The following is a 55,169-nucleotide window of genomic DNA, read 5'->3' as shown; positions in this document are numbered from 1 at the left end:
TCGCGGCGGCGGCCGAGGCGATGGCGCTCGGCTTGCGCGAAGGCGTCGACCCCGGCGCGCTCTACGACGTCATCACGCACAGCGCGGGCAATTCGTGGATGTACGAGAACCGCGTGCCGCACATTCTCGCGGGCGACTACACGCCGCTTTCCGCGGTCGATATTTTCGTCAAGGATCTCGGGCTCGTGCTCGACACCGCGCGCCGCACGAAATTTCCGCTGCCGCTTTCGGCGGCCGCGCATCAGATGTTCATGATGGCGTCGACGGCGGGCCATGGCGGCGAAGACGACTCGGCCGTGGTGAAGATATTTCCGGGCATCGATCTGCCGGCGGCGAAATGAGCGGGGGCACTCGTCATGACGGTTAGCACGCAATGGGTTAGCACGACAGCGGGTGGTGCGACGGCGGCCGGCAAAAAACCGCCTCGCGAGCGCGGCGCGCTGCTCGGTTGTATCGCCGACGATTTCACCGGCGCGACCGATCTCGCCAACATGCTCGTGCGCGGCGGCATGCGCACGGTGCAGACGATCGGCGTACCCACGGTAAACGATTCGAACGATTCGAGCGACGCGCTCGAGGCCGACGCGCTCGTCGTTGCGTTGAAGTCGCGCACGATCGCTGCCGCCGATGCAGTCGCGCAATCGCTCGCCGCGCTCGACTGGCTGCGCGCGCAAGGCTGCCGCCAGTTCTTCTTCAAGTACTGCTCGACGTTCGATTCGACCGACGCGGGCAACATCGGTCCCGTGACCGATGCGTTGCTGAACGCGCTATCCGCCGAATTTGCCGGGCGTGCGTCGTTCACGATTGCGTGTCCGGCGTTTCCCGAGAACGGCCGCACGATCTTTCGCGGTCATCTGTTCGTCGGTGACGTGCTGCTCGATGAATCGGGCATGGAACACCATCCGCTCACGCCGATGCGCGACGCGAACCTCGTACGCGTGCTGCAGCGGCAGACTCGATCGAAGGTCGGTCTCGTGCGCTACGACGCGGTTGCGCAAGGCGCGCAGTCCGTGCGCGCCGCGTTCGACGCATTGCGTGCGGACGGCGTACGCATGGCGATTGCCGATGCGATATCCGACGCCGATCTGCACGTGCTCGGGCAGGCCTGCGCGGACCTCGCGCTGGTGACGGGCGGCTCGGGTATCGCGCTCGGCTTGCCGGCCAACTTTCGCCGCGCGGGTCTGCTCGACGAGCGCGGCGACGCCGCGCAACTGCCGCGCGTCGCAGGTTTGTCGGCGGTGCTCGCGGGCAGCGCATCGAAGGCGACCAACGCGCAGGTCGCCGCATGGCGCGCGACGCGGCCGGCGTTTCGCATCGATCCGCTCGCGGCGGCGCGCGGCGAGCCCGTCGTCGAACAGGCGCTCGCGTTCGCGCAGGCCAGTCTCGAGCGCGCCGAACCGGTGCTGATCTACGCGACTGCCTCGCCCGACGAAGTGAAGGCGGTGCAGCGCGAACTCGGCGTCAACGAAGCCGGGCATCTGGTCGAAGCGACGCTGGCGTCGATCGCGCGCGGTTTGCGCGAGCGCGGTGTGCGCAAGTTCGTCGTCGCGGGCGGCGAGACCTCGGGCGCGGTCGTGCAGGCGCTCGACGTGCACACGCTGCGCATCGGCGCGCAGATCGATCCCGGCGTGCCCGCCACTGTGACGACCGGCGCCGAGCCGCTTGCGCTCGCGTTGAAGTCCGGCAACTTCGGCACGACCGACTTCTTCGAAAAAGCGCTGCGCCATCTCGACGGAGCCGCGCCATGACCGGCGCACCCGCACTCCACACAACGGACGAAGCGCGCGTGCGCGAGGAAATCTGCGTATGCGGCGCGAGCCTCTACCAGCGCGGCTATACGGTCGGGACGGCCGGCAACATTAGCGCGCGGCTCGACGACGGCTGGCTCATCACGCCGACCGACGCGTGCCTCGGCCGCCTCGATCCCGCCGATATCGCGAAGGTCGATGTCGACGGGCGCGCGGTATCGGGCGGCAAGCCCTCGAAAACGCTCTCACTGCATCAAGGCATCTATGCACGCAATCGCGAGGCGCGCGGCGTCGTCCATACGCATTCGACACATCTGGTCGCGCTGACGCTCGCGGGCGTCTGGAGCGAGACCGACGTGCTGCCGCCGATCACGCCGTACTACGTGATGAAAGTGGGACATGTCCCGCTGATTCGTTACCGCCGCCCCGGCGATCCGCAAGTGGCCGCGCAGATCGCCGCGCTCGCCAGCAGCGTGCGCGCGGTGCTGCTCGAACGGCTGGGGCCGGTGGTGTGGGAGCGTTCGGTCGCGCATGCGTCGTATGCGCTCGAAGAACTCGAGGAGACTGCACGTTTGTGGCTGATGATGAATCCGCGCCCCATGCCGCTCGACGAAGCCGCGCTCGAAGAACTGCGCGCCGTGTTCGGCGCGCGCTGGTAGAGGGGCGCGCATCGGGGGACCACACAGGCGTGTGTGCTGCGCCGGTCCCTGGAGTCAATCGCTTCATTGCCGCTCATGCGTGACGCGCGTAAGCCCTGAGCCGGGCGGCGCGCAGCGCGCCGCATCAGACCGTTTTCAAGGAGCCGCGCCATGCCTCGCTTCGCTGCCAATCTCACGATGATGTACAACGAGCACACTTTCCTCGAGCGTTTCGCCGCCGCCGCGCGCGACGGTTTCAAAGCGGTCGAGTTTCTGTTTCCATACGACTTTCGCGCCGGCGAACTGAAATCCCGGCTCGATGCAAGCGGTCTCACGCAGGCGCTTTTCAATGCGCCGCCCGGCGACTGGGCCGGCGGCGAGCGCGGCCTCGCCGCATTGCCGGGCCGCGAGGACGAATTCCGGCGCAGCATCGACACCGCGCTCGGCTACGCGCGCGAACTCGGCAACCGCAAACTGCATGTGATGGCCGGCATCGCTCCGAAGGGTCAGCCGCGCGAAAAACTTCGCGACATCTATCTGAAGAATCTCGCGTATGCCGCGCAGACCGCGCAAGCCGGGCAGATCACGATCGTCATCGAGCCGATCAATACGCGCGACATGCCGGGCTATTTCCTCAATCGCCAGGACGATGCGCAGGCGATCTGCGCGGAAGTCGGCGCGCCGAATCTCAAGGTGCAGTTCGACTGCTACCACTGCCAGATCGTCGAGGGCGATCTGGCGACGAAACTCAAACGCGATATGGCGGGCATCGGCCATATCCAGATCGCGGGCGTGCCGGAACGTCACGAGCCCGATATCGGCGAGCTGAACTACCCGTATCTGTTCGATCTCATCGATTCGCTCGGCTACGACGGCTACATCGGCTGCGAATACCGGCCGCGCGCGGCGACGTCGGCGGGGCTCGGCTGGCTGCGGCCTTATCTGGACGCCGCGCGCTGAGCGCCGCGCTCTATCGTTCCTTATCACTTTTGTCGCTCTCGTCGCTTATCGTCGAACACCATCACCATCAGGACACGCAACCATGAAAGTACTGATTACCGGCGGCGCCGGCTTTCTCGGCCAGCGTCTCGCGAGCGAACTGCTCGCGCGCGGTTCGCTCAAAGATGCGCACGGCGTGCCGCAAGCGATCGGCGAACTGGTGCTGCTCGACGTCGCGCGCGCCAATGATTTCGGCGACAAACGCGTGCGCACGGAAGTGGGCGATATTGCGGAGCGCAGCGTGCTCGAACGCGCGATCGACGACAGGACCACGGCGATCTTTCATCTGGCCGCGATCGTGAGCGGCCAGGCCGAAGCGGATTTCGACCTCGGCATGCGCATCAATCTCGATGCGTCGCGTTTGCTGCTCGAAGTCTGCCGGCAGCGCGAGCATCGGCCGCGCGTCGTGTTCACGAGTTCGGTCGCGGTCTATGGCGGCGATCTTCCCGAGGTCGTGCAGGACGATAGCGCGCTCAATCCGCAATCGTCGTATGGCGCGCAGAAGGCGATCGCCGAGTTGCTGCTCAACGATTATTCGCGGCGCGGCTTCGTCGATGGCCGCGTGTTGCGGCTGCCGACCATCAGCGTGCGGCCGGGGCGGCCGAATGCGGCGGCGTCGTCGTTTGCGAGCGGCATCATCCGCGAGCCGCTGAACGGCGAGGAGGCCGTGTGCCCGGTCGCGGGTTCGACGCGGCTCTGGCTGCTGTCGCCGCGCAAGGCAATCGAAAGCCTGATCGCCGGACTCGAACTCGACGCCGCCGTGCTCGGCAAACAGCGCGTGCTGAATCTGCCGGGGATATCGGTGAGCGTCGACGAGATGATCGCGGCGCTGCGCGAGGTCGCGGGCGAGGCGGTGGCAAGCCGTATCGTGCGGCAGCCCGATGAGCGCATCGGCAAGATCGTCGGTAGCTGGCCGGGCGCGTGGGATACGTCGCGCGCCGAACGGCTCGGTCTTGCCGGCGAGCGCAGTTTCGCGGACGTGATCCGCAGCTATATCGCCGATGAGGGGATCGCGATTCGCTGACAGGCGCCGCCGGCCATCCGCCATGCCTGCGCGTATTCCCTGGTATTTCGCTGGTATTCGCTGGCACGGACTCGGCCGCGCTTGACATGGTTTTACGCACGCGCCTATTATCGTGTCTGTTTGTTCGATATATGACCTTGTGTTCGTATATAGAACATGAGGCCGGGCAAGGAAGAACGCAACCGTTGTCGATCCCAAGCCCATCGTTCACGATCCTGCGCTAAGCTGCTTCGATGTGACGGCCGCCGCGCCGCCGCTTTCCGAAGCTTTTTGCCACTTGCCGTGATGGCCGCCGGGCCGATGCGTGAGCGCATCGAACCTGTGTCATCCGCGCAAGGCCGGCGCGCGGCGCAGCGCACGCAGCATTTCAACTGGAGACATCACATGACCGAAGCATTCCTGTGCGACGCGATTCGCACCCCCATTGGCCGCTATGCGGGTTCGCTGTCGTCGGTGCGCGCCGACGACCTGGGCGCGGTGCCGCTCAAGGCGCTGATGGAGCGCAACAAGAACGTCGACTGGACCGCGATCGACGACGTGATCTACGGCTGCGCGAACCAGGCCGGTGACGACAACCGCAACGTCGCGCGCATGTCGCTGCTGCTCGCGGGTCTGCCGAAGGACGTGCCGGGCTCGACGGTCAACCGTCTGTGCGGCTCGGGCATGGACGCAGTCGGCATCGCCGCGCGCGCGATCAAGTCGGGCGAGGCCGCGCTGATGCTGGCGGGCGGCGTCGAAAGCATGAGCCGCGCGCCGTTCGTGATGCCCAAGGCGACCAGCGCGTTCTCGCGTCAGAACGAGGTCTACGACACGACGATCGGCTGGCGCTTCGTCAACCCGCTGATGAAGAAGCTGTACGGCGTCGACTCGATGCCGGAAACCGGCGAAAACGTCGCGACCGACTACAACATCAGCCGCGCCGACCAGGACGCGTTCGCGCTGCGCAGCCAGCAGAAGGCGGCTCGCGCGCAACGCGACGGCACGCTCGCGCAGGAAATCGTCGGCGTGACGATCGCGCAGAAGAAGGGCGACCCGATCACGGTCACGCAGGACGAGCATCCGCGCGAAACGAGCCTCGAAACGCTCGCGAAGCTGAAGGGCGTCGTGCGCCCGGACGGCACGGTCACGGCCGGTAACGCCTCGGGCGTGAACGACGGCGCGGCCGCGCTGCTGCTCGCCAACGAAGAAACCGCGAAGCGCTTCGGCCTCACGCCGCGTGCCCGCGTGCTCGGCATGGCCACCGCCGGCGTCGAGCCGCGCGTGATGGGCATTGGTCCGGCACCCGCCACGCAGAAGCTGCTCGCCCGTCTGGGTATGACGATCGATCAGTTCGACGTGATCGAACTGAACGAGGCGTTCGCGTCGCAAGGCATCGCGGTGCTGCGCGCACTCGGCGTCGCCGAGGACGATCCTCGCGTGAACCCGAACGGCGGCGCGATTGCGCTCGGCCACCCGCTCGGCATGAGCGGCGCGCGTCTGGTCACGACCGCGATGTATCAACTGCAACGCACGCAAGGCCGCTTCGCGCTGTGCACGATGTGTATCGGCGTCGGCCAGGGCATCGCCATCGCTATCGAGCGCGTGTAACGAGCTAATGCGGGCAGCGGGGCGCGCGGTGTTCGTGTCGGCCGCTGCCCCGCAAGCACCCCAAGGCTAGGCCGATTGCTCGCGCTGCCGCGTCAGATCGCATTCGAGAAAGATCGCGCCGGGAACCGGATTGAACACGTAAGCCTCGATCGGTTCGAAACCGAGCGATGCATAGAGTCCCAGCGCCGCCTGCATGGTCGGCAGCGTGTCGAGGCGCATGCGCCGATAGCCTGCCTCTCTCGCGAACTCGCAAATGCACGCGGCCAGTTGCCTGCCCGCGTGCAGGCCACGTCCCGCTGGCCGCACATAGAGGCGTTTCATTTCGCAGGTCGTTTCGTCGAGCGGACGCATCGCGACGCAGCCGACAATTTCACCGGCGTCGTTGCTCGCGAGCAGCACGCGGCCCTGCGGCGCCGCGAATTTGCCAGGCAAGCCGGCGAGTTCGGAGTCGAATTGCTGGAAGCCGAGGTCGATGCCGAGACTCCCGGCATATTCGCGGAAGATGGTCCGCACGGTTTCGAGCTGTTCTGGAAAGCGGGCGGCCTGGATATGGATCATGCGCGGTTCGCGGTCAATGCGCGGTCAATGCGCGGTCAATGTTGCGATCCGGGCAGTTTAGCGGAACGTACGCGTTTCACCGCAACCGCGGATATCACTCGGGCCGCACGGGAAAGCGAATCTCAAACGTCGTTCCCACTCCCTCGCGCGACGTAAATCCGATGTGACCGTCCAGCGCGCGACAGAGCTCGCTGACGATAGCGAGCCCGAGCCCCGTACCCGGAATGTCGTCGCCGGCCGCGCGCTCGAATTCGTCGAACACGCGCTCCGCGTCCGCGGGCGCGATGCCCACGCCGGTATCGGACACACGAATCGTCCAGTGCTCGGTGCCTTGAGCCGAGAACTGCAATTCGACTTGCCCCGATTTCGTGTACTTGATCGCATTGGACAGCAGATTGACCGCGATCTGCTTGAGCTTCAGACGATTGGACGTGACGACCGGCAGCGCCGGATCGATCGAGGTGAGCAGCGTGAGACCCTTGGCCTCGATCAGCGGCCGCGACGACACCACGAGTTCATCGTGGAGCTCGCGCAGATCGACTTCTTCGAGCGCAAGCGGCGCAGCGTCGCCGAGCACGACCGAGTACTCGACCATCTGCTCGACCAGTTGCTTCATGTCGGCGGCCTGACGGTTCGCGAGCGCCAATGCGGTGTCGGCCTTCGACGGTGCCTGCGCGATGAGTTGCAGTGCAATCGAAAATGCGTTGAGGAAATTGCGCAGATCATGCACGACGCCGCGCGTGATCTGCATGCGCGATTCGTGGAGATCGCCGACCAGCCGCTGCTTGAGCATTAACTCACGATTCGCGTGCTCGAGCTGCCCCGTGTACTCGTCGATTCTGCGGTCGCGCTCGTTGACCACTTCCTTGATCGATGTGTACGCGACCATGCTGAACGCTTCGGCGATGAGCCGCCGCGCGCGGCTTTCGTGACGCCGCGTGAACGTGCTCTCGCGCGTGGCGAATTCCTCGAGCGCATCGGCGAGCACCTGCCGGAAAAGGTCGAGTTCGCGCACGAGTTCTTCGATGCGGTAACCCTGGCGCCAGCGAATCTTGCCGTGCTTCCTCGCATGGCGCTCGATCGACGTTTCGACCTGCTCGAGGTCTTCCACGTCGAGCGCCGCGCACAGCCCGTCGAGAATTTCCGGCAGATGATCGGCGAGTTGCTGGTAAGTGAGCTTGTCGGCTTCGACGAGATCGGCGTCGGTGGACACAGCCTGCATCCATTGCTTCGTGAGACGGCCCTGTTCCGCTCTGACGAAGTCGGCAAAATCGCGTAGCGGGCTTATACGTGTGTCGGTCATGATGAATACGGCAATGAAGTTTCTACAACGTACGAACGCACGAATCCGCCCGATCGCATTGGTTTCCCCGGCTCCGCGGGCTTTTTTCACGTTGCGCGCGAGCAAGCGCGCGGCCGTAGCCGGGAGGTAGCCGAAGATGCGGCCCATTATCGCCGCAATTGCCGTCCGTGGAATAGCTCTTGCGTAGTGCCGTCGGACTATCGACGCATTGAGTCCACAACGATGATGCGCTCAATCCTGCTGGTGGACGACGAGCCGGAAATTCTGGCCGCGTGGTGCCTGATTCTTGAATGCGAAGGCTACGAGGTGAGTTGCGCGAGCAACGGCGCCGAGGCGCTCGCGTGCGTGAGCGCTCATGTTCCCGACCTGATTGTCACGGACTGGATGATGCCGGTCATGGATGGCGCCGAGTTGTGCCATCGCCTCAAGACAATGCCCCAGTTCGTCAATGTGCCGATTCTGGTTCACACGGCGGTGCCGCCGCCCGACAGCGATGATGCGAAGAACTGGAGTCTGTGCCTGCGCAAGCCGAGCGGCGCGGAGCTTTTTCTGACAACGGTCGCTCAGTTGTGCGAACCCGATCGTTGAGGCGTTAGCCATGCGCGGCATCAGTAGTGGCACCATTATTCAGGATGCCTTCGGAATCGGCCTTCAGAAAATCGACGAACGCGCGCAACGGCGCGGGCACATGACGATGCCCCGGGTAGTAGAGAAACGGCCCCGAAAAGCGCTGCCACCACGGCTCGAGAATCGGTTCGAGTGCGCCGCTGTCGAGATGCGCGCGCAGCATGTCTTCGAACAGATGAATGATGCCGACGCCCGCGACGGCGCAGCTGACCGCGAGGTCGATCGCAGCGCCCGGCCGCACGAGCAGCGGCCCGGTCGGGTGCAGTTGCAGCAGTTCGCCGTCGCGTTCGAAGTACCAGGTCGGCGTGGCGCCGCTTGCGAACTGCCCGCGCAGGCAGGCGTGGGAAAGCAGCTCACGCGGATGCACGGGGCGCCCGTGCGCGTCGAGATACGCGGGCGATGCGGCTGTCGCGAAGCGCTGCACGCGCGCGCCGATCGGCACCGCGATCATGTCCTGCTCGAGGCGCTCGTCGTAGCGGATGCCCGCATCGCAACCGACCGATAGCACGTCGACGAAGCCATCTTCCACCACCACTTCGACGCGGATGTCCGGATACGTCTTCAGGAAGCGCGCGAGCACGTCGGGCAGCACGATGCGCGCGGCGCTCGACGGCACGTTGAGTTTGAGTGTGCCGGTCGGCTTGTCCCTGAAGCCGTTGAGCACGTCGAGCGCCGCTTCCATTTCGCCGAACAGAGGCGTGAGCGTTTCGATAAGGCGCCGTCCCGCCTCGGTCGGCGCCACGCTGCGCGTGGTGCGGTTGAGCAGCCGCAGGCCGAGTTTCGTTTCGAGCCGGCGCACCGCGACGCTCAGGCTCGACGCGGACACGCCGCTCACGCGTGCCGCGTCGCGAAAGCCGCCCGCGCGGGCGACCGAAACGAAGGCGGCGAGATCGTTCAGTTCCATGGCGATTGTTCATATTCTTAAACAACCCGTACACGTTAGACCGGTTTATTCAACAACGCAATCCGGCGATACTGCCGCTCAATACTTCCTGGTTTTCAATCTTGCTTCTCAATTCTGCTTCTCAAGGAGATCGTCATGCCGAGCTTCAACTCCAACCCGACTTTCGAATTTGCGGGCCGCACGGTGCGGCGCATGGGTTACGGCGCGATGCAGCTTGCCGGTCCCGGCGTCTTCGGGCCGCCGAAAGATCACACCGCGGCGCTCGCGGTGCTGCGCGAGGCGGTGGCCTCGGGCGTCAATCACATCGATACGAGCGATTTCTACGGGCCGCACGTGACCAACCAGTTGATCCGCGAGGCGCTTCATCCGTACCCGGACGATCTCGTGATCGTCACGAAGGTGGGGGCGGTTCGCGGCAGCGACGCCTCGTGGCTGCCGGCGCAGGAGCCGGCCGAGATCGAGCGCGCGGTGCACGACAATCTGCGCAATCTCGGCATCGATGCGCTCGAGGTGGTCAACATGCGCATCATGGGCGACGTGCATGCGCCGAGCGAAGGCTCGATCGAAAAGCAGGTCACGGCGCTTGCCGAGTTGCAGCAGCGCGGGCTCGTGCGTCATGTCGGTTTGAGCAACGTGACCGCGACGCAGATCGCCGAGGCGCAACGCATCACGAAGGTGGTCTGCATACAGAATCACTACAACCTCGTGCACCGCAGCGACGATGCGTTGATCGGCAATCTCGCGGCTCAAGGCATTGCGTACGTGCCGTTCTTTCCGCTGGGGGGCTTCACGCCGATTCAATCGTCGGCGCTGTCGGACCTGGCGCAAACGCTCGGTGCAACGCCGCTGCAACTCGCGCTTGCGTGGCTATTGCATCGGGCGCCTAACATTCTGCTGATTCCGGGTACGTCGTCGGTCGGGCATCTGCGCGAAAACCTGCAGGCGGCGCAATTGAATCTGAGCAGTGAGGTGCTCGATCAACTGGATGCGATCGGCGGCGCGAGTTGATCGCATGACGCGAGGCGCGAGTGGTATCGCTAGTTCGCGCCAATTGTCTGAGTATTCCCGCCATTGCGGTACAAATGACCTGGCCGCATATTGCCGCGCCCATTGCGAATGGTAAATTGGTCGCTCAATCAGGAGGCGGCGTCGATGGCGGCGGATCCGAACGAATCGGGTGGTGCGTTTCCTGCGTTGACCAGCATCCGGTTCATTGCTGCTTTTGCGGTCGTCATTTCGCACTATGCGGAAAACGGCCTGCTGCCGTTGCCCTCGGCGATCTTCGATTTCGTCGATGGCGGCCGCTCGGCGGTGTCGCTGTTCTTCGTGCTGTCCGGCTTCATTCTCACGTTCACGTATCGCGACAAGCTGATTCACGGCGGGGCACGTTCGTTTTACGAGGCACGTGTCGCGCGGATCTATCCGATGATCCTGCTCGGTCTGCTGCTGTGCGTTCCCGTGGTCGGCTATCTTCTGTACACCGGCGACGCGGCGTTGATGCTGAAGTGGTACGCGTTGAAAGAGCCGGTGTACCTCGCGTTGGCCGTTAGCCTCTTTTGCCAGTTGTTGCTGCTCAACGGCTGGGTGCCGTTTTCGTCGCTCAATCAGCCGTGGAACGGCCCGTCGGATAGCGTCTCCTGCGAAGCGTTCTTCTACACGCTGTTTCCGTTTCTGCTGCGCCGTCTCGTTGCGCTGAAGACCTGGCGGCTCCTGCTGGCGTGCGCGGCAACGTGGCTTGTCACCGGTGTATGGATCGCGTTCCTGCACCGGTATGTGCCGGTTTCGCGCAGCGGCGCGATGACTTATTCGATGCCGATCACGCGGCTTGCCGAGTTCGTGATGGGTATCGCGGCGGGCGTCGGCTATCTGCGCTTGAGAGCGAACGGCCGGTCATGGCATGCCGCCGGCACGGTGCTGGCCGGCGTCGCCTCGATCGCGCTCGTGACGCTCAGCGTGTGGCGGCCGCTCGCGCCATCGTTCTTTCTCGACGCACCCTGGTTCGCCGCGCTGATACTCGGCCTTGCGCTGATGGAGCGCCCCGTGCTCGGCATTCTGAGCTGGCGGCCGCTCGTGCGTCTCGGTCACGCGAGCTATTCGCTGTACCTCACGCATCTGCCGATCGCGTTGCTCGCGCTGACGCTCGGCTTCGGACAGTCGAACGGCTGGATCGTGATCGTGTTCTGTGTGGTCGTGAGTCTCGTGTGCTTCAAGCTTTATGAGGAGCCGATGCGCAGACGCGTGAGGACGCACTTCGTGAAGCAAAGCGCGCGGCGTGCGGCGAGCCGGAGCGGGATTGGAAGTGGAGGCGGAAGCGGCCCGAATCTGCCGTTGCCTGAAAGCCATGTGTTGAGCGATGGCGCGTCTCTGGCGGGGCCCGATTGATTCGATTGGTTCGATAGATTCGTTGTGCGATGGTTTGGCGAGGCAGCGTCGGCGCAAAATCGACAAAACCTCGGGCCGACGCTTTAGCCGATACCTACACCGACGCCGCAACGAACTCCCGCAACCATCGATGCGCGGGATCGCGATGCAAGCGCTCATGCCACAGCATCGCCATTTCGTAGCCCGGCACTTCGACGGGCGGCTCGACCATGCGCAGCGCGTCCGAGCCGCGCGCGAGGCGCGCGGGCAGCATACCGACGAGATCACTGTTCGCGAGCACCGACTGCATGAACAGAAAATGCGGCACGGAAAGCACGACCTTGCGCGTGAGTCCCACTTTCGCGAGTGCTTCGTCGGTCACGCCGAAAAAGCCGCCGCCGTCCGGCGACACGATCACGTGTTCGAGCTTGCAGAACTGCGCGGGCGTGGGCCGGCGTTTGAGCTTCGGATGACCGGCGCGGCCCACGAGCACATAGCGCTCGGCGAACAGCACGCGGTGGCGCAAACCCTCGGGTGCGCCTTCACTCGTATGAAAGCCTAGGTCGATCTCGCCCTGTTCGGCCTGCCGCGCAAGACGCGGCGGCACCGCTTCGACGACCGCGAGGCGCGTGCCCGGCGCCGCCGCGCGCAGGCGAGCCAACATCGGCAGGATGATCGTGGACTCCGCGTAGTCGGTCGCGGCGAGGCGCCACGTTTGGGTTGCCGCGGCCGGATCGAACGGGCTCGCGGGCGCCACTGCGCGCTCCAGCGCTTCGAGCGCGTCGCGCAACGGCTCGCGCAGCGCCTCGGCCTTCGCGGTGGGCCGCATGCCGCGCGGCCCGGGCAGCAGCAGCGGATCGCCGAACACGTCGCGCAGTTTCGCCAGATGCACGCTGACCGACGGCTGCGAGAAGTTCAGCCGCTCGGCGGCGCGGGTCACGTTGTGCTCGGAGAGCAGCACGTCGAGCGTGACGAGCAGGTTGAGGTCGAGCCTTCTGAGATTAACCACGGCAATACCTGACATATTGGGAATTCATTTCCAATATACCTTGGCGATATCTATCGTGGTGACTTTCAGCCACGCAGGTATCGTCATGAACATTCTTGTCGTCTATGCGCACCCCGAACCCCGGTCGTTGAACGGATCGCTCAAGGACTTCATGGTCCGGCATCTCGAACGCGCCGGACATCGCGTGCAGGTGTCCGATCTCTACGCGATGAACTGGAAAGCCTCGCTCGATGCGAACGACAGCCTCGAGCGGCACGGCGGCGAGCGTTTCTATCCGTCGCTCGAATCGAAGCACGCGTTCGAGAACGACCTGCAAAGCGACGACATCGTCCGTGAGCAGGAGAAGCTGAGGTGGGCGGACGCGGTGATCCTGCAGTTTCCGCTGTGGTGGTTCTCGATGCCGGCCATCCTGAAGGGCTGGGTGGAGCGCGTGTATGCGTACGGGCTCGCATACGGCGTCGGCGAGCATTCCGATGCGCGCTGGGGCGAGCGTTACGGCGAGGGCAGGTTCGCGGGCAAACGCGCGATGCTCGTGGTGACGACGGGCGGGTGGGAGTCGCATTACAGCGCACGCGGCATCAACGGTCCGATCGATGACCTGCTGTTCCCGATCCAGCACGGCATTCTGTATTACCCGGGCTTCGACGTGCTGCCGCCGTTCGTCGTCTATCGCACGAGCCGGGTCGACGAGGCAAAGTACGCCGAGCTGAGCGCGACGCTGGGGCGGCGGCTCGACGATCTGTGGAACACGGCGCCGATTGCGTTCCGGCCGCAGAACAGCGGCGCCTACGCGATTCCCGCGCTCACATTGCGGGACGATCTCGCGCCGGACCAGACCGGCTTCGCGGCGCATCTCGAAGAGGCCGCCGAACTGGCGACTCGACCCTGACGGGATCGTATGTTTCGCTGAAATATGGTTGTAAGTCGCTATTGCTAGAGTCGTCTGCGGACATTTGCCGATGCATGTGCAAGCGTTTTATTCGCATGCCTGACGAATGAAAGCGAAGCGGGAGAGCGACCCACCATGAATCCAGCCCGTGTGTTCTGGCTCATTCTGATGCTCATCGCGTCTCCGGCGTGGGCGTTTCAGACGCGCGTCGTCACGATTCCGAGCGCGGCGATGCACCGCTCGTTCGATGCCACAGTCGTGCTGCCCGATCAGTACGGGCAGGGCGATTCGGGCGCGCGCTTCCCGGTCGTCTACGTGTTGCACGGCTCGGGTGGCGACTACACCGACTGGACCGCGAATTCACATATCGGCAAGCTCGCCGACCGCTATCACATGATCCTCGTGATGCCCGACGGCGGCCACGAAAGCTGGTATATCGACAGTCCCGTCGATCCGCGCAGCCGTTACGAGACCTATGTCGGCACCGAAGTGGTGGCCTATATCGACAAACATTTCCGCACGATCGCGACGAAGCGGGCGCGCGCGATCACGGGCCTGAGCATGGGCGGATTCGGCGCGTTGCGTATCGCGCTCGACAGGCCCGATGAATTCGGCGCGGCGGGGAGCATCAGCGGCGCGGTGGATCCGCGCGGCAGCGAGAACGAGCCGGGCATCGAGCAGATCTTCGGCGATCCGTCGCGCGATGCCGACTTCTGGAACAACGAGGCGATCATCGCGAGCGCGCAGGATTTTGGCCGCGAGCATATTGCGCTGACGATCGATTGCGGCGTGAGCGACTCGCTGGTTCAATCGAACCGGCTGCTGCACGAGCGGCTCGTCGAACTCGGCGTGCCGCACGACTACGCTGAGCGGCCCGGCGGTCACACGTGGCAATACTGGTCGAACGCGGTGAAGTATCAGGTGCTGTTCTTTGCCGGCACGTTCAGGCATGCGGCGCGCGAGATGCGCGCCGAGGCCGCCGCCGCGGGCTGATCCGCTGTCCCGTGGTTCCGTGGTTCCGCGCGTCGCTCGAAAAAAAAGCCCGAAAGAAGCGCGAAAGAAGCGCGAAAGAAGCCCGAAAAAAGATCGCATCAGTCGATGCCGTGAAACACCGCGTCGTCCGGGCCGAGATATGCGGGCGGGCGCCACGCGGCGTCGCGCATCGAATGCTGGACCTGTTTTTCGACGCCGAGCAACACCGCGAAAATCGCCATCCGCACCGGAATGCCGTTATCGGTTTGCCGGAAAATCGCGAGCCGCGAATCGTGATTGAGGTCGACGCTCAGATCGTTCGCGCCGGGCCGGCTGTCGCGCGGCAGCGGGTGCATGATCAGCGTGTCGGCGCCGCACACGCTGTCGACGAGCGCCTGATTGATCTGGAAGTCGGGCGTGTAGCCCTCGAACGATTCGTCGGTGAAGCGCTCCTTCTGGATGCGCGTGGCGTACACGACGTCGGCGCCGGCGAGGCCGGTGCGCAGATCGTGCGTCTGCTCGATCACGTGACCGTTGCGCGAGATCTGCTCGAGGATATAGCCGGGCATTTCGAGCATGGGCGGCGAGATCAGCGTGAACTTGATGCCCCGGTACAGCGCGAGCAGCTTCACGAGCGAGTGCACGGTGCGCCCGTACTTGAGGTCGCCGACGAGCGCGATGTGCGCGCCGTCGACGATCTTGCCCAGCCGCGAGAACTCGCGCTGGATCGTGTAGAGGTCGAGCAGCGCCTGGCTCGGATGTTCGCCGGGGCCGTCGCCGCCGTTGATCACCGGCACATTGGTCGCGCGCGCGAATTCGGCCACCGAGCCTTGCTCCGGGTGGCGGATCACGAGCGCGTCCACGTAGCCGCTCATCACGCGGCTCGTGTCGTAGATCGATTCGCCTTTCGCCATCGACGAAAACGTGAAGCCGGTCGTATCGCACACCGAGCCGCCGAGCCGGCAGAACGCCGCGCCGAAGCTCACGCGCGTGCGCGTGCTCGCTTCGAAGAACAGGTTGCCGAGCACCGCGCCTTCGAGCACGCGCGAGATTTTGCGGCGTCGCGCGATGGGCTGCATGATGTCGGCGACGCGAAAGAGGGCCTCCACCGAGTCGCGCGAGAACTGATCGACCGAGAGCAGCTGCGGCTTGCCCTCGAACAGCATCTGGCTCGCGAGCGATTGTGAATCTACGCTTTGCGTATATTTTTCGCCCGGCTCCGCATTGACAATCTCCGACACGAAGCGCTCGACGATTTCCGGCATGGCCCGCGATTCCTGCGAGTCGTCCGGCAGCAGCCACGTATCGAGCGCCCGGCGCGACACGCCGATGCGGCTCGCGAACGTATCGCGCGTCATGTTCAGGCGACGCATTGCATCGCGTAGGAAGGCTTGTTGCGGAACGCTCATGAGGGCACCTGTTTGAAAAGGAGGTGGAGGACGAAAAATGTACGCGGTGCGTATATTAGTTTCCGCGTGGCAGAAGTCAAGCGATTTTCGCGCGAGCCGCCTGAACGGCGCGCCGAAATTGCGCTCCATTGCCCGCCGCGCGGCTGACGCGGTTACACTGCGGTTCATGCACTCCGGCCCAACGTTCCGGCTCCGTCCGCCGACTTCCGCCCGCGCCGCTTTCCCGAGCGTGGCGTCAGTACGCGTGGACGCTTCGCGTGGCGACAGCATCGCCCGCGCGAACCGCTGCTCGCTCAACGTTGGCGCCAAAGCCAAAAAACAGCCGCTCATCTGACCGGAGCACGCTGTTCCGTCGTCAGATGTGCGACGGAACGGCCGGTCGACCGCCCCCATGCGGCCTTCTGTTTTCTCCCTCGCACCGCTGACCGGATTCGATACGGTCGTCATCGAGGTAGAAAACATGTCTGATTTCTCGGGTATCTGGATTCCGCTGATTACGCCGTTCGCCGACGGCGCGGTCGATCACGCCGCGTTGCGCGCGCTCGTGCGCCGCTATGCCGAGGCGGGCGTGGCCGGTCTCGTCGCGCTCGGCACCACCGGCGAGCCGGCCACGCTCGACGCCGCGGAGCAGGACGCCGTGCTCGCGACGATTCTCGACGCGGCCCACGCCGCTGCAAGCGCAACACCGCAGCGGCGCGCGCTGCCGGTGCTGGCCGGTGTGTCGGGCAATCACACGGCGAGCATGCGGGCGCGGATCGAGCAGCTGAATCCGCTGCCGATCGCCGGTGTGCTGATTGCCGCGCCGTATTACACCCGGCCTGCGCAAACCGGCATCGTCGGTCATTTCGGCGCGCTGGCCGACGCGAGCGCGCATCCCGTCGTGCTGTACGACATTCCGCAGCGCACCGGCGTGCGGCTCGAACTCGACACGCTGCTCACGCTCGCGGCGCATCCGCGGATTCAGGCGATCAAGGATTGCGCGGGCTCGCTCGAGACCACGCTCGCGCTGATTCTCGACGGCCGCCTGCAGGTGCTGGCGGGGGAGGACCTCGCGATTTTCAGCACGCTATGTCTTGGCGGCAGCGGGGCGATCGCGGCGTCCGCGCATTGGCGGCCCGAGCGTTTCGTCGCGCTGCACCGTGCGCTTACCGACGGTCGTCTCGCCGAAGGCCGGCGGATTTTTCAGGCGCTCGTACCGCAGATCCAGCTCGCGTTCGCCGAACCGAACCCCGCTCCGGTAAAAGCCCTGCTCGCGGCAGAGGGTTGGGTCCGCAACGAGCTACGCATGCCGATGACGCGCGCGAGCGACGCGTTGTCGAAGCAGCTCACCGCGTTGGCCGGACTGGATTTTCACGCGTCGCCTGCGTGACGTATCTGATACGGCGGTTCGTCCTTCGGCATTTCCGGCTCATTGCGTTGACGAGTCCGGGGGCGTATCGGCGAAAGTTTGGTACGCGGGAGACCGATTGAGCGCAGGGTGGCGCAGCTGGCGCGATGACAGGTGCGTTGCCCGATCAAGTGGGGGCGCGCATCCGCAACAGATTGCGCCATCCGGATGCCTGGCAAGGTCGCCGTGACGCTGACGCTAATAGCCGACATCGACAGCCCGCGCGATGGCATGATTCACGTGCGGCCGCTCAACCTGCGTGCGCGCGCGGATTCATTGCCCCCGCCACCCCCACCCGCCACTCATTCAACGGAGCCCCTATGTCCGACATCGCGAAGACCATCGCCAGTTTCAACGCCGGCCGCGACCCCGAACGGCTCGCGATGAAATACAAAGCCATGCGCGGCTCGCCGTTCGTGTTTCTACGCGGCACCTGCCATCTGTTCTATGAACGGTTGCCGCGCGCGAAGGTGCTCGACGATGCGCCGACAGTATGGATCTGCGGCGACATGCATCTGGAGAACTTCGGCAGCTACAAGGGCGACAACCGCCTCGTCTATTTCGACAACAACGATTTCGACGAAGCCTGCCTCGCACCGAGCCCCTACGAACTCGTGCGCTTGCTCACGAGCGTGCTGGTCGGCGCGGCCGATCTGAAGCTGAGCCGCGCGCAGGCGCTCGCGCTTTGCCATACCGCGCTCGATGCATACGGCGCGGCGCTCGCCTTCGGCAAGTCGCGCTGGATCGAAGCGGAACTCGCGACCGGCATGGTGCGCGATCTGTTCGATGCGCTGGCGAGCCGCACGCGCGCCGCGCACCTGGACCGGCGCACGGTGCTCAAAGGCAAGACCCGCGTGCTCAAGGTGGACGGCAAGAAAGCGCTGCCGGTAAGCGACGAACAGCGCGAGGCCGTCACGCAGTTCATGCAGAAGCTCGCGGCGAGCGAGCCCAATCCCGAGTTTTATCGCACGCTCGATGTCGCGCGGCGCATCGCCGGCACCGGCAGCCTGGGTGTCGATCGTTACGTGATTCTGGTCGAAGGCAAGGGCTCGCCGGACGGCAACTATCTGATCGATCTGAAAGAGGCGCTGCCGTCGTCGGTCAGCCCGCACGTGAATGTCACGCAGCCGAAGTGGCGCAGCGAGGCGCAACGCGTCGTCGACGTGCAGCAGCGTAATCAGGCGGTGTCGCAGGCTTTTTTGCGCGCGGTCGACTTCAACAAGCGCCCGTATGTGCTGCGCAGTCTGCAGCCGTCGGAAGACCGCGTTGCGCTCGCCGACTGGGACGGCAAGCTGCCGCGACTCGAGGAAGTCATCAATAGCATGGCCCAGTTGAGCGCGTGGGCGCATCTGCGCAGCAGTGGCCGGCAAAAGTCGGCGATCACCGATGACCTGATCGCGTTCGGCAATCGGCGCGACTGGCAGTTGCCGCTGATCGACCTCGCGACGCAGTGCGAGACCCAGGTGGCCGCCGACTGGAAGACGTATTGCGACGCTTATGATCGAGGCGTGTTTAATCCGTCAGGGAAGGGGTGAGCAGCGCGTTGAATGATGAGCCGGACGAAGGGCGGACGTGGACGCGCGCTTCTGGCGGGAAGTTGCGGGACGACCAGGCTCGTTGGCATTCGCATTCGGCTTGAAATTGAGGCTGGACGAAAACGCGCATTGCCACGTTGACGAAGATGCGTAAGATACGGGGGACACTTTGGTGAACCCCTCGGAGGGACACTGCGCGCTTGAGCGACTCGATTTGCCGCGTGGGGCAAGTTCACAAAAGTGCAACAAAATCCGTCGACCGCGTGATGAACGGTGGAGCCACGCCAGGCTCTTCCGTCTTTGCACTGCCAAGCTGAAAAACCAGAGGAGCAGCATGAATACAAACGGTACGAAGAGAATAATCGGCGCGGCATGGGTTGCGCTCATCGCGAGTTGCGCGACCTATGCGAATGCTCAAGCCGTGGTGAGCGCGCCGGCCGGGGCAGCCGCGCACATGGTGGCGGTCTCGACGTCGAGGCCAGGAGCCCGATCGGATGATGCGATTATTCGCGACGTTCGCCGCGCCTTGCGGCGTGTACCGGAGATGGATGATTCGGGAATTCGCATCAGGGCGCACCGCGGCGTCGTTACGCTCACAGGGACGGTGCCGGAGAGCTGGCAAATCTCGCGCGCCGGCAACGCAGCACGCTCGGTGCGCGGAGTCATGGGAGTGTCGAACAGATTGACGGAGCGAAAGAAGGACGAAGCGGCTATTGAGCAACGTCTCGCACCGTTGGCCGGATAGGAGCGATGTTGATTGATGGGCGTCGAGGTAGGCGATGCTCTATTGATACTTGCGCATGTCTGGATTGCGCCCCGCGGTGGACGGTGTTTGCCTGATTCGTCGTGGTCTGAGGGGAAGCGTGGGGCGCAAGCTTTGCGAAGGAGGCTGGACAGAGCAACGACCGCTTCCGAGGTACGCCAGCGCTGCCGCGCTTCTTGGTGGCGAAGTGCCAGAAGCTTATAGACAGGGCGATAGACCGCCGTCGATTCGCAGATTCATGCCGGTTATGTATCCCGCAAGTGGGCTGGCGAGGAAAGCGACGGCATCCGCAATTTCATCCAGCCGACCAACCCGGCCCACGGGAACCTGAGCGAACATCGGCAGGACGGCACGCTCGATAACCTCCCAGGGTGCGTCCTTATCCGCCACGCCGCGTTCCACAGCGACTTCACGGAAACGGCTATCGAGAGCAGAACTGTGTATCGTGCCGGGAGAGACGGCATTGACGGTGACCCCGTCTGTCGCCACTGCCTTCGCCATCGACGCAGTCATGGCGTTTATAGCTGCTTTGCTCGCCGAATAGTCCGGTGCAGTCGGCTGCGCCATCGTCGCGGCGAGGCTCGAAATATTGATTACTCGTCCCCATTTCGCTTGCCGCATGTTAGGCAACAATCGTGTAGTGACGCGAAGCGCAGCCAGGACGTTGCGATCATAGGCGGATGCCCACGAGGCGGCCTGTGTGTTTTCCCAGTTCTCCTTTGAGCCACCCGAACCTCCGGCGTTGTTGACCAGGATATCGATACTGCCTGCGAGCTTTTCCGCATTCTCGATCAATCGATGCACGTCGTCATCGCGTGTCAAATCTCCAACTACGACATAGGCGTGGCCGCCCTGCGCGGTGATGTCATTGGCTACTTTCTCTGCCTGCGCTTTATCGCGACCATGAACGATGACGGTCGCCTTCTCTAGCGCGAGTTTCCTGGCAATGGCTTCGCCAATCCCTTTGCTGCTTCCGGTGACCAGCGCTTTCTTGCCATACAATCGCAAGTCCATTGCATGTGCCTCATTTCAAGTTGCAGGAATTTTCTCAGCGTAGGGGGAGATGATGGATGGAACAAGTACGCACCTTTATGTGCCTACCTCGCAGGAGGAACGGGAGGTCTGTCTAGGGCCCGACGGTTCGGTTGCGCACGTGACCAGAGTGATACGGATGATCCACGGCCGCTGGAAGCTGCCAATCCTCTTCAGGCTTTACGCCGACCCGTCTATGCGCACCTTGCAGTTGAAGCGGGACTTGCCAGGCATTTCGCAAAAAATGCTAACCCAGCATCTCCGCGAACTAGCGGTCGATGGCCTGGTCGAGAGAATCGATTTCCGTGAGAAGCCCCTGCGGGTCGAATATCAATTGTCAGAGATGGGAAGGCAACTGCTGCCCGTCCTGATCGCGGCGCGTAGGTTTTCGACCAGTCACCCAGCTTGACGGCCTGCAGGAAATGGAACGGATGCCATAACGGCGCACGGCGCGGCTTGCCTGCTTTTCGCCGCTTGGCCAGTCTTCGGGGAACTCACTGCCACTGGACGCTTAGGCCGACGAAGTAACGTTTACATCCATCGAGAAATCCAGGCACTAATACCATCCGTTTCGAAATGCTCACTTGATACCGTTCGATCCGGACGGCAACAAAGGAGGCCACCGTGAGATTCATGGCCGTGATCGCCACGCTTTTTTTCCTGGTCATCGCGCGAGCCTTCGCCGCCGATGTCGGTTTCGAGGAGGTCAAGATAGCGAATGGCACGGAGCCACCGCTAACGGCCGGGATCTGGTATCCCACCAACGCGCCGGCGACACCGCATGCCTTGGGCGCGTTCACTCAGACTGTGGCGCCGGGCGCTCCGATCGCTGGCTCTCACCTGCCGCTGGTGGTGATCTCGCATGGCGGCGGAGGAGGGTACGACAGCCACTACGACACGGCTCTCGCTTTGGCTCACGCGGGCTTCGTGGCGGCGGCAGTCAGTCACGCCGGCGACACGTTCGACGACCAGAGCCATGTCTTGCAGCTGTGGCGCCGCCCCGCTCAGCTTCACCGGCTGGTGGACTACATGCTCGACGAGTGGCCCTGGCACGGGCGGCTCGATGCGGCCCGCGTCGGCGCGTTCGGCTTTTCCAACGGTGGCTTCACCGTGCTCGTGGCCGCAGGCGGAATCCCCGACCTTTCGAAGATCGCCCCGTATTGCGCGGCCCATCCGGAGCACGACCTATGCGAGGTCCTGAAGCATGCCGGCGTCGATCCGCATTTCGACGCGGATGTTCCCGCCAGCGTCTGGGTTCACGATCCGCGCATCAAGGCCATAGTCGTCGCCGCGCCCGCGTTCGGCTTCACCTTCGGCCGCGCAGGGCTAAGCAGTGTGCGCGCCCCGATCCAGATCTGGCGAGCAGCCGAGGATCGTCATCAACCACATCCCTACTATGACGAAGCGGTACGTACCGACCTGCCCCGGCCGCCCGAATATCACGTGGTCGCCAACGCAGGCCACTACGACTTCCTGCCACCTTGCGATGCCCGCCTGTCCCGAAAGATGCCGGAAATCTGTACCAGCCTGCCGGGCTTCGACCGCGCAGCGTTCCATGAATATTTCAACGCCGATGTCGTGCGGTTTTTCCAGGCAAGGTTGCGATAGGAGGCGTCTCGTCTTTCGCGCGCTGGCACGGAGAGTCATGAGTTTGCGCAGTGGTCATTCATCCCGTGATCGTCGGCTGGCTTCAAGTGGACCTACGATGTGACCCACACTGATGCGGTAAAACCCCTTCGGATGCGGATGATGCTCGTGTAGTTCGGGAAACGCCGCCATGAATCTCGGGAAGAACTGCTTGTCCTCGGTCGCGCGCTTTGCATCGATCTGGCTGAAGATCGATGGCGTTGCCTTGCAGCCCACGTTCAAGGGAGCCTCATTCCTTACTCGAGTTCATTGAGGCGGTGCCGCCGGCACCAGTCCGTACCTCGACATGACATCCATGAGTCTTGCGCGATCCGGCACATCACCGGTATTGAAAATCGCGGCAACATCGCGAAAATACTGCATCCCGATATCCGGTGTCAGGACGATCAGCGCGAGCGCGGGGACATCGTGCGGGTTGCTGAAATGATGGACGGAGCCACGCGGGGAATGCATCCATTCCCTCGGCGCCAGATCGCGGGCGGTGCCGTCCACGGAGTACCGAAGCACACCTTCCAGCACATAGACATACTCCTCGTTGAGCGTGTGGCTATGGGGTGGTGGCACGTGTGCTCCCGGGAGCACGGTCAATTCGAACACGCCCATGCCGCCAGTCGCAGTCCCGTCAAGCAGATACCGGATGCTTAATTGACCAGTCTGGATCGGCTCGCCTGATTCGGTCTTGTCAATTCCCATGTCAGTCCCCTCCGCATTCGAAATTCTCCTTCCAAACTTGAACAGCGTAGGTCAGTTCCATCGAACGGGCGACAAAATCCGCATGGCTATGTTCGTCAAGACACTTTTCGGCTTCAAACCCTCATTCGATCGTCGATCGTGCAACGTATGCATTGATTACGTCATTCCAGACCTTAGTGAGTCCAGCAGCGAGTTCTTGCGCGTCGCGGAAGGAGGACGTAAGCAACTGATCGTGATGCACATGCCGCTCACGTAGCGCCTCGATGGACATCGCGATGAGCAGCCGCAGTGCCCCGCGAAAATCGCGGCGCAAGGTAGCGTTGAACTTCACGCCGTGATCGCGGCTGACCGCCTCTATCACCCGGTCCACCCACACCGCATTCATTTCTTCCCGCATCCGTACTAATGAAGGTGTGTACGCCGACACATGCGAGAAAGCCGCAAACAGGCCCGCATTGGTTTCATAGGCCTGGCAATACCACAGGTTGGCGGCAAAGACCGCGTCTGTTTCTTTCGTCGGTGATTCCTTGTTGCGGCGAGTTGCGGGAGGCGACCACAAGGCCCTGAAAAACGCGACGAGAACCGCTTCGACGGCAACGTCGATATCGTCGAAATAGTTATAGAAGGTACCGCGGGACAATCCCGTGTCGTTGAGGATCGTCTCGATCAACGGTCGTCTGCCCGGATCGGCCAGCAGTTGCCGCGCAAGGCACGCCATGACCGCGCAGCGCGTGCGCTCGCGTTTGGGCAGCTTGCGATCCCGGCTCTTGAGATCGAGCAACTCGTCGAAGCGCTCGCCTTCCCTGATCACCAGTCCTTCCAGTGGCGATTCGCTCGCCTGCAGCGCAACTTCTTCCGTGGACATTGACCACTCCTTGCAGCGAAGGGAAACCCCCCTTGACGCGGAAATTTTTTATACCTACTGTTCGTAAATGACGAAGTGTTCAAAAATGAACATTCCGTTATTTTACATGACCGCGCATCCGCATGAATCAGAAATGTGTGTCGGGCGGCCTTGCAAACACGATCGAGCCCGGGGGCAGAGGCACATGAAGACCGGATCCACCATTGAGTTCACCCACGTCGTCAAGCGCTATGGTGCGGTGACGGCGCTACACGATTTCTCGCTGTTGGTCGAAGCAGGCGAGTTCATCACGATTCTGGGCAGCAGCGGATCAGGAAAGACGACCGCGCTCAATGCGCTGGCAGGCTTCATGCCGATCACCTCCGGCGACATCCGCATCGGCGGACGCTCGGTGGCGGAACTGCCGCCGGAGCGCCGAAACCTCGGGATGGTGTTTCAAAACTATTCGCTCTTCCCGCACATGAGCGTAGCGGAAAATATCGCGTTTCCGCTACGCATGCGCGGCACGTCCAGAAAGGATATCGGTGGACGCGTCAAACGGGCGCTGCAGGCGGTCCGGCTCGAGGCTTATGCCGGTAGAATGCCGCGCGAGCTCTCGGGCGGACAGCAGCAGCGCGTGGCGATCGCGCGCGCCATTGTTTTCGAACCGCCTGTGCTGCTCATGGACGAGCCGCTCGGCGCGCTGGATCTCAAGCTGCGCGAGGCGCTGCAATTCGAGATCAAATCGATTCAGCATCAGCTCGGCTGCACCGTGGTCTATGTCACGCACGATCAGCGAGAGGCGCTTGCGATGTCCGATCGCATCGTGGTGCTGCGCGACGGACGCATCGCCCAGGTGGGCAGCCCGCTCGATATGTACGACCGCCCGTGCAGCCGTTTTGTCGCGCAATTCATCGGACAGACCAATCTCTTCGCGGCGGACCTCGACTCCCGGGGCCGCATCTCGATTCCAGGTCTCGGCGTGTCGTGGACCGATGCACGCACGCCGGCTTCCGCTGTGCCGCATTTCGTGAGCGTGCGCCCCGAGCATCTTGCGCGCCGCGCCTGCCGTGACGACGACGTGCGCATCGACGTGACGCTCGACGAAGCCATCTTTCTCGGCGATGTCATCGATTTCAGCGCGCGGCACCGTAGCGGCGCGGCCGTGCATTTTCGCGAGCCGCGCGGCACGAGCGCCACGCAGCTGCAGCGCGGCGACACCGTTTCGCTGGCTTTCTCTCCCGGCGATGCCGCTCTCGTCCCGGATCTCTGATTCGTTCTTTCACGCACACATGGAGTTGTCGATGGCCTCACTTCGTTCAAATGCGACGCGCAGCGCACTGGCGGCGCTCGTGCTCATGGCGACGCACGCTCATGCCGATTCGCTCGTTCTGGCCAACTATGGCGGCGCATGGGCGAACCTGCTCAAGACGGTCTGTACCGATCCTTTCTCGAAGGCCACTGGCGTGACCGTCACGCAAGCTTCCACCGGAGATTCGCTGGCACAGATTCGCGTGCAGCAGACGACAGGCAACGTACTGTGGGACATCTCGCCGACCGAGGGCGCCTCGCTTCCGGTCGCGGAACGCAACAAGTGGCTACTGCCGATCGACTGGAAAATCGTCGATCCGGACCACAAGCTGCCGCCGATTGCGCGGCAGCCGTATGCGATCGGCGCGATCGCCTATACGACGGCCATCGGCTATCGGACGGACAAGGTTCCGGCGGGCAAGACGTTCAACGGCTGGAGCGACTTCTGGGACACGAAGAACTTTCCGGGCCCGCGGTCGCTGCGCGACTCGCCGATGGAAAACCTCGAGTTCGCGCTCATCGCCGATGGCGTACCGGTCGACAAGGTCTACGACGTGCTCAAGGCGCCAGGCGGCATCGACCGCGCGTTCCGCAAGCTCGACGCGATCAAGCCGGCCATCACCGTATGGTGGACCACGGGCCAGCAGCCGGTGCAACTGCTCGCGACCGGCGATGCCTATTACGTGACGGCTTTCAACGGCCGCATTGCGCAGTTGCAGAAGGACAAGGTGCCGGTTTCCATCGTCTGGAACGGCGGATCGCAAACGGTCAGCTATTACTCGATTCAGAAGGGCGCGCAGAACCCGAAAGCCGCGATGGAGTTCATGAAGTACTGCTGGAACGATCCGCAGCGGCTCGCGCAGATCGCCCGTGGGTTGCCGTATTCGGGCTACAACCCGGACATGTACAAGATCCTCGGCGCGGACGAGGCGAAGGACTTGCCGACAGCCGCCGCGAACGCACCGCTGCAGTTCACTTTCGACGCGAACTTCTGGGCCGATCACCAGAAGGAACTGTTCGCGCGCTGGCAGGCATGGCGGCTCAAATGAGCGCAAAGGAAGCAAGCATGACGCCGACGCCGGCTTCGCTCGACGAGCCCGCATCACGCGGGTTGAATCTGCGTCGTGCGCTATCCTGGCGATACTGGCCCTTGCTGCCCGCGGCGCTCCTGTTCATCGCCGTCTTTCTCGTGCCGGTCGGCGAAGTCGCGATCTGGAGCGTACGCGGCGACGACGGATGGAGCATCGCGCACTTCGCGCCGGTGCTCGCCGAGGGCCCTTTTCGCACGATTCTGCTGAGCACGCTGCGGCTCTCGCTGGTAGTTGGCTTTGCCTGCGTCATAGCCGGTTATCCGGTTGCGTATTTTCTGGTGATGCGCTCGCCGCGACAGCAGCGCCTGCTGCTGCTGTTCATCACGATTCCCCTGTGGGTTAGCGTGTTGATACGCACCTATAGCTGGATCGTGCTGCTCGGGCGGGAAGGGCTGATCAACAGTGCCGTGGCGGCGCTGGGCCTGTCGGACACGCCGCTTCATCTGCTGTACACACGCGGCGCCGTGTATGCGGCGATGATTCAGGTGCTGCTGCCCATTGCTATTCTGACGATGTTTTCGTCGATGTCCACGATCAACCGCTCGCTTCTCAGCGCCGCGCGCATCCTCGGCGCGACGCCCGCCCGGGCATTCATCAGGGTCTTTCTGCCGTTGAGCGCGAGCGGCGCCGTGTCGGCCGGCGTGCTGACCTTCGTGCTGGCGCTCGGCTTTTTCATCACGCCGGCGCTCGTGGGCGGACCGAAGGACGCGATGATCGCCAACGTGATCGCGCAGCAGATCAGCGAGACGCTCGACTGGGGCCTCGGGTCCGCGCTCGGCATGACCCTGCTCGTCGCGGGACTCGTCGTGGTCGCGCTGTTCAGCATCATGCTGCGACGCTTCACGATGCTCACGAGCGAAGGAGGCACGCGATGACACCGGCGGTTCGACATTCCGGCCGCACATGGCTGCTGCCCGCTTACGTGGCTCTGGTGCTGGTCTTTCTCATACTGCCCGTGTGTCTTGTGATTCCGATGTCGGTCAGCGAGACGAGCTATCTGAAGTTCCCGCCGACGGGCTTCACGCTGAAATGGTTCGCGAGCTTCTTCGCTAGCCCGGCGTGGATCGGCGCGACGCTGCGCAGCGTCGCCATCGGGTTCTGGGCGTCGCTTCTCGCGACCGTGCTGGGCACCATGACGGCTTTCGCGCTGCGCCGCTCCACGCGCTGGGACCGGTTGATCGGCGGTGCTTTCCTCAGTCCGCAGGTGGTGCCGGTCATCATCGTCGCGCTGGGCATCATGCTCATTTTCAACCGGTTCCATCTGTATGGTTCGATGATCGGCATCGTGATGGCGCATGGAATGCTCGCGCTGCCGTTCGTGGTGATCAACGTGGCGACCGGGTTGCGGCAACGCGGCGAGACGCTCGCGCTCGCCGCGCGGGTGATGGGCGCCGGGCCGTTCAAGGCGTTCTGGTACGTCACGCTGCCTTCGCTGCGCGCCTCCATCGTGACTTCGGCCATCTTTGCGTTCTTTGTCTCGTTCGACGAGCTTGTCGTCGCGCTGTTCATCATGGGGCGCAACGAAACACTGCCCATGCGCATCTGGGCCAACGTTCGCGACGACCTGACTCCGGTGGTCGCCGCCGTCGCGACGCTGCTGATATTCGTCACCGTGCTTGCCGTATTCCTGTCCGAGTGGGTGCTTCACAAGCCCGCGCGCGAGAAACAAGCCGGTTAGCACTCCATCACGTACAAGGTTCTCATGTTCTCTCATTTCGATACCGAAGATCCCGCGTCGCTGCGCCGGCGCGTCGAGTCGATGACACTACCCGCATCGATTTACGATCAGCTGCTCGACACCGTGGCCGCGCACGGCGACAATCCGGCATGGCACTTCATCGACAGCGGTCACAGGAAAACCTGGCGCGAGGTGCTCCGCAGCGTCGATCACGTCGCTGCTGCGCTCGAAGAACTCGGCGTGACGCCGGGCGCGCATGTTGCCGTCATGACCTGGAACTGCGAGGAATTCGCGTTGACGTGGCTTGCTCTCGCGCGCCAGCAGGCAGTTATCGTGCCGGTCAATGCGACGTACACGGCGCGCGAGATCGACTACGTGCTCGAGACTTCGGATGCGTCGTTCCTCGTGATCGATGCTGAATTCCTGCCGCGTCTCGAAGAGCTGCCGGCGTTGCGCGTGGACAAAGACCGTGTCGTGGTCGTGAACGGAGCAGCGCCGCAAGGCTCGCGCGCATGGGACGTGCTGCTCGAGGCCGCGAAGGAGCGCCGGGCTTCCGACGTGCCTCGCCATCGCGACAACCTGATCAATCTGCAATACACGTCGGGCACCACCGGCTTCTCCAAGGCGTGCATGCTGACGCACGATTACTGGCTGATTCTCGCCCATACCTCGACGCAGTTTTTCGGCACGCCACTGTCGCGTTTCTATGTCGGGTCGAGCCTGTTCTACATGGTCGGGCAACGCATTCTTCTCAACGCGATGGTGAGCGGCAGTTGCGCATTCCTGCCGCGCAAGTCCGGCGCGAAGCGTTTCATGCGCGACGTGTCCGCGCATGAATGCGACTACTGCGCTCTGTTCGACATGGTCTACAAGCAGCCGCCGTCGCCCGACGATGCGTGCAATGCGCTGAAGATCGCGACGATCTTCGCGTTTTCTCCGGCGCATCATCGCGACTTCGAGCAACGCTTCGACGTGCGCGGGCAGGAGTATTACGGCATGACGGAGATCGGCGGCGCCGCTTACATGCCCGCCGACGCGCTCGAACGGATGAGCGGATCGGGCAGTTGCGGCATCGCGGCGCCGTTTCGCGAACTGAAGGTCGCGGACGAGACCGGACAGGCGGTCGCGCCCGGCATATTCGGCGAACTGATGGTACGCGGCCGGGGCCTGTTCAAAGGCTATTACAAGCGCCCCGACGCGACCGCCGAGTCTTATCTCGACGGGTGGTTCCGCACCGGCGACATCGCGCGGCAGGACGAAAATGGCTATTTCTATATCGTCGGCCGCATGAAGGACATGGTGCGCCGCAATGGCGAGAACATTTCGGCGCGCGAGGTGGAAAGCGTGTTGCGCAGCATGCCGGAGATCCAGGATGCGGCCGTGATCGCGGTTCCCGATCCGTATCACGAAGAAGAGGTGAAGGCCTATATCCAGCTCGCGCCGGACTTCACGGCGGATGCGGTCACGCCGCAGCGCATCGTCGACTATTGCCGGCCGCTGCTCGCGGCGTTCAAGCTGCCGCGCTACGTCGAATACCGCGATTCGCTGCCGCTGACCGATTCACAACGCGTGCAGAAAAAGGTGCTGCGCACTGAAAAGCCCGACTTGCGTGTAGGCGCCTACGACCTGAAAGAGCACTGCTGGCGCTGACTGCCTTCAGCCATTTCATTGAACACTACGAACGAAGCAGCGGCCCCACGCCGCATCAACGATCACGGAGCATCCATGGCCGAAATTCGCACAACGACACTTGATGCTATCCGCATCCTCACCATCAGCAATGAGCGCAAGCGCAATGCATTCGAAGGCCCGATGTCGGGCGATCTGCTGGCGCAGTTCGAGATTGCCGACGCGGATCCGGCAATCCGCGTGGTCGTCGTGACCGGCGCGGGAGACGTCGCGTTTTCGAGCGGTCACGACCTCAACGATCTGCCGACCGGCTTCGAGGCGGGCGCCGGCACGGACGAAGGTCCCGTGCTCAAGCCGATGAACATGAAGAAACCGGTCATCGCGGCGATCAATGGGCACTGCTATGCAGCCGCCCTCATGCTTGCCATGTCCTGCGATTTGCGCGTGGCGAGCGAAAACGCCACGTTCGGCTCGCCCGGCGCACGGCTCGGCATGCTGCCCGAAGGCGGGCAGCTCGGCCGGTTGCCGCTGCTGATGGGCCGCTCTGCCGCGCTCGAACTCATGCTGACGGGCGCACCGCTGTCCGCGGCCGAGGCGTTCCGGTGCGGCTTCGTCAGCCGTCTCGTTGCGCAGGGACAGGTGCTCGATGCGGCGCTCTCGCTCGCCCGGCTCATCGCCGCCAATGCGCCCGCGGTGGTGAGCGCGATCAAGCATGGCGTACTGCTCGCGGAGGCATCGGGCGTTTCGGGCGCGGAAGAGTTCGAACAGCGGACTGCGCGCGCGCTGGAAAAGGAGGCGGATGCGGTGGAAGGCGTCAAGGCGTTTCTGGAAAAGCGCAAACCGGTTTTCACCAACGTGGCCTGACAGGGTCGATCTGATTTCGAGAGATATTCGATGACATTCAAAGCCGTTTATTTGCAGAAAGGTGAGAGCGCGGCCTCTACCGCGACGCTCGACACGCTCGACGACAGCGTGCTCGACGACAACCCGCTTGCCGAGGGCGACGTGCTGCTGCGCATCCGGCACTCGACGCTCAACTACAAGGATGGTCTCGCGATCACCGGCCGCGCGCCGGTCGTGCGCAAATGGCCAATGGTCGCCGGTATCGACGGCGCGGGAGAAGTGATCGAGTCGGCCGATTCGCGCTGGAAGCCGGGCGAGCTGGTTTTCATCAACGGCTGGGGGCTCGGTGAGACGCATTGGGGCTGCCTCGCCGAGAAGGCGCGTTTGCCCGGCAGATGGTTGCAGCGAGTTCCGCCGACGTTTTCCACCGCCGACTGCATGTCGATCGGCACCGCGGGTTATACAGCCATGCTGTGTTGCATGGCGCTCCAGCGGCAAGGCGTGCGGCCCGAGGACGGTGAGATTCTCGTGACGGGCGCGACTGGCGGCGTCGGCACATTCGCTATTTCCTTGCTGAGCGCGAACGGCTATACCGTCGTGGCTTCGACCGGAAAAGCGGAGGAAGGCGAGTTCCTTAAGGCGCTTGGCGCGTCGTCGGTGATCGATCGGGAGACGCTGTCGGCGCCCGCAAAGCCGCTTCAGAAGGAGCGCTGGGCCGGTGTCATCGACAGCGTCGGGTCGCATACGCTTGCCAATGCATGCGCTCAGACGCAATACGGCGGCGCCGTGGCGGCATGCGGTCTCGCGCAGGGGATGGACCTCGCGACGACCGTCGCGCCGTTCATTCTCCGGGCCGTGAGCCTGCTGGGCGTGGATTCGGTGATGTGCCCGATGGCGCGGCGCGAGGAGGCGTGGGCGAGACTGGCGGCCGAGATGGATCGGGACAAGCTGGCGCGGATCACGAACACCATCTCGCTCGATGAGGTGCTCGAGACTGCGAGCCGTTTCGGTGCAGGCGGGCTCAAGGGCCGCACTATCGTAGTGGTTTGAAGAGGAGAGGGACGTCCCTCGATGGAAGGGTTAGGCCTCGGGTTCGTGGCAAATCACTTCGATATTGTGCCCGCCTACTCTTCGCCATGGGTGATTGCTTACGGCTGCGACGACCACTGCGCAACTGCGTGGTCTACCAGGTCTCGCATTGCCAGAAGGGTAGCGTGTCCCTCTCCCAGCGAGCCCGTGGTTGTAAGGCCGGCGATCCTTGCGCTATCTCCTATCGGAAGGAAATCATCGCTATCCATCAACTCTGGGGTTTCAAACGAAATCCACCGCCTTTCGCCTTCAACCAGAAGCGGAGCACCTTCTCTAATCTTCGGTCGATTTGGCCAGACCTTGCGCTCAGCGAAGTGCAACGCGGTACATTTATTGAAATCCACGCCAATCAGAAGGACGATTGAATCAAGCCGATACAGCGCGCTGAGAGGCGAATCCTCTCCTAGTGGATCCTCCAGCTTCTGGTGAGCGATAACTTCCATAGCCGCGGGCCCGAGAGCCGCAAACGAGGCCGACGGATGGTTGCTTCGAACAACTCCGGGCCAGTTGCGGAAGATCTCCGCGATCTGTCCCATGTCTCGGGTCGGGGTGATACGGGGATCGTAAGCGGGCATTGTCTCGCGAATCGTCTCAATCCACGATTGCGGCACGGGCGGGGCGCCCCAGTTCGCAGGATCCGTCAGATCTCTCGATTGAGCGGGCATCACGATCGTTCCCGAGTCGCCCACGGTGTCAATTAGAGCCTTGATAACAGACACCGGGCCGCCGCAGACCCACCCGAGCGAGCTTAGCGATGAATGCACGAGCACGATGGCGCCTTTGCCGAGCCCAAGCAACGCCAATTCGTTCGCGAGGCTTCTGGCAGTAATCGGCGCTTTGGTTCGCGCAATCAGTTCTGCTTCCTTCATTTTGTGGACTGAAATTATCGTTGGGAAGTCGACGTTGAGTATGCAGGCGCAAAGCAGTTATTGTAGTGAATGTCTTGACGCTGCGCGGGACGTAGGTAGTACGAGGATCATCAATAATTGTCTGTCGACTGACTGCTTACGGCCGAGTCCGCAACATTGCAGATCGCCGCTGAACGCCAGCCTCGTCGCGAAGTTCGGCTTCCCTGCTCGGCCCAGAGCAGACCTACGGGTGGTCAGTCTCCGAATGGTGCGTTTCGGTATTCAAACTGCCGTTGCACGATCGTTCTAGCTGTAAGCGCCTAAAAGCGCATCCGTAGTTGTGACGGTGCAGTACTCGGAGTCCAGATTGGCGAGCGACATCGCGTGAACATCTTCGGCACTGCGTGGTGTGCCGTTCCAGTCGTTACGAGCGAACGTGAAGCAGCCGTCGGCCACGAGATAAGTGTGGAAACCGAGATTACCGGCCATGCGAACCGTTGCCTCGACCGAATTGTTCGTGATGACACCTGCCACGATCAACGTGTCGTAGCCCCCAACACGAAGCCGATCTTCCAGGTTGGTTCCGATGAACGCACTGTTCGTCTGTTTCGGGATGACCGGCTCTCCGGCCACGGGTTCAACCTCCGGCTTGAAGTCATGTCCGGGCTGACCCGGCCGGTAGTGAGACTCCGGGTTCGTGGAGTCGTGCCGAACATGCCAAACGGGCCAACCCCGGTTGCGCCAATGGACAAGCATTCTGCCAATTTGCTGCTCGGCATGAGGATTATTTCGCACTCCCCAACTTGGATGGTCAATCGCCCGCTGCAAGTCAATCAGCAAGAGTACCGCGCCAGGAGGAGGAAGTAGGGAGCGCATGTATGCAGATAGATGAAATTTCGGATCGGTTTGGAGTGCGAGCCGAAGCTCGCGGAATCGGCTAGTGCAGACTTTACAACATGGCGGCTACATCGCCGCACAACGCTCTTCGCTCGTCGCCAGGCGGCAACCCGACGGGCACAATCGAAACACTCAGGAGGAGTGCAGACGCAAAGAGGGGGGGCTGCGATCCTGAGGCTGCCGGGACCACCCACGGCCTGCACAACCGACTGGCACATTGGCACGCCGCATGCCAGGCCGCTGCCAGCCCGTGTAGGCCGCGACAAGGCACCGGCGGGCCTGGCATCGCCATACCCCTACCGCCGCTTTGCCAACTGCCATCCGCGTACACAGCCCTGTAACCAAGGCAAGAGTGAACCGGTATATATGCGCATTGAATCAAATGGCAACTCGCTATCGAGCCTGCAACCACCCGATATCATCACCAATATGCGACGCAGCCCACTCACCCCGGAACGGTTGATTTTGCAAATGGTCAAATTCGATTCGCGCCTGTTCAACCCGAATCCATGAACAAGAGGGGCCGACATGAAAGCAATCGAAAGCAAGCGTTTGTCCATGCATATCGGCTTGCAGACGGCCGTGTGCCTGCTGGTGGCAGGGTTTGCCGCTTCAAGCCGTTCCGCGGCCGGCGCAGAGGCCATCCTTCTGCCTCAGGACGCGCCCCACTACAGGACCGGAGACAACTGGACCTATCTGTGGTCCGACCTGCTGTCCGGCAAAAGTAAAACCATCACGCAAACCGTGACGTCCGTCCAGCCCGACGGGAGTGCATCTCTGCTGATAGCGCCCGGAGGCGCACGTGTAGAACTGACCTCTGAGGCAAACGTGATTCCCAACGGAGCTACCCAACACGCCTGCGGTATCGCGCTTCATTTTCCGTTGCGAGCCGGAACGCGCTATGAGGCGGACTGCCAGGCCACCGGCGGAGCGGGCACGACTGTGCTGCGGCGAGCCCAGTGCGAAGTGGAAGGTGTGGAGGAGATCAAGACGAGGGCAGGCTCATTCTCCGCGATCAGGATCAGGATGACGGGAGTCTGGTCGCCGCAATCGGGTGTTGGGGGGGGGCCGTTGGAGGAGACGCTGTGGTATGCCCCGAGCGTCAAGCGCGTGGTTCGGGAGGAGTTTCAAGGCCGCATGGCCGGAAAGGGCGCACCCGCGACGACCGCGACCGAACTGGTGCGTTACGCGGTTAAACCGTAGCGCGCGTCCTCGCATAGGGTCACTCTCATGGCCGCTCTCTCAGGTCGTGGTGGGCGAAGATTCACGCGGCCGTGTCGAACTCGAAAGAAGACTTCGCCGCTCTAACGGTTCAGTCGCCGGATCAGCGGCCCAAGCGTCGTGGCCTGTATCAGCAGGCTGAAAACGACCACCAGATAGGTTGCGCCGATGAGCATCTCGCGGCCCTCAAACTCCGGCAGCGACAGCGCAAGCGCAATCGAGATGCCCCCACGCAAGCCGCCCCAGGTGAGTACGAGCGTCGAATGACGGTTAAGGCGGCGGAAATTTTGCAAGGCCAGAAGAGGGATGGCCACGCTTACCGCGCGCGCGAAAAGGACAACGGGAATTGCGGCCAAGCCTAGCCAGACAATACGCAGTTGTAGCGACAGTGCGATGATCTCAAGGCCGATGAGGCCGAACAGTATCAGATTGAGCAGTTCGTCGAGCAGCTCCCAGAAGTTGAACAGGTGCTCGCGGGTTTTCGCGGACATGGACGTGAGTGCACCGTGATTACCAATGACAAGTCCCATGATGACGACCGCCAGAGGCGCGGATACGTGCAGAACTTCGGCCAGGCTGTATCCGCCGGTAGCGAGTGCGAGGGTGATGAGGATCTCGACTGGGTAGCTGTCGATACCGCGAAGCAGAAGCGATGCGGCAAAGCCAAGGACCACGCCAAAGGCCAGTGCTCCGGCGACCTCCCGCAGCAGGTCGATCGCTATCGCAGAGGCTGAAAACTCGTTCGCGCCTGTAGCAAGCCCGACTAACGTCGCGAATGTCACCACCGCGGTGCCGTCATTGAAGAGCGATTCACCCGTAATCTTGGTCTCCAGACTCTCAGACGCGCCAGCACGCTTGAGCACGCTGAGGACCGCGATCGGATCCGTGGGCGAGATGAGCGCGCCAAAAGTCAGGCACCATAGCAGGCTCACCTGGTGACCGAGCTGCTGGGTCACATAGAAAAAGCCGAGGCCGACGACCGCGGTGGAGATCACCACGCCGATCGTCGCGAGCAGCAGCACCGTAAAGCGCTGTGTGCGCATCCTCGAGAGATCAACGTGCAGTGCGCCCGCGAACAGCAGAATGCTGAGCAGTCCATGAAAAACAATATCGGAGAAATCGACCTGTGAAACGATCTTTCTTGCGGCGATTGCCATGCCTGGATAGACGAAACCCAGCGCCGAAATGGCAAGGCAGACCACGAGGCCAACGGCCGTAATTCCGAGCGTATCGGGCAACCGGATCAGGCGGTAGTTGACGACGCCGAAGAGGGCAACGATGGTGAACAAGGCGCCTGTGATCTGGAATATGGTCATTGTCGGGACTGGGTTGATATCGGAGAAATTGCGGTGGCAGGCGATAGCGCCTCAGCCAGACATGTTCGTTGCGTGCAGAATGTCGACAATACGCTCGAGATTCACGGGGCTCACGCGGATTACACCGCGGCCGGGAACATCGATATCGCCGATCAGAGTGAATGAAACGGCGATCACGAACGGCAGCATGAACAGCAGGGCGCCGTGCTTCTTCCTTCCGGCGCAATAGCCAACCAGAAGATTGCAGCAGGCAGCGATGACTGCCATCAGCCCCCAGGCGGCAAGAGGAATCTGATTGCGCCAGCCCGCCTGCGTATTTGTCTCGGAGGTGAGTACATCGCTCATCGCTGCCACGGCAAGTGCCGCCAGTGGCGTCGGTTGTGCCCGCGCGCTACGAACAACGGTGTCCCACAGTTCGCGTTTGAGTGCAGCGGTCTCCTTGCCGAGGGCCGTGAGCTGCGCGCGATCGTGGGTGCGGTAGAAACTCAGGCGTTCATCGAGATACTGCGCAAGCAGCGGGCGCAAGGTCGTAGCCTGCCCGTCCTGCAGAAGATCGGCACGGTCGAGCGCTGTGGTAATCGCCACAGCTTCCGCTGCTTCATTACTCTGACGGCTGTTATATCCGCCTATCGCCATCGAAAGCGTAAAGCCAATGGTGAGGCCAAGCAGCGTAAGTGTCGCGCCCAGGATCATGCGAACGTCTTCGTTTTCGGACGCCTGCGGCTTGCGTATACGCGTAAAAACCGTCGCGCCGATGTAGCTTGTGGACCACAGCACGATCAGGGAAATCAGAAATAAATGCCACGAGTGAAGCGTGAAATCAGCCAGATCAACCAACAGTAATGCCTTCATTACTCAAACTGTTAAAAATAGGGATTTTTCAATCAGGTGATCTCGTCCCGGAGCGGGATAGAGAGATAAGCGCACATGGCGCGGCCAGGCGGGGAAACTGGCTAAATTCCCACAGGCCGGGTTCGATGTCAATCAGACGCGACCTGCTTTTTCGCGGCCATACCGCGTTTCCAGGGCAATCGCATGAAATTCAAAGGCCCGGGAGCTTCTCGCGATACGGATCGCTGGCGCTGGCTTTGAGCCTTCAGTTTTGCAGTCCGGCCTTCCTGGCTGTATCCCGTTTGAGCAGATTCAGCGCTATGGCTCTGAATGCGTTTTCACACTGGCTCGGCCCACTTCCCCTATCGATCAATCATCTATCCAGGCGGCCGATCCCGATGCCGCGCTATACTCACCCCATGGACACGAAACTGAACTCGCTTCGTTGGTGGCCCGCCTGAACCAGGCGGCCCGTTTCTCCATGCACATCGAAAACGTGATGCCGCCAGCCAGGGCGGCATTTTCGTTTCTTCGCGCTGATGGCTGGTGGTGTCGAAACTCCGGAACATCAGACCATGACACTCGCGAATCGACCCACCATCCTCACTGGCGACCGGACTACCGGCCCGCTCCATCTCGGCCACTACATCGGCTCGTTGCGTGCCCGGGTACAACTGCAGCACGAGGCACGGCAGTTCCTGCTGCTCGCGGATACCCAGGCGCTCACCGACAACGTGGGCCGGCACCAGAAGGTCACTGAGAACGTCATCGAAGTCGCGCTCGATTACCTCGCCGTTGGGATCGACCCCGCGAAGTCGACCATCCTGATTCAGTCGCAGGTACCGGAGCTGGCCGAGTTGTCGCAGTACCTGCTCAACCTCGTGACGGTCGCGCGCCTCGAGCGCAATCCGACTATCAAGGACGAAATCCGCCTGCGCGGGTTCGAGCGCGACATCCCCGCAGGCTTTCTCACCTATCCGGTGAGTCAGGCGGCCGACATCACCGCGTTCCAGGCGACGCACGTACCCGTGGGCGATGACCAGTTGCCGATGATCGAGCAAACCAACGAACTGGTTCGCAGGTTCAACAATATCGTGGACAGGCAGGTGCTGGTCGAGTGTGAAGCCGTGCTGTCACCGGTGACGCGGCTTCCCGGCATCGACGGCAAGGCCAAGATGAGCAAGTCGCTGGGCAACGCCATCACGCTCGGCGCCACTGCGGACGAGATCACGCGTGCCGTCAATAACATGTACACCGATCCGAAGCACTTGCGCGTGAGTGACCCGGGCCAGGTTGAGGGCAATGTCGTTTTCGCGTTTCTGGATGCGTTCGAACCGGATGCCGCGCAGGTGGACGAACTCAAAGCACAGTATCGCAGGGGCGGCCTGGGCGATAGCGTCGTCAAACGCGTGCTGAACGAGCGGCTGCAGTCCCTGCTAGAACCCATTCGCGCGCGTCGACGCGAGTACGAAGACGACCGCGCCGAGGTGTTGGCTATCCTGCGCAGTGGCACGGCGCGCGCAAGAGAAGTGGCGGGCGCCACGCTGTCAGAGGTGAAGCGCGCACTAGGTCTGACTTACTTCGAGGCTTGAGAACGGGTTCACTCAGGCTTGCGCATCGAAGTTGAAAACCTGCTCCATCATGGCCCACTGCTCGCCATCCCGGGCGCTCGACAAGCGTGCCTGGCACGGCGCGGTCAACGCCCACCAGCGCTGGGTCGCCGGATCGGCGGCCATCGCCGCCATGTCGGCGGCGAAATCATGGCCGACATATTCCCAGTAGCCGAACAGCAGGTTTTCCGGCTCGCGAAGAAAGATCGCATAGTTGCGGATGTTGCTTTGCCGAATGCGCGCGAGTACCTCGGGCCAGACCTCCGCATGCAGTTGCTTGTACTCCGCGATCTTTTCCGCGTGAATGCCGACAACCATCGCCATCTTTTGCATCACTCTACCTTTGCGTTTTCATTGCAGACATGGCGGCCTGTTCATCTGCGCCCGGTTCATGCCACCTGCAGGCTCGACTTGCCGATCGACATCTCGACGTGCCCGGCGGCGCGAATCGCGTCCCAGTCCCAGTCGATGCCAAGACCCGGCTCGTTCGGCGCGTACGCGTAACCGTCCTCGATGCGCACGCCCTTGTGCGTCAGCGTATCGAGCTGCGGAATGTACTCCACCCAGGTCGCATTGGACACCGCCGCACACAGGCTCACGTGCAGTTCCATCAGGAAGTGCGGGCAGATATCGAGGTTGAACGCCTCCGCCGTATGGGCGATTTTCAGCCAGGGCGTGATGCCGCCGACCCGGGCGACATCGGCCTGCACGATCGCGCAGGCATCGGCCTTCATGTACTCGGCGAACTGGCCAGGGTGGTACATCGATTCGCCGACCGCAACCGGCACGCTAGTCGAAAGACTGAGCCTTCGATGCGCGTCCACGCTTTCGGCGGGCATCGGCTCCTCGAGCCACGCGAGACGAAACGGCTCGAACGCGTGCGCGCGCCGCAATGCTTCCGCGAGCGTGAAGCCCTGATTCGCATCGGTCATCAACTCGAATCCGTCGCCCACTGCGCTGCGCACGGCGTCGAGACGCCGCACATCGTCGGATACATGTGGCCGGCCGACCTTGAGCTTCGCGCCGCGAAAGCCGTCCGAACGCGCCTGCAAAGTCTGCTCGACCAGTTCCTGTTCCGACAGGTGCAGCCATCCGCCCTCGGTCGAATAGGTGCGCGTGCGCGGCTTGGCGCCGCCCGCGGCGACCCACAGCGGCACGCCGGCGGCGCGCGTGTTGCGGTCCCACAGCGCCGTGTCGATGGCGGCGAGCGCGAGGCTCGTAATCGCGCCGACGGCCGTGGCGTGGGTATGGAATAGCAGGTCGCGCCAGATCGCCTCGACCGCGGCGGGATCGCGGCCGATGAGCCGCGGCGCCAGATGGTCGCGCAGCAGCGCGACGACCGACGAGCCGCCGGTGCCGATCGTGTAGGTGTAGCCGGTGCCGCTGCTGCCGTCGGCGCAGCGCACTGTCACGAGCACGGTTTCCTGCACGACGAACGACTGGATGGCGTCGGTGCGCTTGACCTTCGGCTGCAGGTCCACCTGGCGGATCTCGACTGCGTCTATTGTTGTCATGGGCATTCCTCTGCGGTTGCGTTGCGTTCGCCGTGCCTGGTTGGGGCTTCAGCCCTCAGCCTTTAGCCTCTAGCCTTTCACGCCGCCCAGCGTGAGACCGGCGATCAGATGTTTCTGCGCGATGAAGGTCAGCACGATAGCGGGCACGATGATGATGACGGCCATGGCGCACATGCCGGCCCAGTCGACGGAAAACTGCGCGGTGTAGTCCATGAGCCCGACCGGCAACGTTTTCGTGTCGGGGCTGCGGCATAGCTGGGTAGCGAGCGCGAACTCGTTCCAGCTCGTCAGGAAGGCGAAGATGCCGGCCGATGCGATGCCCGAGCGCGCGAGCGGCAGCTCGACACGCCAGAACGCCTGCCAGCGGTTGCAGCCATCGATCAGCGCGGCCTGCGAGAGCTCGATCGGCACCTCGCGGAAGAAACCGTCGATCAGCCAGACGGTGAACGGCACGTTCATCGCGAGGTACACGATGATGACGCCGATACGCGTGTCGAGCAGCCCCGTCCATGCCCACAGGATGAAGATGGGCAGCGAGAGCGCAATGCCCGGAATCGCCCGTGTCAGCATCAACAGCACGAACGCGAGGTTCTTGCGGCGGAATTCGAAGCGCGCGAACGAATACCCGCCGAGCATGCCGATCGCGAGCGCTGCCGCCGTGCTGACGCTCGAGATGATGACCGAGTTCACGAAATACTTCGCGATAGGCAGCGACGCCATCTGGCCGAAGCCGAACATCGCGCGGAAGTTGTCGAGCGTGTAGCTGCTGGCGGCGAACGGGGACTGGTTCGACAGAATCGCGACATTCGAGCGGAACGCGTTGAGAATGATCCATAGCCCCGGCAGGCAGATCACGGCCATCACCACGAACACGCCGAACCACAGTGCGCAGCGTTTCATCTTAGGCGGGTCCTATGTGCCGGCGCGCGGCATTGAGTTTGCGGAAGAAGTACAGCGTGAACAGGATCGACACGAGCACCGATATGTAAGCGATGGCATTCGCGTAGCCCATGTGCGAGTCGTCGTACGCGATCCGGCCGATCATCGTCCACAGCAGCTCGGTGCGCCCGCCCGGGCCGCCGTTCGTCATGATTCGCACGATGTCGTACGCACGGCCCACGTCGAGCGAGCGAATCGTCATCGCGATGTAGATGAATGGCATCAGATACGGCAGCGTCACGTAGCGGAAGGTCTGCCACGGTGTGCAGCCGTCCACCTTCGACGCCTCGATCGGGTCCTTCGGCAGTGCCATCAGCCCCGCGAGCAGGATCACCGCGAATACCGGTGTCGAGTTCCAGACCTCCGCGGCAATCAGCGAGAGCAGCGCCGTTTTCTCGTTGACGAGAAACGGAATGGAGCCGTGCATGCCGAACAGCACCTGCAGCAGATGGTTGATGACGCCGGTGCTGTCGTTCAGCATGAACTTGAACTGGAAACCGACCAGCACCGGCGAAAACATCATCGGGAACATCATGACCGTGCGCAGCGCGCGCTGTCCTCTGGTCACGCGATTCAGGAGCAGCGCGATGCCGAGGCCGAGCAGCATCTCCAGATTGAGCGCGAGGGTGAGGAACAGCACGGTGCGGCCGAACGCGGCCCAGAAATCTTCATTGGTCAGCGCGCGGGTGTAGTTGCGCCAGCCGATGAAATGGGTGAGGGTGTCCGGATCGGTCAGCCGGTACGCCGTGAAGCTCGTGTACAGCGAGAACAGGAGCGGCAGCAGGACCACGATCGCCACCGACAGGAAAGCCGGCAGCAGCAGCTTCATGGGCAGCGACAAATGCTCGCGCACGACGGACGGTATCTGCGGCGTGCGCTGTGCAAGACGCGTGCCGCCGGGTTGCATGTCGTCGCTGCCGCGTTGTTCGAAGTTCATCATCAGTCGTTGTCGGCGGCGTCCTGCATGATATCGGAGACCTTTTTCGCGGCGTCGTCGAGTGCCTGCTTCGAGCTCTTGTCGCCGATGATCGCCTTCTGCAGTTCCGGCCACAGCGCGTTCGAGATCTCGTTCCACTGCGCGATGCGCGGCGGCGTGAACGAATCGTCCTTCGCCGCGGTGCTGAACACGGACATGGCATTCGCCATGTAGTCGTCGTGCTTCGCCTGAAATTCCTTGACCGCGTCGCGCTGCGCGTCGAGCCGCGATGGGATCGTGCCGAGGCGCGCCTCCACCATCTGCGAATCATGGCTCGTCAGGAATTCGACGAAGCTCGCCGCGACATCGGGGCGGTCGCACGTCTTCGTGATCGAGAAGCTGTGCGAGCCCGACCAGCCGGGCCGTTTGCCGCCGGCCCCGAGCGGCGCCGGCACGACGCCGACCTTGCCCGAGAGCTTCGAGGTCTTCGGGTCGTTGTAGAACGATGCGAAGCCGGGCCAGTCCATGTCGAGCGCGACCTTGCCCGCGGCGAAGTTGTTGCCGAGATCGTCCCAGACGTAGTTGGGTGCGCCCTTGGGCACCGCGCCCGCCTTGTACAGGTCGATGAACCAGTCGAGGGTCTTCACGCCCACCGGCGAGTTGAACGTGGGCCGCATCTTCGCGTCGAGCAGTTGACCGCCGTTCGCGACGAGCAGCGAATAGAAGGTGCCGGTCAGCGCCTCATCCTTGCCTGGGAACTGCGTGCCGTAGAAGTCGGGCGACTTGGTGAAGAATTTCGCCTGCTGCGTGAACTCGGCAAAATTCTTCGGCGGTGCGAGCGGTTCGTTGAACTGCTTGCGATACGCGGCCTGAATTGCCGGGTCGTCGAAAACGGTCTTGTCGTAGTAGAGCGCCTCGATGTCGGTCGAGCGCGGAATCTGCACGAGATGCCCGTTCACTTCGGATTGCTTGATGAGGTTCGGCGCGAACTGCGCGAGATAGTCCGCGGGAAAGAGCCCCTTCAGGTCACGGAAGATCGGATACTGGGCCGCGAAGTTCGTATGATTCGACGACACGCAGTAGTCGATGTGGTTCGACGCGATGTCCTGCTTGAGTTCGCGGTCGAGTTCGAAATGGCTCTTGCGCGACACGATATCGACCTTGGCGCCGGTTTTTTTCTCCCACAGTGGAATGCGCGTGTAGAGCGCCTCGTACTGCACACCGCCGATCAGCTTCACGCGTAGCGTGTAGCCCTTGAATTCGTTGTCGGCTCGTGCGGCGCCCGCCGCGACGAGACCGGCCAACGCCAGCACCGACACCATCACGCGCACGACTGCGCCGCGCGCGGTTTTCCTCCTGTTGCAGCCCGACATGTTGCGTCTCCTTGTGGTTGGCCGTCGTGCCGGGACGGCTTTGCTGTCGCGGGTTGTGATGCGGATGCGGGGCAGGGCCCGCGCGCTTCGGCGGTGGCGCGGCGGCGCTCAGCGCAGACGTTGACCGCTTTGCGCATCGAACAGATAGACATGTTCGGGCGCCGCGCTCAGCGCGGTGACGGTGCCGGGTTTCAGCGCGGCGCGGCCGTTGATCAGCACGCAGCAGCGCTCGCCCGCAACGCTGCCGAACAACTCGGTCGACGCGCCAGTGGGCTCCACCACGTCGACGGCGAACGGCAATCCGCCGTCTGCGTGCGGGACGAGATGCTCCGGCCGTATGCCGATGCTCACGCGCTGACCCGGTGTGGCGTTCACGTCCGGCGCCGGCAACGCATGGTCTGCGATGCGCACGCGCGGGCCGTCCGCCGTGTGCTCGTACACGCCGCTGAAGCGATTCATGGCCGGCGAGCCGATGAAGCTCGCGACGAACAGGTTGTCCGGGTCGTCGTACAGGTCGAGCGGCGCGCCGATCTGCTCGACCACGCCGCCGTTGAGCACGACGATGCGATCGGCCATGGTCATCGCCTCGATCTGGTCATGCGTGACGTAGACGGTCGTGGCCTTCAGCCGCTGATGCAGCGCGCGGATTTCCGCGCGCATCTGCACGCGCAGCTTGGCGTCGAGATTCGAGAGCGGCTCGTCGAACAGAAAAACTTTCGGATCACGAACGATCGCGCGTCCCATCGCGACGCGCTGCCTTTGCCCGCCCGACAGATGGCGCGGGTAGCGCTCGAGCAACCCCTCGAGCCCGAGGATCGTGGCGGCCTCGCGGGCGCGCACCTCGATCTCCTGCGGCTTCAGATTGCGCAGCTTGAGGGCGAAGGTGAGGTTCTCCTGGACGCTCATGTGAGGGTAGAGCGCGTAGTTCTGAAACACCATCGCGATGTCGCGATCCTTGGGCGGCAGGCCATTGACGACGCGCCCGTCGATCAGGATGCGGCCATGCGTGACCCCCTCGAGACCGGCGAGCGCACGCAGCAGCGTGGACTTGCCACAGCCGCTCGGCCCGACGAGAACGAGGAATTCGCCGTTGCGCACGGTCAGGTCGATGTGCCTTAGCACCTGCACCGCGCCAAACGACTTCTGCACCTGCTCGAACGCAACTTCGGCCATTCGTGTTTCTCCTCCGGCGGGACCGGCGCCTGCTCGAACTGTCCCGCATGTCTGATGAGATACATTTTAATGATGAAATTTATTTTTATACATAAAATAGACATCGGTGTTTTCCCGCCCCTGCGATGTGGCGCGGCAGCCGTTGCCGCGCGCCGCGGGCGGCCCGCGCAGCACTACAATCGAGAGCGGGCGACAGGCAACCAACCCAGCCAACCTCCCGGCACTTGCGAAGGAACAACACATTGGATACGACGCGCTACTCAGCACCGGCTCTCGAAAAGGGCCTCGACATCATCGAAGTGCTCGCGGATCACCCTGAAGGGTTGTCGCTCGTCGAGCTCGCGCGAACGCTCGGCCGTACGACGAACGAGATCTTCCGGATGGTCGTCACGTTGCAGACGCGCGGCTATCTGATCGCGGCCGGCGAGCGCTATGCGCTGTCGCTGCTGCTGTTCCAGCTCGCGCACCGGCATCAGCCCGTACGCTCGCTCGTGTCGACCGCGCTGCCGCTGATGACGCAACTGGCGAACGAGGTGCGGCAGTCGTTTCATCTCTGCGTTTATCAGACAGGCAGGGTGATCATCGTGGCGGGTGTCGAAAGTCCCGAGCGCTGGGGCTTCTCTCTGAAGGTGGGCACGCTGATCGGCATGACCGACACCGCGTCCGGCCAGGTGCTGATGGCGTTCCAGGACGAGGCGGAACGCGAGCGTATGCTTTCGCTGCACGTGCCCGTCGATGGCGAAATCGAAGTCGATCCGCCCGCGCTTGCACGCGATCTCGAGCTGATTCGCCATCGCGGGTTCGCGCGGATGCAAAGCCGGCAGGTGAGGGGCGTGCGCAATCTCGCCTATCCGGTGTTCGGTCGCAACGGACATGCGATCGCATCGCTGACCGCGCCTTATATCGAGCGCATCGACAACGCGCCGGTGCCGTCGATCGCCGAGGTCGGCGAGGCGATGAAGGGCACCGCGAACATGCTGACCACGCTGATGGGGCTCAACGTGTATTGGGAGCCGCCGTCGACGTGACGGAGGAGAGGTTCGGCGCTCGATGAGACATCCAGCAAAGGAGAAACCGGCATGACCCCTCCACTGCTTCCCGTTATCACCGCCTTTGAACGGTCGCCCGATCGCGGCAAGGGACTGGCGCGTGACATGCGTGTTCGCTGGGCGCTTGAAGAAGTGGGCCAGCCTTACGAGGTTCGTCTTGTTTCGTTCAGCGCAATGAAGGAACCCGCGCATCGGACGCTTCATCCTTTTGGGCAGATTCCGACCTATGAAGAAGGCGCTCTTGCCCTGTTCGAGTCGGGGGCGATCGTGTTCCATATCGCGGAGTGCCATGCAGGCCTGCTACCTGACGATGCGAATGCCAGGGCACGCGCGATCACATGGATGTTTGCCGCGCTCAACACGATTGAGCCGCCGATCCTCGATCTCCAAACCATCAAGTTCCTGGAGCGCGACAAGGCCTGGTATGAGCAGCGCCTGCCCATCGTCGAGGATCGCATCCGTGACCGGCTAGGCGAGCTTTCCGATCGCCTTGGCAACGCCGACTGGCTCGATGGTGCGTTCAGCGCGGGCGACCTGATGATGGTGTCGGTGTTAATCAGGTTGAAAGCCTCGGGTCTGCTGGACGAATATCCGAACCTCTCCGCCTATGTCGCCCGCGGCGAGGCGCGGCCCGCGTACAGGCGCGCTTTCGCCGCTCAACTGGCGGTTTTCACCGGCAAGCCATCGGCCGGCTGATGCAGGTCGGCTTCGTGGCCGCAAAGGGCAGCGAAGGCGGCGGAAAGCGGCTGTTCGCGTTCCCGGCTGCAGGTGTACCGCTGGCGTACACCCGCGGCGTACAATCAGTTCGCCGGGCGGGCCGGCAAAATAAGGAGCGACGATCGCGTGAAGACGCTATCTGCCGTTAGAAAACAGTCCTGGATCGCCTTGCTCGTGGCCGCCTCGGTCGTAGGCGCAATAGTGGGCTGTGCCCAGCCTGCCGATCGGAAGGTGCTGGATGCGCCGGTCAAGGCAGTTGCGAGTCAACGTTTGCTCGTCGATACCCCGCAAGGAAGCGGGGTGCTGCCCGTTTATGCCGACCGTGCAATCGACGAAACTGCGCCGGACGTGACAAGGGTATTCGTCGTGATTCACGGCACGCTGAGAAATGCCGACGTCTACTACGCAACCGGGCGGAAGATCGTTGAACGGGCCGGTGCCCTCGGCAAGGGGACAATGGTCGTTGCCCCGCAGTTTCTGACACAGCACGACACGCGGGCATTCTCGCTGTCCGCGCAAACGCTGGCCTGGTCGCAGGAAGGATGGAAAGGCGGTGAGCCGGCACGCCAGCCCGAAGCAATCAGTTCCTTCACGGCTCTTGATGCACTACTGGCGCATTTCGCCGACCGCCGCCTGTATCCCGCGCTGTCGATGGTGGTCGTGATGGGACATTCCGCGGGTGCCCAGTTTGTGCAACGGTATGCGGTGGTAGGGCGTGGAGGGGCGAAGCTGGATCGCGCTGGCATTTCGATCCGCTACGTCGTGGCCAATCCGTCGAGCTACCTGTATTTCGACGACGCGCGACCGGATAGCGCAGGCATCTCCTGTCCGCTGGCGACCGAGTGGAAATATGGGCTGAAGTCTGCGCCACCGTATGTCGCTTCACAGGATGCGCACGATCTTGAGTCGGGGTATGTCGCACGCAATGTCGTGTATTTGCTCGGCGAAGCCGATACGAATCCCTACACGCATTTTATCGATCGCTCATGTGCCGCCATGGCGCAAGGCCCTTACCGGCTTGCACGCGGGCTCGCGTACTTCGATTATCTGAAACACCGGCACCCGTCCGATCTCAACCAGAAGGTCGTTGAAGTTCCGGGAGTCGGGCACGACAATCTCGGCATGTTCACGTCGGATTGCGGTCTGGCGGTGCTGTTCGATCGGGCAATACCGCAATCATGTCCGGTAGTCGCAGGAACGGCTCAAAGTGTGCGGCCGGAATCGCAGTGATGATTCATCCGATGCGTGGTGATTAAGGATGGCGCATATATGCGCGCACAGTGAGCGGTGCAAAGATCGCCACGATAATCAAGGAACCGAGTAGGGTCAGCCAGAAGTCCAGCCCGATGAAGCCGTTGCCAGCCAGTGCTCGCACCGCCGAGACAAGGTGCGAGACAGGATTGTAATGCACGAATACCTGCAACCAACCCGGCAAGGTCTTTGCGGGAACGAAGGCGTTGGACAGGAAAGTTAGCGGGAACAGCACGAGTGTCGCCATGCCGTTCACGTTGGAAGCACTGCGAGCCATCACCCCGAGAAGTGCAAAAATCCAACTGATACACTAGGCGGAAAACATCACCAGCAAACCACCGGCCACGATACCGCCCAGGTTGGGCCGATAGCCCATGATGTAGCCCATGATCAAGGTGAGCACGGCGGCAATGGCAAAGCGGACGGTGTCTGCGAGCAAGGCTCCGGCCAGCGGCGCGATTCGGGCGATGGGCAGTGTGCGAAAGCGGTTAAACACGCCTTTGTCCATGTCTTCGCGCAACTGTACGCCCGTGCTTGAGGACGTGGTGAGAACCGTCTGAACGAGGATGCCCGGAATGATGACAGGCAGATAGCTCAGCACATTACCGGAGATCGCGCCTCCGAAGAGGTAGGTGAACATCAGCGTGAAGACAATGGGCTGAAGCGTTACGTCGAAAAACTGTTCTGGCGTGCGGCGCATCTTGAGCACGCTCCGATAAGCCATGACTAGCGAATCACGGATCGACTGACGCAGGCTGCGGCGGTTTCCTGGCGTGCGTCGGGCAGCAGGAGGCATCGCAAGTTTGAAGGTCTCTGTACCAGTCATAACGGGTCTCCTTTTACCTTCACGCCTTGACCCGTCAGGGTCAGAAACACTTCGTCCAGCGTCGGCTTCTGAACGCTCATTTCACTCACATGGACGCCCGCTCCGCGCAGACTTATCAACACGGCGGTGACTTTATCGGCATCGATCATAGGCGCGCTTAATGTGCCAGTGTCCGGCGAACGGTTAGCCTTGAGGCCCAGATGCTGTTCAACGATCTGCTGGGCTGCGGGCAGTTGCATGGTGTCGCTCAAACGCAAGTGCAACGTGGCCGTGCCGACACGCTTCTTCAATTCGTCCGGCGTGCCTTCGGCGACGACTTTGCCATGATCAACAACGACGATCCGGCTCGCCAACTGGTCGGCTTCGTCCAGGTATTGAGTAGTCAACAGCACAGTCGAGCCAGTGCGCACCAGACGGCGGATCGTGTCCCACATTTGGGAGCGCGTGCGTGGATCCAGGCCTGTGGTCGGCTCGTCCAGAAAGATAAGCGGCGGCTGTGCAATCAGGCTGGCAGCGAGATCCAGTCGGCGCCGCATGCCGCCTGAAAACTGGCTCAGGGGACGCATGGCCGCCTCAGTCAGGCCGAACTCTTCCAGCAAGGAGCTGGCTTTCCGCCTGGCCTGCTGCGCGCTCAGGCCAAGCAGTCGCGAGAAGATCACCAGGTTTTCGGTGGCGGACAGGGTCTCATCCACCGAGGCGTACTGGCCTGTGACGCCGATCAACTGGCGGACAATCTGCGGGTATTGGGTAACGTCGTATCCGAATACTTTAGCAACACCTGCATCAGCTCTGAGCAAGGTTGCCAGTATATTGATGGTCGTTGTTTTGCCCGCGCCATTAGGGCCGAGGACCCCGTAGATGCACCCACTCGGCACGCAGAAGCTTAGGTCGTCAACGGCCCGGTGTTTACCGAAAGCTTTGACCAGACCATGCACTTCGATGGCGAGCTCTTGTGTTTTATCGGGAGCATTTATCAAGGATTTATCTCGGCTATAGAACGCGATCACATACACATGCCATAGTTGGACAAGCTCCGTGACGCAGAGAAGACCAAGGATGAGAGCCAGGAAACCTGAAGCCGCCTGGGTGACGATCAGGAGCTTGCGCCGCTCGAAGCGATCGGCCGCATAGCCGGTCCAGGGCAGCAGAAGAAGCTGCGGGCCGAACTGCAGGCTGGGCGGTGCGCTGCATCCATGTTCCAACATTGGAGACAAGCGAGCCGATGGCCCAGACACGATAGTTGAAGACCTTCAGCGAACGGAATGTGCCCTTGGCCATGCCCTCACGAGCCCGTAGGCGAATTGCCGCCGTGAAACCGTCCGAACAAGCGCGCGGACATCAAGCCCATAAGCAGAATCCCCGCACCTACAGCAATGATTTGGTCCACCGTGCGTAGGTCGAAATTTCCCGCACGGGCGATGAGCACGTAGGCGATGACGAAGTTCGCAAACCCCCATAGCACGTTCACGGTGGAGGACGAAAGACCTTCGCCAGGCGGCTTGGCGAACGGGCTCTGAAAGGCCCGCCCCATCATGCCGCTGACGAAATGCGGAATGGCGTTCGCGAGAAAAGCGCCGCCGAAAAAGTACGACACGTCGTGAATCCAATTCATGGTTAAGCACTCTTCTTCAGTAGGTTGATGATTTCCTGCGTCGTTCCGGTCTCACCGAGCCTGGGAAAAACGCACGTGATGCTGTAGGTATGGGCATCGGACTGCATGTCGGTCATGGCGTTCGTCGCGAGCGTGACGTTGAAACCGACCTCATAGGCCTGGCGCACCCCGCCTGCACGATGCGACCGATGACAAGCGGATTTTTACGCATGAGTATCCTGCCGATATTCATAGATAGAACGATCAATCTAATAATATTGTCATCATGACACCGCGTCAAGATATGTTAGGATGATCGCTCTAACTAAGAGGCGATGTTGTGCGAAAGGTTGACCCAGAGAAACACGAAGAACGACGGCAGCAAATCCTGCAGGCTGCTGCGCGGTGCTTCGCCCGTGACGGCTTCCGCGGGGCCAGCATCTCGGAGATCTGCGCCGAAGCAGGGATGAGTGCTGGCCATCTGTATCACTACTTTCCCAACAAGGAGGCCATCGTTAGCGCGATGACTGAAGGTGGCCTGGCGAGAGCGGCCGAGCATTTCGAGCAGATGATGCAAAGCCCCGATCCCATCCGCGCCTTCATTGCGGAAAGCACAAAGACGAAACGCGGTTTGATCAAGGAATCGCTGGTGTTCGACGTGCTGGCCGAGGCCGGCCGCAACACCGAACTCGCCGACATCCTGCGCCGGCATACACTCGCATTGCGTGCGTTGCTGGCGGATTTCCTGCGCAAAGCGCAGGTACAAGGGCGAATCGACGCGGAACTCGATGCCGAAATGACGGCCGCTATCTTGATGGCGATCATTGATGGGGCGCGAACCATGCTGATCCGTGATCCAAAGCTGGGCAAGGGCGACAGCGCCGACTATCTGGAGCTTTTGGTCACCCGATTTCTTGCGTCGCAGGATAGTGGCCAGTCGGTCTAGGGCTATTTCGAGGCGGCGATTCAGGTCGTGACTGGAGAGGCCACCGCCCCCGGGACATCCCAACCCCCGCCGTCAATGCACCCCGCATCACCCGCTGATGCTCACCCGCCAAGCTCCAGACAAACCCTGATTGCTGTCGGGAATTGCCCGCTGCTATCGTTCGCTGGTCCGTGTGGAAGCGCTTCCACATCCATGCCGGAAATAGTCTCGAAAGAAGTCCGAAGCAAGCCCAAAGCAAGTTCACAATAAGTTCGCAACAACCCCCAGCGGTGGCGCGACGACTGCCGCCACACCCGGTTCAACGACCTCAGCGCAGGAGAATCCGTGGAAAACGACGCATCCGCCGTCATCGACGCCAAACCCCCTCAATCGCTCACCGATCCGCTCACCGATCCGTTCACGCCGCCCGCCGACTCGTCGCTGTGGCGCACGAACTTCCTGCTCGGTGCGGCCACGGCCTCGTATCAGATCGAAGGCGCGGCCACTGAAGACGGCCGGCTGCCGTCGATCTGGGACACGTTCTCCGCGACACCCGGCAAGGTGCTGGCCGGCGACACCGGCGCGCTCGCGTGCGATCACTATCATCGCTGGGAAGAGGACGTGAACCTGCTCGCGGGCCTCGGCCTCGAAGCGTACCGGCTCTCGACCGCATGGCCGCGCGTGATGGACGAGAACGGCGCGCCGAACCACAAGGGGCTCGACTTCTACAAGCGCCTGCTCGGGCGTCTGAAAGAGAAGGGCATCTCGACCTTCGTCACGCTCTATCACTGGGACCTGCCGCAGCATCTCGAAGATCGCGGCGGCTGGCTCAATCGCGATACCGCATACCGTTTCGCCGACTACGCCGACCTCATGAGCCGCGAACTGCACGGCCTGGTCGACGCCTGGGCGACGCTCAACGAGCCGTGGTGCTCGGCCTATCTCGGCTACGGCAACGGTCATCACGCGCCGGGGCTCGCGAACGGGCGCTTCGCCACCCAGGCGATGCACCATCTGCTGCTTGCGCACGGTCTCGCGATTCCGGTACTGCACGCGAACGATCCGCGCTCGCTCAAGGGCCTGGTCGCGAACGTCGGGCGCGGCACGCCGAACAGCGAGAGCGCCGGCGACCGCCGCGCGGCCGAGCTGTACGAGGTCCAGCACAACGCCTGGATTCTCGATCCGCTTTTCAAGGGCGAGTATCCGCAAGACCTCGTCGAGCTGTGGCCGGGCACCGAGCCGCTCGTGCTCGAAGGCGACATGCAAACCATTGCCGCGCCGCTCGATTTTCTCGGCATCAACTATTATTTCCGCACCAGTCTCGCGAGCGACGGCGCGCACGGCTTCAGGGACGTGCCGCTCGAAGGCGTCGAGCGCACGCAGATGGGCTGGGAGGTGTACCCCGACGGCCTGCGCGATCTGCTGATCGGTTTCAAGGAGACCTATGCAAATCTGCCGCCGATTTACATCACCGAAAACGGCATGGCGTCGAATGACGAGGTGGTCGACGGCCGCGTCGAGGACACGCAGCGCATCTCGTTCCTGAAGCGCCATCTTGCCGCGGTCGATCAGGCGATCAAGGCAGGCGTCGACGTGCGCGGCTATTTCCTGTGGTCGCTGATGGACAACTTCGAGTGGGCGTTCGGCTACGAGCGGCGCTTCGGCATCGTCCATATCGACTACGCTACGCAGAAGCGCACGATCAAGCGCAGCGCGGAACTGGTGGCGAAATTCCTCAAGGATCGCAACGCGCGAGCGCAATGACCACGATAAGAACGACGCGGCAATGAGGTGAAGCCGCGTGGAGCTGGTTTGTCTTTCGACTTGATGGACGGGACTTGACACATCGGACTTGACACACGGGCGGCGAGCCCGGAGGAGACGTAATGAACAGCAGAATGGTCTTGCGAGGCGTGGTCGCGGCACTGGCGTTCTACGGTGTCGTCGCGCACGCGGAGCCGCTGAAGGCCAACGTGATTCACTGGTGGACCTCGGGCGGTGAATCGGCGGCGATTCGCCAGTTTGCCGATGCATACGATAAGGCCGGCGGTCAGTGGATCGACAACGCGGTCGCGGGCGCGGACCAGGCGCGCTCGACCGCGATCAACCGGATCGTCGGCGGCGATCCGCCCACGGCCGCGCAGTTCAATACGTCCAAGCAGTTTCACGACCTGATCGATCAGGGCATGCTCAACAACGTCGACGCCGTTGCCGCGAAGGAGAACTGGAACGCGATTTTTCCGCAGTCGATTCTCGACAGCATCCGCGTGAAGGGGCATTACTACGCCGCGCCGGTCGACATTCACATGCCGGCCTGGTATTTCTACTCGAAGCCGGTGTTCCAGAAAGCGGGCATCACGAGCGAGCCGAAGAGCTATGACGAGTTCATCGCCGATCTCGGCAAGCTCAAGGCCGCGGGCGTGATTCCGCTCGCGTTCGGCGGCCAGCCGTGGCAGGAGAAGATCACGTTCGACGCGGTGTTCGCCGACGTGGGCGGCCCCGACCTCTATATGAAGGTCTATCGCGATCACGATCAGAACGCGGTGAAATCCGATGCCTTCAAAAAGGTGCTCGTGTCGTTCAAGCGGTTGCACGATTTCGTCGATCCGGGCTCGCCGGGACGCAACTGGAACGATGCGACCGCGCTCGTGACTTCGGGCAAGGCGGGCGTGCAGATCATGGGCGACTGGGCGAAGGGCGAATTCTCGGCGGCCAACCAGACGGCCGGCAAGGACTTCGGCTGCTTCCCGGGTTTCGGTCCGCATTCGCCGTATCTCGTCGCGGGCGACGTGTTCGTGTTCCCGAAGACCGACAACGCGTCGGCGATCAAGGCGCAAAACCTGCTCGCCACGGTCATGACCTCGCCGTCCGCGCAGGTCGCGTTCAGCGCGAAGAAAGGCTCGATTCCGATCCGTCCCGACGTGGACGACAGCAGCCTCGACATCTGCGCGAAGGAGGGCATCGCGATCATGAAGGACAAGTCGCGTCAGCTGCCGAATCCGGAAATGCTGCTCACGCCCGATGAACAGGGCGCGCTGACCGACGTCGTGACGAACTTCTGGAACAAGAACGAGTCGGTTGAAGACGCGCAGAAAGCGTTCGCCAGCGCGCTGAAGGGCTAGGCGCCGCCATGCACGCGCTCAAGCTGCCAGCGGATGGTTCGAAGTCGCACGGCGAGAGGCGTGGCCAGTCTCGCAACGGGCCGCAAAACAAGCCGCTGAAACGGCGGTTTTCGATCGCGGTCTGGCTGGCCTTGCTGCCGATGCTCGTGACCGTCGTGTTCGCGTATCTCGGCACGATGGTCTGGACCGCGCGCGTGTCGCTCAGCAATTCGCACACGTTTCCCTCGAACGACTTCGCGGGGCTCACGCAATACGCGCGGCTCTTCAACAACGACCGCTGGCTCGTGTCGCTGCAGAACATCGTGATCTATGGCGCGTGCTTCATCGTCGCGTGCATGGTGATCGGTCTGCTGCTGGCGATCTTCATCGATCAGCGCGTCGTTGCCGAAGGCGCGTTGCGCACGGTGTTTCTCTATCCGTATGCGATGTCGTTCGTCGCGACCGGGCTCGTCTGGCAGTGGATTCTCAATCCCGAACTCGGCGCGCAGCAGGTGCTGCACAGAATCGGCTTCACGCATGCGCGCTTCGACTGGATCGTCGATCAGGACTGGGTCATCTACACGATCGTGATTGCGACCGTGTGGCAGGCCTCGGGGCTCGTGATGGCGCTCATGCTCGCGGGCCTGCGCGGCATCGACGAAGAACTGTGGAAGGCCGCGCGCATCGACGGCATTCCGCGCTGGCGCGTGTATGCGAGCATCGTCGTGCCGATGCTCGGGCCGTCGATCTCGACCGCGTTCGTGCTGCTGTTCGTGATGGTCGTGAAGCTTTACGACGCCGTGGTGGCAATGACGCAAGGCGGCCCCGGCACCGCGAGCGAAGTGCCGGCCAAATTCATCATGGATTACCTGTTCGGGCGCGCGAACATCGGTCTCGCGTCGGCGGCGTCGATCGTTCTGCTCGCGACCGTGCTCGCGATTCTCGCGCCGTTCTTCTATGCGCGCAGCCGCGCGGCGCTGCGTGGGGAGAGGGGATGAACACGAGTCATACCACGCTCAGAGGCGGCGCTGCGCACCGCGCGCCGGCACGGCCTCGCCGTGCGGTGTTTTCGCCGGCGCGCCTCGGCATCTACGCGTTTCTGCTCACCGCGGCCGCGTTCTTTCTGCTGCCGCTCTACGTGATGCTGGTCACGTCGGTGAAGCCGATGAGCGAGATTCGCCTCGGCAATCTGCTTGCCTTTCCGGCGCATTTCACGCTCGACGCATGGAGCGCCGCCTGGCAATCCGCTTGCACCGGGCTCGACTGCAACGGCATTCGCGTGGGCTTCTGGAACTCGGTGCGCATCGTCGTGCCGAGTACGGTGCTGTCGATCATGGTCGGCGCGGTGAACGGCTATGCGCTGTCGTTCTGGCGGCCGCGCGGCGCGGGCCTGCTGTTCGGCGTGCTGCTGATGGGCGCGTTCATTCCGGTGCAGGTGATGGTCTATCCGCTCGTGCGCGTGCTCGCGAGCGTGCATCTGTTCAGCTCGCTGCCGGGCATC

The 55,169-nt window shown here is 62.8% G+C and carries 54 protein-coding genes and 3 pseudogenes (2 of these 57 only partly in view); 34 read left to right on the top strand and 23 right to left on the bottom strand.

Annotated elements, in window-relative coordinates; genetic code table 11:
* The 6 genes from ltnD to pcaF all read left to right on the top strand — a co-directional run.
* Positions 1–341, top strand: the final stretch of a protein-coding gene (ltnD, locus tag B9Z01_RS25700) for an L-threonate dehydrogenase (RefSeq protein WP_085488271.1). Its footprint begins 559 nt before the window's first position; the window shows 341 of its 900 coding nt (coding positions 560–900); its start codon lies off the left edge, out of view; its stop codon occupies positions 339–341.
* Positions 342–356: 15 nt separating this feature from the next.
* On the top strand, positions 357–1,748 hold the full coding sequence (gene otnK, locus B9Z01_RS25695) for a 3-oxo-tetronate kinase (RefSeq protein ID WP_085488269.1): 1,392 nt from the start codon (positions 357–359) through the stop codon (positions 1,746–1,748).
* Entirely contained in the window at positions 1,745–2,407 is a 663-nt protein-coding gene (gene otnC / locus B9Z01_RS25690; protein WP_085488267.1) for a 3-oxo-tetronate 4-phosphate decarboxylase, read from the top strand. The genes otnK and otnC overlap by 4 nt, the downstream gene beginning before the upstream one ends.
* 150 nt (positions 2,408–2,557) lie before the next feature.
* Positions 2,558–3,346, top strand: coding sequence for a 2-oxo-tetronate isomerase (otnI, locus tag B9Z01_RS25685; protein WP_085488265.1), 789 nt, complete (start codon positions 2,558–2,560; stop codon positions 3,344–3,346).
* Between the two features lie 82 nt (positions 3,347–3,428).
* Positions 3,429–4,409: a D-erythronate dehydrogenase gene (gene denD / locus B9Z01_RS25680; RefSeq protein ID WP_085488263.1), complete on the top strand. Its 981-nt coding sequence runs from the start codon at positions 3,429–3,431 to the stop codon at positions 4,407–4,409.
* A gap of 384 nt (positions 4,410–4,793) precedes the next feature.
* Positions 4,794–5,996, top strand: a complete 1,203-nt coding sequence (pcaF, locus tag B9Z01_RS25675) for a 3-oxoadipyl-CoA thiolase (RefSeq protein ID WP_085488420.1) — start codon at positions 4,794–4,796, stop codon at positions 5,994–5,996.
* Between the two features lie 66 nt (positions 5,997–6,062).
* Here pcaF and B9Z01_RS25670 read toward each other — a convergent pair whose 3' ends face one another.
* Together B9Z01_RS25670 and B9Z01_RS25665 are read right to left on the bottom strand one after the other, a co-directional pair.
* Positions 6,063–6,554: a GNAT family N-acetyltransferase gene (locus B9Z01_RS25670; protein ID WP_085488261.1), complete on the bottom strand. Its 492-nt coding sequence runs from the start codon at positions 6,552–6,554 to the stop codon at positions 6,063–6,065.
* A 94-nt stretch (positions 6,555–6,648) separates the two neighbouring features.
* Entirely contained in the window at positions 6,649–7,857 is a 1,209-nt protein-coding gene (locus tag B9Z01_RS25665) for a sensor histidine kinase (RefSeq protein ID WP_085488418.1), read from the bottom strand.
* A 222-nt stretch (positions 7,858–8,079) separates the two neighbouring features.
* On the opposite strand from B9Z01_RS25665, the gene B9Z01_RS25660 reads away from it, so the two are divergent.
* The gene (locus B9Z01_RS25660) at positions 8,080–8,445 is read left to right on the top strand and encodes a response regulator (protein WP_085488259.1); all 366 of its coding nucleotides are present in this window, start codon (positions 8,080–8,082) and stop codon (positions 8,443–8,445) included.
* A 4-nt stretch (positions 8,446–8,449) separates the two neighbouring features.
* On the opposite strand, the gene B9Z01_RS25655 is transcribed toward B9Z01_RS25660, so the two are convergent.
* Complete coding sequence (locus tag B9Z01_RS25655) at positions 8,450–9,388, bottom strand: LysR family transcriptional regulator (protein WP_085488257.1); 939 nt, start codon at positions 9,386–9,388, stop codon at positions 8,450–8,452.
* A gap of 135 nt (positions 9,389–9,523) precedes the next feature.
* Here B9Z01_RS25655 and B9Z01_RS25650 point away from each other — a divergent pair, with 135 nt between their 5' ends.
* Positions 9,524–10,396 (top strand): aldo/keto reductase family oxidoreductase, encoded by an 873-nt coding sequence (locus B9Z01_RS25650; RefSeq protein WP_085488255.1) that lies wholly within the window; start codon positions 9,524–9,526, stop codon positions 10,394–10,396.
* Positions 10,397–10,540: 144 nt separating this feature from the next.
* The gene (locus tag B9Z01_RS25645; RefSeq protein WP_085488253.1) at positions 10,541–11,770 is read left to right on the top strand and encodes an acyltransferase family protein; all 1,230 of its coding nucleotides are present in this window, start codon (positions 10,541–10,543) and stop codon (positions 11,768–11,770) included.
* Between the two features lie 94 nt (positions 11,771–11,864).
* Here B9Z01_RS25645 and B9Z01_RS25640 read toward each other — a convergent pair whose 3' ends face one another.
* Complete coding sequence (locus B9Z01_RS25640; protein WP_085488251.1) at positions 11,865–12,773, bottom strand: LysR family transcriptional regulator; 909 nt, start codon at positions 12,771–12,773, stop codon at positions 11,865–11,867.
* Between the two features lie 70 nt (positions 12,774–12,843).
* Here B9Z01_RS25640 and B9Z01_RS25635 point away from each other — a divergent pair, with 70 nt between their 5' ends.
* Together B9Z01_RS25635 and B9Z01_RS25630 are read left to right on the top strand one after the other, a co-directional pair.
* The gene (locus tag B9Z01_RS25635; RefSeq protein WP_085488249.1) at positions 12,844–13,647 is read left to right on the top strand and encodes an NAD(P)H-dependent oxidoreductase; all 804 of its coding nucleotides are present in this window, start codon (positions 12,844–12,846) and stop codon (positions 13,645–13,647) included.
* A gap of 135 nt (positions 13,648–13,782) precedes the next feature.
* Positions 13,783–14,640, top strand: coding sequence for an alpha/beta hydrolase (locus tag B9Z01_RS25630; RefSeq protein ID WP_085488247.1), 858 nt, complete (start codon positions 13,783–13,785; stop codon positions 14,638–14,640).
* 98 nt (positions 14,641–14,738) lie between these two features.
* Here the strand turns inward: B9Z01_RS25630 and B9Z01_RS25625 are convergent, their stop codons facing one another.
* Positions 14,739–16,028, bottom strand: coding sequence for an aspartate carbamoyltransferase (locus B9Z01_RS25625; protein WP_085488245.1), 1,290 nt, complete (start codon positions 16,026–16,028; stop codon positions 14,739–14,741).
* 37 nt (positions 16,029–16,065) lie between these two features.
* Here B9Z01_RS25625 and B9Z01_RS25620 point away from each other — a divergent pair, with 37 nt between their 5' ends.
* The 4 genes from B9Z01_RS25620 (at position 16,066) to B9Z01_RS36400 (ending at position 19,695) form a co-directional block, all read left to right on the top strand.
* Positions 16,066–16,362 carry a hypothetical protein gene (locus tag B9Z01_RS25620; RefSeq protein WP_085488243.1) on the top strand — a complete coding sequence of 99 codons (297 nt, stop codon included), beginning with the start codon at positions 16,066–16,068 and terminating at the stop codon, positions 16,360–16,362.
* Positions 16,363–16,488: 126 nt separating this feature from the next.
* The gene (gene dapA, locus B9Z01_RS25615; RefSeq protein ID WP_085488416.1) at positions 16,489–17,397 is read left to right on the top strand and encodes a 4-hydroxy-tetrahydrodipicolinate synthase; all 909 of its coding nucleotides are present in this window, start codon (positions 16,489–16,491) and stop codon (positions 17,395–17,397) included.
* Between the two features lie 338 nt (positions 17,398–17,735).
* Complete coding sequence (locus B9Z01_RS25610; RefSeq protein ID WP_085488241.1) at positions 17,736–18,950, top strand: DUF2252 domain-containing protein; 1,215 nt, start codon at positions 17,736–17,738, stop codon at positions 18,948–18,950.
* 334 nt (positions 18,951–19,284) lie between these two features.
* The gene (locus B9Z01_RS36400; RefSeq protein ID WP_085488239.1) at positions 19,285–19,695 is read left to right on the top strand and encodes a BON domain-containing protein; all 411 of its coding nucleotides are present in this window, start codon (positions 19,285–19,287) and stop codon (positions 19,693–19,695) included.
* A gap of 216 nt (positions 19,696–19,911) precedes the next feature.
* Here the strand turns inward: B9Z01_RS36400 and B9Z01_RS25600 are convergent, their stop codons facing one another.
* A complete protein-coding gene (locus tag B9Z01_RS25600; RefSeq protein WP_085488237.1) occupies positions 19,912–20,727 on the bottom strand; it encodes an SDR family NAD(P)-dependent oxidoreductase in 816 nt (271 codons plus the stop codon).
* A 157-nt stretch (positions 20,728–20,884) separates the two neighbouring features.
* Between B9Z01_RS25600 and B9Z01_RS25595 the strand changes: the two genes are divergently transcribed.
* Positions 20,885–21,154, top strand: coding sequence for a winged helix-turn-helix transcriptional regulator (locus B9Z01_RS25595; protein WP_244196158.1), 270 nt, complete (start codon positions 20,885–20,887; stop codon positions 21,152–21,154).
* A 224-nt stretch (positions 21,155–21,378) separates the two neighbouring features.
* Complete coding sequence (locus B9Z01_RS25590; protein ID WP_085488235.1) at positions 21,379–22,353, top strand: alpha/beta hydrolase family protein; 975 nt, start codon at positions 21,379–21,381, stop codon at positions 22,351–22,353.
* A gap of 285 nt (positions 22,354–22,638) precedes the next feature.
* On the opposite strand, the gene B9Z01_RS25585 is transcribed toward B9Z01_RS25590, so the two are convergent.
* Together B9Z01_RS25585 and B9Z01_RS25580 are read right to left on the bottom strand one after the other, a co-directional pair.
* On the bottom strand, positions 22,639–23,085 hold the full coding sequence (locus tag B9Z01_RS25585; RefSeq protein ID WP_085488233.1) for a cupin domain-containing protein: 447 nt from the start codon (positions 23,083–23,085) through the stop codon (positions 22,639–22,641).
* Positions 23,086–23,206: 121 nt separating this feature from the next.
* On the bottom strand, positions 23,207–23,950 hold the full coding sequence (locus tag B9Z01_RS25580) for a TetR/AcrR family transcriptional regulator (protein ID WP_085488231.1): 744 nt from the start codon (positions 23,948–23,950) through the stop codon (positions 23,207–23,209).
* A 184-nt stretch (positions 23,951–24,134) separates the two neighbouring features.
* Between B9Z01_RS25580 and B9Z01_RS25575 the strand changes: the two genes are divergently transcribed.
* The 7 genes from B9Z01_RS25575 to acuI all read left to right on the top strand — a co-directional run bounded on the left by B9Z01_RS25575 (position 24,135) and on the right by acuI (position 31,531).
* Entirely contained in the window at positions 24,135–25,202 is a 1,068-nt protein-coding gene (locus B9Z01_RS25575; RefSeq protein ID WP_085488229.1) for an ABC transporter ATP-binding protein, read from the top strand.
* 31 nt (positions 25,203–25,233) lie between these two features.
* The gene (locus B9Z01_RS25570; RefSeq protein WP_085488227.1) at positions 25,234–26,289 is read left to right on the top strand and encodes an ABC transporter substrate-binding protein; all 1,056 of its coding nucleotides are present in this window, start codon (positions 25,234–25,236) and stop codon (positions 26,287–26,289) included.
* A 17-nt stretch (positions 26,290–26,306) separates the two neighbouring features.
* Entirely contained in the window at positions 26,307–27,206 is a 900-nt protein-coding gene (locus B9Z01_RS25565) for an ABC transporter permease (RefSeq protein WP_208626202.1), read from the top strand.
* Complete coding sequence (locus tag B9Z01_RS25560; RefSeq protein WP_085488223.1) at positions 27,203–28,009, top strand: ABC transporter permease; 807 nt, start codon at positions 27,203–27,205, stop codon at positions 28,007–28,009. Before B9Z01_RS25565 ends, B9Z01_RS25560 begins: the two co-directional genes overlap by 4 nt.
* 24 nt (positions 28,010–28,033) lie before the next feature.
* Positions 28,034–29,659, top strand: a complete 1,626-nt coding sequence (locus tag B9Z01_RS25555) for a class I adenylate-forming enzyme family protein (RefSeq protein ID WP_085488221.1) — start codon at positions 28,034–28,036, stop codon at positions 29,657–29,659.
* A gap of 75 nt (positions 29,660–29,734) precedes the next feature.
* Complete coding sequence (locus B9Z01_RS25550) at positions 29,735–30,502, top strand: enoyl-CoA hydratase/isomerase family protein (protein WP_085488219.1); 768 nt, start codon at positions 29,735–29,737, stop codon at positions 30,500–30,502.
* Between the two features lie 30 nt (positions 30,503–30,532).
* Positions 30,533–31,531 (top strand): acrylyl-CoA reductase (NADPH), encoded by a 999-nt coding sequence (acuI, locus tag B9Z01_RS25545; RefSeq protein ID WP_085488217.1) that lies wholly within the window; start codon positions 30,533–30,535, stop codon positions 31,529–31,531.
* 98 nt (positions 31,532–31,629) lie between these two features.
* Here acuI and B9Z01_RS25540 read toward each other — a convergent pair whose 3' ends face one another.
* A complete protein-coding gene (locus tag B9Z01_RS25540) occupies positions 31,630–32,439 on the bottom strand; it encodes an AAC(3) family N-acetyltransferase (protein WP_085488215.1) in 810 nt (269 codons plus the stop codon).
* 285 nt (positions 32,440–32,724) lie between these two features.
* On the bottom strand, positions 32,725–33,258 hold the full coding sequence (locus tag B9Z01_RS25535) for a cysteine hydrolase family protein (RefSeq protein WP_338047416.1): 534 nt from the start codon (positions 33,256–33,258) through the stop codon (positions 32,725–32,727).
* Between the two features lie 585 nt (positions 33,259–33,843).
* Between B9Z01_RS25535 and B9Z01_RS25530 the strand changes: the two genes are divergently transcribed.
* Complete coding sequence (locus B9Z01_RS25530) at positions 33,844–34,518, top strand: hypothetical protein (protein ID WP_085488211.1); 675 nt, start codon at positions 33,844–33,846, stop codon at positions 34,516–34,518.
* Positions 34,519–34,619: 101 nt separating this feature from the next.
* On the opposite strand, the gene B9Z01_RS25525 is transcribed toward B9Z01_RS25530, so the two are convergent.
* Both B9Z01_RS25525 and B9Z01_RS25520 read right to left on the bottom strand, forming a co-directional pair.
* Positions 34,620–35,852 carry a cation:proton antiporter gene (locus tag B9Z01_RS25525; protein ID WP_085488209.1) on the bottom strand — a complete coding sequence of 411 codons (1,233 nt, stop codon included), beginning with the start codon at positions 35,850–35,852 and terminating at the stop codon, positions 34,620–34,622.
* 51 nt (positions 35,853–35,903) lie between these two features.
* A complete protein-coding gene (locus B9Z01_RS25520) occupies positions 35,904–36,704 on the bottom strand; it encodes a bestrophin-like domain (protein WP_085488207.1) in 801 nt (266 codons plus the stop codon).
* 554 nt (positions 36,705–37,258) lie between these two features.
* Between B9Z01_RS25520 and trpS the strand changes: the two genes are divergently transcribed.
* Positions 37,259–38,275: a tryptophan--tRNA ligase gene (trpS, locus tag B9Z01_RS25515; protein WP_085488205.1), complete on the top strand. Its 1,017-nt coding sequence runs from the start codon at positions 37,259–37,261 to the stop codon at positions 38,273–38,275.
* A 12-nt stretch (positions 38,276–38,287) separates the two neighbouring features.
* On the opposite strand, the gene B9Z01_RS25510 is transcribed toward trpS, so the two are convergent.
* The 6 genes from B9Z01_RS25510 to B9Z01_RS25485 all read right to left on the bottom strand — a co-directional run bounded on the left by B9Z01_RS25510 (position 38,288) and on the right by B9Z01_RS25485 (position 44,208).
* On the bottom strand, positions 38,288–38,626 hold the full coding sequence (locus tag B9Z01_RS25510; RefSeq protein ID WP_085488201.1) for an L-rhamnose mutarotase: 339 nt from the start codon (positions 38,624–38,626) through the stop codon (positions 38,288–38,290).
* 56 nt (positions 38,627–38,682) lie between these two features.
* Positions 38,683–39,807 (bottom strand): mandelate racemase/muconate lactonizing enzyme family protein, encoded by a 1,125-nt coding sequence (locus tag B9Z01_RS25505; protein ID WP_085488199.1) that lies wholly within the window; start codon positions 39,805–39,807, stop codon positions 38,683–38,685.
* 69 nt (positions 39,808–39,876) lie between these two features.
* Positions 39,877–40,707, bottom strand: coding sequence for a carbohydrate ABC transporter permease (locus B9Z01_RS25500; RefSeq protein ID WP_085488197.1), 831 nt, complete (start codon positions 40,705–40,707; stop codon positions 39,877–39,879).
* Between the two features lies 1 nt (position 40,708).
* A complete protein-coding gene (locus tag B9Z01_RS25495; RefSeq protein ID WP_085488195.1) occupies positions 40,709–41,686 on the bottom strand; it encodes a carbohydrate ABC transporter permease in 978 nt (325 codons plus the stop codon).
* A complete protein-coding gene (locus B9Z01_RS25490; RefSeq protein WP_085488193.1) occupies positions 41,686–43,035 on the bottom strand; it encodes an ABC transporter substrate-binding protein in 1,350 nt (449 codons plus the stop codon). Before B9Z01_RS25490 ends, B9Z01_RS25495 begins: the two co-directional genes overlap by 1 nt.
* Before the next feature lie 108 nt (positions 43,036–43,143).
* Positions 43,144–44,208 (bottom strand): ABC transporter ATP-binding protein, encoded by a 1,065-nt coding sequence (locus B9Z01_RS25485; RefSeq protein ID WP_085488191.1) that lies wholly within the window; start codon positions 44,206–44,208, stop codon positions 43,144–43,146.
* A 242-nt stretch (positions 44,209–44,450) separates the two neighbouring features.
* Here B9Z01_RS25485 and B9Z01_RS25480 point away from each other — a divergent pair, with 242 nt between their 5' ends.
* The 3 genes from B9Z01_RS25480 to B9Z01_RS25470 all read left to right on the top strand — a co-directional run bounded on the left by B9Z01_RS25480 (position 44,451) and on the right by B9Z01_RS25470 (position 47,204).
* Entirely contained in the window at positions 44,451–45,236 is a 786-nt protein-coding gene (locus tag B9Z01_RS25480; RefSeq protein ID WP_085488189.1) for an IclR family transcriptional regulator, read from the top strand.
* A 51-nt stretch (positions 45,237–45,287) separates the two neighbouring features.
* Complete coding sequence (locus B9Z01_RS25475; RefSeq protein WP_208626199.1) at positions 45,288–45,953, top strand: glutathione S-transferase family protein; 666 nt, start codon at positions 45,288–45,290, stop codon at positions 45,951–45,953.
* A gap of 147 nt (positions 45,954–46,100) precedes the next feature.
* Positions 46,101–47,204, top strand: a complete 1,104-nt coding sequence (locus tag B9Z01_RS25470; RefSeq protein WP_420814722.1) for an alpha/beta hydrolase — start codon at positions 46,101–46,103, stop codon at positions 47,202–47,204.
* Positions 47,205–47,226: 22 nt separating this feature from the next.
* Here B9Z01_RS25470 and B9Z01_RS36395 read toward each other — a convergent pair.
* From B9Z01_RS36395 to B9Z01_RS25450, 5 genes and pseudogenes are all read right to left on the bottom strand, one after another.
* A pseudogene (locus B9Z01_RS36395) lies at positions 47,227–47,949 on the bottom strand (ABC transporter permease).
* Positions 47,950–48,047: 98 nt separating this feature from the next.
* Positions 48,048–48,986 (bottom strand): ATP-binding cassette domain-containing protein, encoded by a 939-nt coding sequence (locus B9Z01_RS25460; RefSeq protein WP_275937520.1) that lies wholly within the window; start codon positions 48,984–48,986, stop codon positions 48,048–48,050.
* Between the two features lie 27 nt (positions 48,987–49,013).
* A pseudogene (locus tag B9Z01_RS35110) lies at positions 49,014–49,329 on the bottom strand (MFS transporter); the annotation flags it as partial.
* A gap of 4 nt (positions 49,330–49,333) precedes the next feature.
* Positions 49,334–49,663 carry a hypothetical protein gene (locus B9Z01_RS25455; RefSeq protein WP_085488186.1) on the bottom strand — a complete coding sequence of 110 codons (330 nt, stop codon included), beginning with the start codon at positions 49,661–49,663 and terminating at the stop codon, positions 49,334–49,336.
* A 2-nt stretch (positions 49,664–49,665) separates the two neighbouring features.
* A pseudogene (locus tag B9Z01_RS25450) lies at positions 49,666–49,827 on the bottom strand (cysteine hydrolase); the annotation flags it as partial.
* Positions 49,828–49,982: 155 nt separating this feature from the next.
* On the opposite strand from B9Z01_RS25450, the gene B9Z01_RS25445 reads away from it, so the two are divergent.
* The 5 genes from B9Z01_RS25445 to B9Z01_RS25425 all read left to right on the top strand — a co-directional run.
* Positions 49,983–50,588 carry a TetR/AcrR family transcriptional regulator gene (locus B9Z01_RS25445; RefSeq protein WP_085488184.1) on the top strand — a complete coding sequence of 202 codons (606 nt, stop codon included), beginning with the start codon at positions 49,983–49,985 and terminating at the stop codon, positions 50,586–50,588.
* A 324-nt stretch (positions 50,589–50,912) separates the two neighbouring features.
* On the top strand, positions 50,913–52,331 hold the full coding sequence (locus B9Z01_RS25440; RefSeq protein ID WP_085488182.1) for a GH1 family beta-glucosidase: 1,419 nt from the start codon (positions 50,913–50,915) through the stop codon (positions 52,329–52,331).
* Between the two features lie 122 nt (positions 52,332–52,453).
* The gene (locus tag B9Z01_RS25435) at positions 52,454–53,689 is read left to right on the top strand and encodes an ABC transporter substrate-binding protein (RefSeq protein ID WP_085488180.1); all 1,236 of its coding nucleotides are present in this window, start codon (positions 52,454–52,456) and stop codon (positions 53,687–53,689) included.
* 8 nt (positions 53,690–53,697) lie between these two features.
* Positions 53,698–54,666 (top strand): carbohydrate ABC transporter permease, encoded by a 969-nt coding sequence (locus tag B9Z01_RS25430; RefSeq protein ID WP_085488178.1) that lies wholly within the window; start codon positions 53,698–53,700, stop codon positions 54,664–54,666.
* Positions 54,663–55,169, top strand: the 5' portion of a protein-coding gene (locus B9Z01_RS25425; protein ID WP_085488176.1) for a carbohydrate ABC transporter permease. Its footprint extends 411 nt past the window's final position; 507 of the gene's 918 nt are visible here — the first part of the coding sequence; the start codon lies at positions 54,663–54,665; the stop codon falls past the right edge of the window. The genes B9Z01_RS25430 and B9Z01_RS25425 overlap by 4 nt, the downstream gene beginning before the upstream one ends.

The organism is Paraburkholderia susongensis, from assembly GCF_900177725.1.
GTDB lineage: Bacteria > Pseudomonadota > Gammaproteobacteria > Burkholderiales > Burkholderiaceae > Paraburkholderia > Paraburkholderia susongensis.
Note: the sequence above shows the minus strand (reverse complement) of the source record. Positions and strands in the feature narration are given on the sequence as shown.

What these genes read in the sequence shown, in the direction of transcription:
- B9Z01_RS25500 (WP_085488197.1), bottom strand. Translation starts at nt 40,707, where the DNA reads ATGAAACGCTGCGCACTGTGGTTCGGCGTGTTCGTGGTGATGGCCGTG.
- B9Z01_RS25655 (WP_085488257.1), bottom strand. Translation starts at nt 9,388, where the DNA reads ATGGAACTGAACGATCTCGCCGCCTTCGTTTCGGTCGCCCGCGCGGGC.
- B9Z01_RS25520 (WP_085488207.1), bottom strand. Translation starts at nt 36,704, where the DNA reads ATGAAGGCATTACTGTTGGTTGATCTGGCTGATTTCACGCTTCACTCG.
- B9Z01_RS25620 (WP_085488243.1), top strand. Translation starts at nt 16,066, where the DNA reads ATGTACGCGGTGCGTATATTAGTTTCCGCGTGGCAGAAGTCAAGCGAT.
- acuI (WP_085488217.1), top strand. Translation starts at nt 30,533, where the DNA reads ATGACATTCAAAGCCGTTTATTTGCAGAAAGGTGAGAGCGCGGCCTCT.
- B9Z01_RS25430 (WP_085488178.1), top strand. Translation starts at nt 53,698, where the DNA reads ATGCACGCGCTCAAGCTGCCAGCGGATGGTTCGAAGTCGCACGGCGAG.
- B9Z01_RS25575 (WP_085488229.1), top strand. Translation starts at nt 24,135, where the DNA reads ATGAAGACCGGATCCACCATTGAGTTCACCCACGTCGTCAAGCGCTAT.
- B9Z01_RS25595 (WP_244196158.1), top strand. Translation starts at nt 20,885, where the DNA reads ATGATCCACGGCCGCTGGAAGCTGCCAATCCTCTTCAGGCTTTACGCC.
- B9Z01_RS25580 (WP_085488231.1), bottom strand. Translation starts at nt 23,950, where the DNA reads ATGTCCACGGAAGAAGTTGCGCTGCAGGCGAGCGAATCGCCACTGGAA.
- B9Z01_RS25645 (WP_085488253.1), top strand. Translation starts at nt 10,541, where the DNA reads ATGGCGGCGGATCCGAACGAATCGGGTGGTGCGTTTCCTGCGTTGACC.
- B9Z01_RS25640 (WP_085488251.1), bottom strand. Translation starts at nt 12,773, where the DNA reads ATGTCAGGTATTGCCGTGGTTAATCTCAGAAGGCTCGACCTCAACCTG.
- B9Z01_RS25665 (WP_085488418.1), bottom strand. Translation starts at nt 7,857, where the DNA reads ATGACCGACACACGTATAAGCCCGCTACGCGATTTTGCCGACTTCGTC.
- B9Z01_RS25525 (WP_085488209.1), bottom strand. Translation starts at nt 35,852, where the DNA reads ATGACCATATTCCAGATCACAGGCGCCTTGTTCACCATCGTTGCCCTC.
- B9Z01_RS25590 (WP_085488235.1), top strand. Translation starts at nt 21,379, where the DNA reads ATGGCCGTGATCGCCACGCTTTTTTTCCTGGTCATCGCGCGAGCCTTC.
- B9Z01_RS25555 (WP_085488221.1), top strand. Translation starts at nt 28,034, where the DNA reads ATGTTCTCTCATTTCGATACCGAAGATCCCGCGTCGCTGCGCCGGCGC.
- B9Z01_RS25550 (WP_085488219.1), top strand. Translation starts at nt 29,735, where the DNA reads ATGGCCGAAATTCGCACAACGACACTTGATGCTATCCGCATCCTCACC.
- B9Z01_RS25495 (WP_085488195.1), bottom strand. Translation starts at nt 41,686, where the DNA reads ATGATGAACTTCGAACAACGCGGCAGCGACGACATGCAACCCGGCGGC.
- B9Z01_RS25625 (WP_085488245.1), bottom strand. Translation starts at nt 16,028, where the DNA reads ATGAGCGTTCCGCAACAAGCCTTCCTACGCGATGCAATGCGTCGCCTG.
- otnK (WP_085488269.1), top strand. Translation starts at nt 357, where the DNA reads ATGACGGTTAGCACGCAATGGGTTAGCACGACAGCGGGTGGTGCGACG.
- B9Z01_RS25510 (WP_085488201.1), bottom strand. Translation starts at nt 38,626, where the DNA reads ATGCAAAAGATGGCGATGGTTGTCGGCATTCACGCGGAAAAGATCGCG.
- B9Z01_RS25600 (WP_085488237.1), bottom strand. Translation starts at nt 20,727, where the DNA reads ATGGACTTGCGATTGTATGGCAAGAAAGCGCTGGTCACCGGAAGCAGC.
- B9Z01_RS25530 (WP_085488211.1), top strand. Translation starts at nt 33,844, where the DNA reads ATGAAAGCAATCGAAAGCAAGCGTTTGTCCATGCATATCGGCTTGCAG.
- B9Z01_RS25635 (WP_085488249.1), top strand. Translation starts at nt 12,844, where the DNA reads ATGAACATTCTTGTCGTCTATGCGCACCCCGAACCCCGGTCGTTGAAC.
- B9Z01_RS25650 (WP_085488255.1), top strand. Translation starts at nt 9,524, where the DNA reads ATGCCGAGCTTCAACTCCAACCCGACTTTCGAATTTGCGGGCCGCACG.
- otnC (WP_085488267.1), top strand. Translation starts at nt 1,745, where the DNA reads ATGACCGGCGCACCCGCACTCCACACAACGGACGAAGCGCGCGTGCGC.
- B9Z01_RS25630 (WP_085488247.1), top strand. Translation starts at nt 13,783, where the DNA reads ATGAATCCAGCCCGTGTGTTCTGGCTCATTCTGATGCTCATCGCGTCT.
- otnI (WP_085488265.1), top strand. Translation starts at nt 2,558, where the DNA reads ATGCCTCGCTTCGCTGCCAATCTCACGATGATGTACAACGAGCACACT.
- B9Z01_RS25610 (WP_085488241.1), top strand. Translation starts at nt 17,736, where the DNA reads ATGTCCGACATCGCGAAGACCATCGCCAGTTTCAACGCCGGCCGCGAC.
- B9Z01_RS36400 (WP_085488239.1), top strand. Translation starts at nt 19,285, where the DNA reads ATGAATACAAACGGTACGAAGAGAATAATCGGCGCGGCATGGGTTGCG.
- B9Z01_RS25660 (WP_085488259.1), top strand. Translation starts at nt 8,080, where the DNA reads ATGATGCGCTCAATCCTGCTGGTGGACGACGAGCCGGAAATTCTGGCC.
- B9Z01_RS25505 (WP_085488199.1), bottom strand. Translation starts at nt 39,807, where the DNA reads ATGACAACAATAGACGCAGTCGAGATCCGCCAGGTGGACCTGCAGCCG.
- B9Z01_RS25475 (WP_208626199.1), top strand. Translation starts at nt 45,288, where the DNA reads ATGACCCCTCCACTGCTTCCCGTTATCACCGCCTTTGAACGGTCGCCC.
- B9Z01_RS25485 (WP_085488191.1), bottom strand. Translation starts at nt 44,208, where the DNA reads ATGGCCGAAGTTGCGTTCGAGCAGGTGCAGAAGTCGTTTGGCGCGGTG.
- pcaF (WP_085488420.1), top strand. Translation starts at nt 4,794, where the DNA reads ATGACCGAAGCATTCCTGTGCGACGCGATTCGCACCCCCATTGGCCGC.
- B9Z01_RS25540 (WP_085488215.1), bottom strand. Translation starts at nt 32,439, where the DNA reads ATGAAGGAAGCAGAACTGATTGCGCGAACCAAAGCGCCGATTACTGCC.
- B9Z01_RS25570 (WP_085488227.1), top strand. Translation starts at nt 25,234, where the DNA reads ATGGCCTCACTTCGTTCAAATGCGACGCGCAGCGCACTGGCGGCGCTC.
- trpS (WP_085488205.1), top strand. Translation starts at nt 37,259, where the DNA reads ATGACACTCGCGAATCGACCCACCATCCTCACTGGCGACCGGACTACC.
- B9Z01_RS25435 (WP_085488180.1), top strand. Translation starts at nt 52,454, where the DNA reads ATGAACAGCAGAATGGTCTTGCGAGGCGTGGTCGCGGCACTGGCGTTC.
- B9Z01_RS25585 (WP_085488233.1), bottom strand. Translation starts at nt 23,085, where the DNA reads ATGGGAATTGACAAGACCGAATCAGGCGAGCCGATCCAGACTGGTCAA.
- B9Z01_RS25455 (WP_085488186.1), bottom strand. Translation starts at nt 49,663, where the DNA reads ATGAATTGGATTCACGACGTGTCGTACTTTTTCGGCGGCGCTTTTCTC.
- dapA (WP_085488416.1), top strand. Translation starts at nt 16,489, where the DNA reads ATGTCTGATTTCTCGGGTATCTGGATTCCGCTGATTACGCCGTTCGCC.
- B9Z01_RS25565 (WP_208626202.1), top strand. Translation starts at nt 26,307, where the DNA reads ATGACGCCGACGCCGGCTTCGCTCGACGAGCCCGCATCACGCGGGTTG.
- B9Z01_RS25670 (WP_085488261.1), bottom strand. Translation starts at nt 6,554, where the DNA reads ATGATCCATATCCAGGCCGCCCGCTTTCCAGAACAGCTCGAAACCGTG.
- B9Z01_RS25490 (WP_085488193.1), bottom strand. Translation starts at nt 43,035, where the DNA reads ATGTCGGGCTGCAACAGGAGGAAAACCGCGCGCGGCGCAGTCGTGCGC.
- denD (WP_085488263.1), top strand. Translation starts at nt 3,429, where the DNA reads ATGAAAGTACTGATTACCGGCGGCGCCGGCTTTCTCGGCCAGCGTCTC.
- B9Z01_RS25560 (WP_085488223.1), top strand. Translation starts at nt 27,203, where the DNA reads ATGACACCGGCGGTTCGACATTCCGGCCGCACATGGCTGCTGCCCGCT.